Annotated in this window: 51 protein-coding genes and 1 pseudogene (2 of these 52 running past the window's edge); 29 read left to right on the forward strand and 23 right to left on the reverse strand. The window is 66.6% G+C overall.

Annotated elements, in window-relative coordinates:
- Nucleotides 1–407, forward strand: the end of a protein-coding gene (locus ATC04_RS16770) for an O-acetylhomoserine aminocarboxypropyltransferase/cysteine synthase family protein (RefSeq protein WP_047118122.1). Its footprint begins 961 nt before the window's first position; only the last 407 of its 1,368 coding nucleotides appear in the window; its start codon lies beyond the left edge, outside the window; its stop codon occupies nt 405–407.
- Nucleotides 407–901, forward strand: coding sequence for a CoA-binding protein (locus tag ATC04_RS16775; protein WP_047118123.1), 495 nt, complete (start codon nt 407–409; stop codon nt 899–901). The genes ATC04_RS16770 and ATC04_RS16775 overlap by 1 nt, the downstream gene beginning before the upstream one ends.
- Nucleotides 902–976: 75 nt before the next feature.
- Here the strand turns inward: ATC04_RS16775 and ATC04_RS16780 are convergent, their stop codons facing one another.
- On the reverse strand, nt 977–1,948 hold the full coding sequence (locus ATC04_RS16780; protein WP_082123782.1) for an iron-siderophore ABC transporter substrate-binding protein: 972 nt from the start codon (nt 1,946–1,948) through the stop codon (nt 977–979).
- Nucleotides 1,949–2,187: 239 nt separating this feature from the next.
- Here ATC04_RS16780 and ATC04_RS16785 point away from each other — a divergent pair, with 239 nt between their 5' ends.
- The 10 genes from ATC04_RS16785 (at nt 2,188) to ATC04_RS16830 (ending at nt 13,425) form a co-directional block, all read left to right on the forward strand.
- Entirely contained in the window at nt 2,188–3,162 is a 975-nt protein-coding gene (locus ATC04_RS16785; RefSeq protein ID WP_231736021.1) for an iron chelate uptake ABC transporter family permease subunit, read from the forward strand.
- Entirely contained in the window at nt 3,159–4,187 is a 1,029-nt protein-coding gene (locus ATC04_RS16790) for an iron chelate uptake ABC transporter family permease subunit (protein ID WP_181728133.1), read from the forward strand. Before ATC04_RS16785 ends, ATC04_RS16790 begins: the two co-directional genes overlap by 4 nt.
- 148 nt (nt 4,188–4,335) lie before the next feature.
- Nucleotides 4,336–5,193 carry a polysaccharide deacetylase family protein gene (locus ATC04_RS16795; RefSeq protein WP_082123772.1) on the forward strand — a complete coding sequence of 286 codons (858 nt, stop codon included), beginning with the start codon at nt 4,336–4,338 and terminating at the stop codon, nt 5,191–5,193.
- 152 nt (nt 5,194–5,345) lie between these two features.
- On the forward strand, nt 5,346–6,122 hold the full coding sequence (locus ATC04_RS16800; protein ID WP_047118127.1) for a DeoR/GlpR family DNA-binding transcription regulator: 777 nt from the start codon (nt 5,346–5,348) through the stop codon (nt 6,120–6,122).
- The gene (locus tag ATC04_RS16805; protein WP_047118128.1) at nt 6,119–7,102 is read left to right on the forward strand and encodes a 1-phosphofructokinase family hexose kinase; all 984 of its coding nucleotides are present in this window, start codon (nt 6,119–6,121) and stop codon (nt 7,100–7,102) included. Before ATC04_RS16800 ends, ATC04_RS16805 begins: the two co-directional genes overlap by 4 nt.
- Before the next feature lie 2 nt (nt 7,103–7,104).
- Nucleotides 7,105–9,135 (forward strand): fructose-specific PTS transporter subunit EIIC, encoded by a 2,031-nt coding sequence (locus ATC04_RS16810; RefSeq protein WP_047118129.1) that lies wholly within the window; start codon nt 7,105–7,107, stop codon nt 9,133–9,135.
- The gene (ptsP, locus tag ATC04_RS16815) at nt 9,132–10,823 is read left to right on the forward strand and encodes a phosphoenolpyruvate--protein phosphotransferase (RefSeq protein ID WP_047118130.1); all 1,692 of its coding nucleotides are present in this window, start codon (nt 9,132–9,134) and stop codon (nt 10,821–10,823) included. Before ATC04_RS16810 ends, ptsP begins: the two co-directional genes overlap by 4 nt.
- A gap of 38 nt (nt 10,824–10,861) precedes the next feature.
- Entirely contained in the window at nt 10,862–11,140 is a 279-nt protein-coding gene (locus ATC04_RS16820) for an HPr family phosphocarrier protein (protein WP_047118131.1), read from the forward strand.
- A 151-nt stretch (nt 11,141–11,291) separates the two neighbouring features.
- Complete coding sequence (locus tag ATC04_RS16825) at nt 11,292–12,593, forward strand: MFS transporter (protein WP_082123773.1); 1,302 nt, start codon at nt 11,292–11,294, stop codon at nt 12,591–12,593.
- A gap of 73 nt (nt 12,594–12,666) precedes the next feature.
- Entirely contained in the window at nt 12,667–13,425 is a 759-nt protein-coding gene (locus ATC04_RS16830; protein ID WP_047118132.1) for a polysaccharide deacetylase family protein, read from the forward strand.
- Between the two features lie 6 nt (nt 13,426–13,431).
- Here ATC04_RS16830 and ATC04_RS16835 read toward each other — a convergent pair whose 3' ends face one another.
- The 5 genes from ATC04_RS16835 to ATC04_RS16855 form a co-directional block, all read right to left on the reverse strand.
- Complete coding sequence (locus ATC04_RS16835; protein ID WP_047118133.1) at nt 13,432–13,863, reverse strand: SRPBCC family protein; 432 nt, start codon at nt 13,861–13,863, stop codon at nt 13,432–13,434.
- 179 nt (nt 13,864–14,042) lie between these two features.
- Nucleotides 14,043–14,411 (reverse strand): hypothetical protein, encoded by a 369-nt coding sequence (locus tag ATC04_RS16840; protein WP_146956065.1) that lies wholly within the window; start codon nt 14,409–14,411, stop codon nt 14,043–14,045.
- A gap of 129 nt (nt 14,412–14,540) precedes the next feature.
- The gene (locus ATC04_RS16845) at nt 14,541–16,145 is read right to left on the reverse strand and encodes a tetratricopeptide repeat protein (protein ID WP_047118135.1); all 1,605 of its coding nucleotides are present in this window, start codon (nt 16,143–16,145) and stop codon (nt 14,541–14,543) included.
- 22 nt (nt 16,146–16,167) lie between these two features.
- Complete coding sequence (locus tag ATC04_RS16850; protein WP_047118136.1) at nt 16,168–17,469, reverse strand: tetratricopeptide repeat protein; 1,302 nt, start codon at nt 17,467–17,469, stop codon at nt 16,168–16,170.
- A gap of 172 nt (nt 17,470–17,641) precedes the next feature.
- Nucleotides 17,642–19,297 carry a thiamine pyrophosphate-dependent enzyme gene (locus ATC04_RS16855; RefSeq protein WP_047118137.1) on the reverse strand — a complete coding sequence of 552 codons (1,656 nt, stop codon included), beginning with the start codon at nt 19,295–19,297 and terminating at the stop codon, nt 17,642–17,644.
- Nucleotides 19,298–19,664: 367 nt separating this feature from the next.
- Here ATC04_RS16855 and ATC04_RS16860 point away from each other — a divergent pair, with 367 nt between their 5' ends.
- Nucleotides 19,665–21,185 (forward strand): sodium:solute symporter, encoded by a 1,521-nt coding sequence (locus ATC04_RS16860; protein WP_047118138.1) that lies wholly within the window; start codon nt 19,665–19,667, stop codon nt 21,183–21,185.
- A gap of 73 nt (nt 21,186–21,258) precedes the next feature.
- Here the strand turns inward: ATC04_RS16860 and ATC04_RS16865 are convergent, their stop codons facing one another.
- A complete protein-coding gene (locus ATC04_RS16865) occupies nt 21,259–22,554 on the reverse strand; it encodes an adenylosuccinate synthase (protein ID WP_047118139.1) in 1,296 nt (431 codons plus the stop codon).
- A gap of 383 nt (nt 22,555–22,937) precedes the next feature.
- Between ATC04_RS16865 and ATC04_RS16870 the strand changes: the two genes are divergently transcribed.
- The 3 genes from ATC04_RS16870 to ATC04_RS19965 are packed head-to-tail and all read left to right on the forward strand — an operon-like array spanning nt 22,938 to nt 24,568.
- On the forward strand, nt 22,938–23,711 hold the full coding sequence (locus ATC04_RS16870; RefSeq protein WP_157359299.1) for a hypothetical protein: 774 nt from the start codon (nt 22,938–22,940) through the stop codon (nt 23,709–23,711).
- Between the two features lie 59 nt (nt 23,712–23,770).
- On the forward strand, nt 23,771–24,103 hold the full coding sequence (locus ATC04_RS19960; RefSeq protein ID WP_231736023.1) for a MerR family transcriptional regulator: 333 nt from the start codon (nt 23,771–23,773) through the stop codon (nt 24,101–24,103).
- Nucleotides 24,104–24,115: 12 nt separating this feature from the next.
- The gene (locus tag ATC04_RS19965; protein WP_231736025.1) at nt 24,116–24,568 is read left to right on the forward strand and encodes a GyrI-like domain-containing protein; all 453 of its coding nucleotides are present in this window, start codon (nt 24,116–24,118) and stop codon (nt 24,566–24,568) included.
- Here ATC04_RS19965 and ATC04_RS16880 read toward each other — a convergent pair.
- The 3 genes from ATC04_RS16880 to ATC04_RS16890 form a co-directional block, all read right to left on the reverse strand.
- Nucleotides 24,565–25,503 carry an EamA family transporter gene (locus tag ATC04_RS16880; RefSeq protein ID WP_231736027.1) on the reverse strand — a complete coding sequence of 313 codons (939 nt, stop codon included), beginning with the start codon at nt 25,501–25,503 and terminating at the stop codon, nt 24,565–24,567. The two genes, ATC04_RS19965 and ATC04_RS16880, sit on opposite strands and share 4 nt — an antisense overlap.
- A complete protein-coding gene (locus tag ATC04_RS16885) occupies nt 25,500–26,069 on the reverse strand; it encodes a TetR/AcrR family transcriptional regulator (protein ID WP_231736029.1) in 570 nt (189 codons plus the stop codon). Before ATC04_RS16885 ends, ATC04_RS16880 begins: the two co-directional genes overlap by 4 nt.
- 62 nt (nt 26,070–26,131) lie before the next feature.
- Nucleotides 26,132–27,007 carry a LysR family transcriptional regulator gene (locus tag ATC04_RS16890; RefSeq protein WP_047118142.1) on the reverse strand — a complete coding sequence of 292 codons (876 nt, stop codon included), beginning with the start codon at nt 27,005–27,007 and terminating at the stop codon, nt 26,132–26,134.
- A gap of 116 nt (nt 27,008–27,123) precedes the next feature.
- Here ATC04_RS16890 and ATC04_RS16895 point away from each other — a divergent pair, with 116 nt between their 5' ends.
- Both ATC04_RS16895 and ATC04_RS16900 read left to right on the forward strand, forming a co-directional pair.
- A complete protein-coding gene (locus tag ATC04_RS16895) occupies nt 27,124–28,290 on the forward strand; it encodes an FAD-dependent oxidoreductase (RefSeq protein WP_047118143.1) in 1,167 nt (388 codons plus the stop codon).
- A gap of 23 nt (nt 28,291–28,313) precedes the next feature.
- Nucleotides 28,314–29,558 carry an allantoate amidohydrolase gene (locus tag ATC04_RS16900; RefSeq protein WP_047118144.1) on the forward strand — a complete coding sequence of 415 codons (1,245 nt, stop codon included), beginning with the start codon at nt 28,314–28,316 and terminating at the stop codon, nt 29,556–29,558.
- Between the two features lie 76 nt (nt 29,559–29,634).
- On the opposite strand, the gene ATC04_RS16905 is transcribed toward ATC04_RS16900, so the two are convergent.
- The 4 genes from ATC04_RS16905 to ATC04_RS16920 form a co-directional block, all read right to left on the reverse strand.
- Entirely contained in the window at nt 29,635–29,973 is a 339-nt protein-coding gene (locus ATC04_RS16905; protein WP_152666767.1) for a hypothetical protein, read from the reverse strand.
- Nucleotides 29,974–30,175: 202 nt separating this feature from the next.
- Nucleotides 30,176–31,306 carry a tyramine oxidase subunit B gene (locus ATC04_RS16910; RefSeq protein WP_047118146.1) on the reverse strand — a complete coding sequence of 377 codons (1,131 nt, stop codon included), beginning with the start codon at nt 31,304–31,306 and terminating at the stop codon, nt 30,176–30,178.
- 49 nt (nt 31,307–31,355) lie between these two features.
- A complete protein-coding gene (locus tag ATC04_RS16915; protein ID WP_047118147.1) occupies nt 31,356–31,703 on the reverse strand; it encodes a P-II family nitrogen regulator in 348 nt (115 codons plus the stop codon).
- Nucleotides 31,704–31,726: 23 nt separating this feature from the next.
- Nucleotides 31,727–32,965: an ammonium transporter gene (locus ATC04_RS16920; RefSeq protein ID WP_047118148.1), complete on the reverse strand. Its 1,239-nt coding sequence runs from the start codon at nt 32,963–32,965 to the stop codon at nt 31,727–31,729.
- A 386-nt stretch (nt 32,966–33,351) separates the two neighbouring features.
- Between ATC04_RS16920 and ATC04_RS16925 the strand changes: the two genes are divergently transcribed.
- Nucleotides 33,352–34,113 carry a gamma-glutamyl-gamma-aminobutyrate hydrolase family protein gene (locus ATC04_RS16925; protein WP_052772216.1) on the forward strand — a complete coding sequence of 254 codons (762 nt, stop codon included), beginning with the start codon at nt 33,352–33,354 and terminating at the stop codon, nt 34,111–34,113.
- Nucleotides 34,114–34,154: 41 nt separating this feature from the next.
- The gene (locus ATC04_RS16930; protein WP_047118149.1) at nt 34,155–34,712 is read left to right on the forward strand and encodes a TetR family transcriptional regulator; all 558 of its coding nucleotides are present in this window, start codon (nt 34,155–34,157) and stop codon (nt 34,710–34,712) included.
- Here the strand turns inward: ATC04_RS16930 and ATC04_RS16935 are convergent.
- Entirely contained in the window at nt 34,709–35,332 is a 624-nt protein-coding gene (locus ATC04_RS16935) for a thymidine kinase (protein ID WP_047118150.1), read from the reverse strand. The two genes, ATC04_RS16930 and ATC04_RS16935, sit on opposite strands and share 4 nt — an antisense overlap.
- Before the next feature lie 341 nt (nt 35,333–35,673).
- Here ATC04_RS16935 and ATC04_RS16940 point away from each other — a divergent pair, with 341 nt between their 5' ends.
- Entirely contained in the window at nt 35,674–35,970 is a 297-nt protein-coding gene (locus ATC04_RS16940; RefSeq protein ID WP_047118151.1) for a hypothetical protein, read from the forward strand.
- Here the strand turns inward: ATC04_RS16940 and ATC04_RS16945 are convergent, their stop codons facing one another.
- Together ATC04_RS16945 and kynU are read right to left on the reverse strand one after the other, a co-directional pair.
- Nucleotides 35,971–37,353: an amino acid permease gene (locus ATC04_RS16945; RefSeq protein WP_047118152.1), complete on the reverse strand. Its 1,383-nt coding sequence runs from the start codon at nt 37,351–37,353 to the stop codon at nt 35,971–35,973. It lies immediately after the preceding gene.
- Nucleotides 37,354–37,474: 121 nt separating this feature from the next.
- A complete protein-coding gene (gene kynU / locus ATC04_RS16950) occupies nt 37,475–38,755 on the reverse strand; it encodes a kynureninase (RefSeq protein ID WP_047118153.1) in 1,281 nt (426 codons plus the stop codon).
- A gap of 106 nt (nt 38,756–38,861) precedes the next feature.
- Here kynU and ATC04_RS16955 point away from each other — a divergent pair, with 106 nt between their 5' ends.
- From ATC04_RS16955 to ATC04_RS16970, 4 genes are all read left to right on the forward strand, one after another.
- Nucleotides 38,862–39,347: an Lrp/AsnC family transcriptional regulator gene (locus tag ATC04_RS16955; protein ID WP_047118154.1), complete on the forward strand. Its 486-nt coding sequence runs from the start codon at nt 38,862–38,864 to the stop codon at nt 39,345–39,347.
- 225 nt (nt 39,348–39,572) lie between these two features.
- Nucleotides 39,573–39,989 (forward strand): hypothetical protein, encoded by a 417-nt coding sequence (locus ATC04_RS19525; protein WP_047118155.1) that lies wholly within the window; start codon nt 39,573–39,575, stop codon nt 39,987–39,989.
- Nucleotides 39,973–41,433, forward strand: coding sequence for a HAMP domain-containing sensor histidine kinase (locus ATC04_RS16965; RefSeq protein ID WP_231736031.1), 1,461 nt, complete (start codon nt 39,973–39,975; stop codon nt 41,431–41,433). Before ATC04_RS19525 ends, ATC04_RS16965 begins: the two co-directional genes overlap by 17 nt.
- The gene (locus ATC04_RS16970; protein WP_047118157.1) at nt 41,430–42,098 is read left to right on the forward strand and encodes a response regulator transcription factor; all 669 of its coding nucleotides are present in this window, start codon (nt 41,430–41,432) and stop codon (nt 42,096–42,098) included. Before ATC04_RS16965 ends, ATC04_RS16970 begins: the two co-directional genes overlap by 4 nt.
- 103 nt (nt 42,099–42,201) lie before the next feature.
- On the opposite strand, the gene ATC04_RS16975 is transcribed toward ATC04_RS16970, so the two are convergent.
- On the reverse strand, nt 42,202–43,053 hold the full coding sequence (locus ATC04_RS16975; RefSeq protein ID WP_047118243.1) for a polyphosphate polymerase domain-containing protein: 852 nt from the start codon (nt 43,051–43,053) through the stop codon (nt 42,202–42,204).
- Complete coding sequence (locus tag ATC04_RS16980) at nt 43,053–43,688, reverse strand: DUF4956 domain-containing protein (protein ID WP_047118158.1); 636 nt, start codon at nt 43,686–43,688, stop codon at nt 43,053–43,055. The genes ATC04_RS16975 and ATC04_RS16980 overlap by 1 nt, the downstream gene beginning before the upstream one ends.
- A 750-nt stretch (nt 43,689–44,438) precedes the next feature.
- On the opposite strand from ATC04_RS16980, the pseudogene ATC04_RS19530 reads away from it, so the two are divergent.
- Nucleotides 44,439–44,585: pseudogene (locus ATC04_RS19530) on the forward strand (IS110 family transposase); the annotation flags it as partial.
- 296 nt (nt 44,586–44,881) lie between these two features.
- Here the strand turns inward: ATC04_RS19530 and ATC04_RS16985 are convergent.
- The 4 genes from ATC04_RS16985 to ATC04_RS17000 all read right to left on the reverse strand — a co-directional run bounded on the left by ATC04_RS16985 (nt 44,882) and on the right by ATC04_RS17000 (nt 51,827).
- Nucleotides 44,882–45,283 carry a hypothetical protein gene (locus ATC04_RS16985; protein WP_047118159.1) on the reverse strand — a complete coding sequence of 134 codons (402 nt, stop codon included), beginning with the start codon at nt 45,281–45,283 and terminating at the stop codon, nt 44,882–44,884.
- A 334-nt stretch (nt 45,284–45,617) separates the two neighbouring features.
- Nucleotides 45,618–45,977 carry a hypothetical protein gene (locus ATC04_RS19535; protein WP_147407300.1) on the reverse strand — a complete coding sequence of 120 codons (360 nt, stop codon included), beginning with the start codon at nt 45,975–45,977 and terminating at the stop codon, nt 45,618–45,620.
- A complete protein-coding gene (locus ATC04_RS16995; protein ID WP_047118161.1) occupies nt 45,962–51,418 on the reverse strand; it encodes a DUF6531 domain-containing protein in 5,457 nt (1,818 codons plus the stop codon). The genes ATC04_RS19535 and ATC04_RS16995 overlap by 16 nt, the downstream gene beginning before the upstream one ends.
- Before the next feature lie 127 nt (nt 51,419–51,545).
- The gene (locus tag ATC04_RS17000; protein ID WP_047118162.1) at nt 51,546–51,827 is read right to left on the reverse strand and encodes a hypothetical protein; all 282 of its coding nucleotides are present in this window, start codon (nt 51,825–51,827) and stop codon (nt 51,546–51,548) included.
- A 334-nt stretch (nt 51,828–52,161) separates the two neighbouring features.
- Between ATC04_RS17000 and ATC04_RS17005 the strand changes: the two genes are divergently transcribed.
- From ATC04_RS17005 to ATC04_RS20070, 3 genes are all read left to right on the forward strand, one after another.
- On the forward strand, nt 52,162–55,056 hold the full coding sequence (locus ATC04_RS17005; RefSeq protein WP_052772218.1) for a hypothetical protein: 2,895 nt from the start codon (nt 52,162–52,164) through the stop codon (nt 55,054–55,056).
- Nucleotides 55,053–56,339 (forward strand): ABC transporter substrate-binding protein, encoded by a 1,287-nt coding sequence (locus ATC04_RS17010; RefSeq protein WP_152666768.1) that lies wholly within the window; start codon nt 55,053–55,055, stop codon nt 56,337–56,339. The genes ATC04_RS17005 and ATC04_RS17010 overlap by 4 nt, the downstream gene beginning before the upstream one ends.
- Nucleotides 56,340–56,402: 63 nt before the next feature.
- Nucleotides 56,403–56,876, forward strand: partial view of an FtsK/SpoIIIE domain-containing protein gene (locus ATC04_RS20070; RefSeq protein WP_052772219.1) — the 5' portion only. It continues 3,804 nt past the right edge of the window; the window shows 474 of its 4,278 coding nt (coding positions 1–474); it begins with the start codon at nt 56,403–56,405; its stop codon lies beyond the right edge, outside the window.

A 56,876-nucleotide genomic window follows, 5' to 3' on the forward strand; every position in this document is an offset into this window, starting at 1 on the left:
GGCTGGAATCCCACCCGCAGCACGAGCAGGCAGCCAAGCTGCTGCCGATGGGCGTCGGCTCGGTCTTCAGCTTCGGTGTCAAGGGCGGCCGCGAGGCCGGCGCCAAGTTCATCGACGCGCTGCAGCTGGCAAGCCACCTGGCGAACATCGGCGACGCCCGCACCCTGGTGCTGCACCCCGCCTCAACCACCCACCAGCAGCTCAGCGCCGAACAGCTGGTCGCCGCCGGCGTTCCGGAAGACCTGATCCGCCTGTCGGTCGGCCTGGAGGACGTCGAGGACATCCTCTGGGACCTCGACCAGGCGCTGGCCGCCTCGCAGGAAGGCACGCTGGAGTCCGACTTCGCGGCACCGGCCTACGACGGAGCATCCTGCGCCGTTCCCGCCGCTTCGAAGGGAGCGAACTAATGAGCACCGCTGAACGCACCTGGCAGGGCCCGGGCGCCGCGCAGCGCCTGAACATCCTGCGCGACACCAAGACCATCGCGATTGTCGGCGCCTCGAACAAGCCCTCGCGGGCCAGCTACTTCGTGGCCACCTACCTGCTGTCCTCCTCGAAGTACAAGGTGTACTTCATCAACCCGGTGCTGGACGAGATCCTGGGCCAGCCGGTGTACAAGTCGCTGGCCGACCTGCCGGAGTCCCCGGACCTGGTCGAGGTGTTCCGCAAGCACGAGGACATCCCGGGCGTGCTGGACGAGGCGCTGGCGGTCGGGGCGAAGACCCTGTGGCTGCAGCTGGGCACCTGGCATGAAGAAGTGGCCCACCGTGCCGAGGCCGCGGGCCTGAACGTGGTCATGGACCGCTGCGTGAAGATCGAGCATGCCCGCTTCCACGGCGGGCTGCGCCTGGCCGGATTCAACACCGGCGTGATTTCCTCCAAGCGCCAGCTGCTGGCCTAGGGAATCTCCGGGACGAACACGGCGGTGCCGCCCTTCTGAATGAAGGGCGGCACCGCTGTGTTGTCTTTTTCGGCGCTACTTGACCAAGTAGCCGCGCAGGTCGTCCAGGATCTGGTTGGCGCCGGTCGGGCCCAGGCCCAGGAACCAGACGTCGTCGTTCACGCGGATGGCCTGGCCGTCCTTGACCGCCTGCATCTGGCCCCAGAGCGGACCTTCCACCGCGGCCTTCTCGCCGGTGGCTTCCGGGGTTCCGTAGGAGGTGTAGAACAGCCAGTCGGAGTCGGCATCCGCCAGGTTCTCCGCGGAGATTTCTGCGGCCAGGTCGTCGATGTCCTGGTTGTCCGGACGAGAGAATCCGGCGTCGGCCAGGATCACGCCGATCAGAGACTTGTTGGCATACAGGCGGATCTTCTCCGGCATGAAGCGCAGCAGCGAGATCTTCGGATCGCCCTCGACGTCTTCGTTCAGCGCGGTGGCCTTGGCCTGGTAGTCGTTCAGCACGGAAACCGCCTTGGTTTCCTCGCCCAGCGCCTCGCCGGCCAGCAGGAAGTTCTCCTTCCACGGGAAGCCCGGGCGGATGGAGAAGACGGTCGGGGCGATCTGGTTGAGCTGGCTGTACAGCTTGTCTGCGCGCAGCTGGGAGCCGATGATCAGATCCGGGTTCAGCGCGGCGATGGCCTCCAGGTTCAGCTCCTGGATGGTGCCCACGGTCTTGGCATCCTTGACCTCGTCGGCCAGGTAGCTCGGCACGGAGTTCGCGCCCTCGGTGGACGGGATGCCTACCGGGGTGACGCCCAGGGAGAGCACCGCGTCCAGCTCACCGGTATCCAGCACGACCACGCGCTGCGGTTTGGCCTGGATTTCGGTGGTGCCGTTGGCGTGGGTCACGGTGCGGGGGAACTGGCCTGCTTCGGCATCCGAGCCGAACTTGGCGGTTTCCTCATCCGCGGTCGTGAAGCTCTGGCCGCCTACGGCAACGTCCTTGTTACCGGCGTTGGAGTCCGAGGTGCTGGTGGCTGCGCCGCAGCCGGCGGTGACTGCAACCATGAGTGCAGCGGTGGCGCCGAGGATGGTGCGGCCCCACGAAGTACGAGTGTTCAAGAAATTCACAACGCCAATATACCGTATTCAGTTGCGCACCTTGATAGGTAAGCATCATCTACTGCAACATTCACGATAAGGTGTTCCAGTCACCATTCTCAGCGTGAAAGTGCGACCCCCACACCGTGAAGACCTTATCTCCACCCGATGATTTGCAACGTAGCAAGTCACCGAGCAAACATTTGTTGATTCTCGGGATGCTGGCGGTCCTGCTGGTCGCTCTGGCCACCGTGTCGCTGACCATCGGCTCAAAATCCCTGAGCCTGCAACAAATTTTTTCCGCGCTGGCAGATCCCGTGGAGTCCGTTGAGCGCAGCCTCATCCTGTCCTCGCGGCTGCCGCGCGCGCTGCTGGCAGTCTTCGCCGGCGCCGGGCTGGGTGTGGCAGGGTTGCTGGCCCAGTCGCTGACACGCAACCCGCTGGCCGAACCGGGCATCCTGGGTGTCAACGCCGGCGCCTCGCTGGCCATCGTGACCGCTGTCGGGTTCCTGGGCGTCTCGGGGTTCGCCGGCTATGTTCCCTTCGCCTTCCTCGGCGCCCTGCTCACCGCAGCGCTGGTCTACCTGATCGGCCGTCCCCGCGCGGGTTCCTCGGACCCGGTGCGCCTGGTGCTCTCGGGTGTAGCCATCGGCGCGATCTTCACCGGACTTGGCACCGCCCTGTCGCTAGTGCGCCCGCAGGCCTTCGACCAGCTGCGCGCCTGGACCATCGGTTCGCTGCAGGGCCGGGACGCCTCCATCATCGTTCCGCTGGCGCTGCTGACCGCCGTCGGAATCCTGCTCGCTGCGCTCTGCGCGCGGTCGCTGGACGGGCTGGCGCTCGGAGACGACGCGGCCACCGCGCTGGGCGTGAACGTGCGCAACACCCGCATCCTGGTGCTGATCGCCATCACCATCCTGGCTGCTTCGGCCACCGCCGCGGTGGGCGCCATCGGCTTCATCGGCCTGATGGCGCCGCATGCCGCGCGCCGGCTGGCAGGTTCCGGCACGGGCTGGGTCATGGCCTACACCTGCCTGCTGGCACCCATGCTCCTGCTCGTCGCGGACGTGCTGGGCCGCGTCATGCTTCCCGGCGAGCTGCAGGCCGGCGTGGTCTGCGCGTTCATCGGCGCGCCGATGCTGATCATGCTGGCCCGCAGCCCCAAGGCGGCGGCCCTGTGAGCATCGTATCGACCAACAAGACCCGGAGCCTGAAGCGTTCCACCCGCTCCCGCTCGGTCGGGCTCGCCCTGGCGGCCGCCGTCCTGCTGGCCACCGTCTTCGCGGTATCCGGCGGCGAGTACTCTCTCAGCCCGTGGCGGGTCCTGACGATCCTCTTCGGCGGCGGCGAGGGGCTGGAGACCACCGTCGTCTGGCAATGGCGCATGCCCCGGGCGACCGCCGCACTGGTCTTCGGCGCCGGCCTGGCCGTGTCCGGCGCGGTCTTCCAGACGCTGACCCGCAACCCGCTGGGCTCCCCCGACATCATCGGCTTCTCCACCGGCGCCTACACCGGGGCGCTGGTGGTGCTGACGGTGGTCGGCGGCGGATTCCTCGCCACCAGCCTCGGCGCGCTGGCCGGCGGCCTGCTGACCGCCTTCGTGGTGTACCTGCTGGCCTGGCGCAACGGCACCCACGGATTCCGGCTGATCCTGGTGGGCATCGGCGTCTCCGCGGTGCTTGCCTCGTTCAACCACTACCTGGTACTGCGCGCGGAACTGGACGTGGCCATGGCCGCCGCAGTGTGGGGCGCCGGCACCCTGAACGGCGTGACCTGGGCCGGGGTGATTCCCGTGTCGATTGTCGTGCTGGCCTCCCTGGCCGCGGTGCTTGTCGGCTCGAAGTCCCTGCAGATGCTGCAGATGGGCGACGACCTGGCCAGCGCCCTGGGCATGAAGGTCGAGCGCACCAAGCTGGTGCTGGTGACGCTGGCGGTCCTGCTGGTTTCCGCGGTGACCGCCCTGGCCGGCCCGATCGCTTTCGTTGCGCTGGTCGCCCCGCAGCTGGCGCGGCGCCTGGTGGGCGGGGGCTCGTTGAACCTGATCCCGACGGCGCTGACCGGGGCCTTCCTGCTGGCGCTGGGAGACCTGCTGGCCCAGCGGCTTTTCGCCCCGATCCAACTGCCGGTAGGTGTGGTAACTGTCTGCATCGGCGGCATCTACCTGGTGTACCTGCTCAATCGCGGAACCCAGAAGGTCCGCGGGTAGCGCCCCGCACGCCCGACTGAGACCCAAGGCACATTTATCCCCGGAATTCCGGTGGTTTTCAGCGGTTTTGATAACAATTCGGTGGAGTTTGCGGACGACGCGGTCCGCCAGTTTGAAAACCGCGGCGGCGGCGCGGGAAGGTTGATTAATGCCTCCCCGTTCCCGCCGCCTTGCGGTGCTCCCTGTCGTCGCGTCCGCACTGCTTTTGGCCTCCTGCACCTCGCAGGTCCAAGCCGAGGACGGCTTCGCCAAGCAGGCGGTGACGATGCTGCTTCCCGGCCAGGAAAGCCCTCGGCTTTCGGGGTCCACCGGCGTTCTCGCGCAAGCCGCCCCACAGATCCCCGCCGTAGTGGCGCCGGCCGGGCCGATGCGGCTGCATCCGCGCCCCGAGGTCGACTGCGACCAGTCCAAGTGCGTGGCGCTGACCTTCGACGACGGGCCGGGGCGCCACACCGAGCGGCTGCTGGACCACCTGGCCGCCGCGGATGTCCCGGCCACGTTCTACCTGCTGGGGCAGAACGCGCAGAAGTACCCGGAAACCCTGCACCGCATGGTCATCGAAGGGCACCAGCTGGGCAGCCACACCCACGACCACAAGGCGCTCACCGCGCTGAGCAGCTCGCAGATCACCCACGAGATCGACACGGCGGCTGCCATCATCAAGGATTTGACCGGCGTCCATCCCGGCACCGTGCGTCCTCCCTACGGTGCGCACAACGCCCAGGTCGATGCGCTCATCGACGCCCCGCTGGTGCTGTGGGACGTGGACACGCTGGATTGGCAGCACCGCGACCCGGCGAAGGTCGCGAGCATCGCCATGGAGGAAGTGCGCGACGGATCGATCATCCTGATGCACGACATCCATGAGAGCACGGTCAAGGCCGTGCCCGAGCTCATCAAGCGGCTGAAGCAGCAGGGCTACTCCCCAGTCACCATCGACGAGCTGTTCGACGGGCAGGAGTTCAACAGCTCGACCGCCTACGCCAGCCGCAACCAGATCCGCTAGTCCGGCGCACCCGCGGCCCGCAAAACCCACTCAAACACAGATAAAGCCAAAAGTTTCTCCGCATTTCACTTGACCCAGCCACACAATCGGGCATAAAGTCATCTAAACACAGATCCATGTGTTGCAGGTCATGAATCCCAGCGGAGGCAGAAATGTTCGCCGAAGAACGACACCGGCTGATCGTAGAGCAGCTCGCGGTCGACGGAAAAGTCACCGTGGCGCAGCTCGCCGACCGCTTCGGCATCACCCGTGAAACCGTGCGCCGGGACCTGGCGCAGCTCGAATCCGAGAACCACCTGCGCCGCGTGCACGGCGGCGCCGTAGCCACCAGCGAAGCAAGCACCCGCGAGGAAAGCTACGTGGTGCGCACCGCCATCCATGCCGAGGCCAAGGCCCGCATCGCCCAGCGCGCGCTGAGCCTGATCCCGGTCTCCGAGGCCTCGGTCATCCTGGACGCCGGGACCAGCACCGAAATCCTGGCCGAGCGCATGCTCAAGACGAACACCGGAAACAGCCTGGTGGTCATCACCCACGCGCTGCCCATTGCCTCGGTGCTCGTGCAGAGCCAGCACATCGCCCTGGAGCTGATCGGCGGACGCGTCCGCGGCATCACCGGCGCGGCCAGCGGCGCCCGCACCGCCCAGGAATACGCCAACTACCGCGCGGACATCGCCTTCATCGGAACCAACGGGCTCGCCGCGGACTTCGGGCTGAGCACCCCCGATCCGCTGGAGGCGGCGGTCAAGCGCTCGCTGGTGGCCAGCGCCCGCCGCGTGGTGCTGCTGGCCGACGGCTCGAAATTCGACCAGGAAACCCTGGTCCGCTTCGCGTCGCTGGACGCCATCGACACCCTGGTCACCGACCGGCAGCCGGGCGCCGAGCTGGCCGCGGCGCTGGAAGCAGCCGACGTCGAGGTGATCGTGGCATGATCGTCACCCTGACCTGCAACCCGGCGCTGGACAAGACCATCGAGCTGGGCGCTGCGCTGGTGCCGGGGGCCGTGCAGCGCGCCGACTCCAGCCGCGTGCAGGCGGCCGGCAAGGGAGTGAATGTCACCCGAGCCATCACCGCCGCGGGATCAGGATCCCTGGCCCTGCTGCCCGGGGACGCCAGCGACCCGCTGGTCATGGCGCTGGCCGCCGACAAGCTCCCGCACCGCGCGCTGCCCATCGCGGCCCCGCTGCGCACCAACATCACGCTGGTGGACCGCCAAGGCGTCACCACCAAGATCAATGAACCGGGCCCGGTGCTCGGCGCCGCCACCCTGGCCCAGCTGGAACAGCTGATCACCGAGCAGCTGGCCGCCACCTCGGCGTCCTGGCTGGTCATGGCAGGCTCGCTGCCCCCAGGGGTCCCGGACGACTACTACGCCAAGCTGACCGCGCGGCTGCGCCAGAGGCTGGGCACCGGCTGCCCGAAGATCGCGGTGGACACCTCCGGAGCCCCGCTGCGCCAGCTGTTCGCCCACGGCCCGCAGCACGTCCCGGACCTGCTCAAGCCCAATGGCGAGGAACTGGCCGAACTGGCCGGATCCACGCTCACCGAGGACGAGCTGGAAGCCTCCCCCGAACTCACTGCCCGCACCAGCGCCACGCTGCTGGAACGCGGAGCCGGCGCCGTGCTCGCCACGCTGGGCGCCGCCGGGGCGGTGCTGTCCACCGCGGACGGCTCCTGGCATGGAATCCATGACCCGATCACCGTGCGCAGCACCGTGGGCGCCGGGGATTCATCGTTGGCCGGCTATCTGCTGGCAGATACGGCGGGAGCGGACCCGGCGCAGAAACTGCGCCTGGCCATCGCCTACGGAACGGCCGCGGCCTCGCTGCCCGGTTCGACCATTCCCACCCGCCACGACCTCCGCACTGACGCTGTCGCCGTCACCGCTCTCACGCCAAGACAAGGATCCTAACCATGAGCGATCTGATCACCCCCGGACTCGTCACTCTGGATGCCTCCCTGGGCACCACCACCCATGACGTCATCACGCATCTGGCCAACCAGATCACCGCGCAGGGCCGGGCCACCGATGCCGCGGAACTGGCCGAGCACGCGCTGGCCCGCGAAGCGAAAACCGCCACCGGCGTGCCCGGAGGCATCGCGATCCCGCATTGCCGTTCGGCCGCGGTGACCGCCCCGACCCTGGCCATGGCCCGGCTGGCCGATCCGGTGGACTTCGGCGCCAAGGACGGCCCGGCCGACCTGATCTTCTTCATCGCCGCCCCGGAAGGCGCGGACAAGGACCACCTGAAGCTGCTCTCCAAGCTGGCCCGCGCGCTGGTGAAGAAGAGCTTCACCGCCGCGCTGCGCGAGGCCAAGAGCCCCCGGGAAATCGTGGACCTGGTCGCCGAGGTCATCTCCGACGCCCCGGCCGCGCCAGCAGCAGCCCCGGCCGCGACTGAACCGGCAGCGGCCGAACCGGCCGTCACCAAGCGCGCGAAGGTCGTCGCGGTCACCGCCTGCCCGACCGGCATCGCGCACACCTACATGGCTGCCGACGCGCTGGCCCAGGCCGCCGCTGAGCTGGGCATCGACTTCGCCGTGGAAACCCAGGGCTCCTCCGGCTCCACCCCGCTGGATGCGGCGCTGATCAATGAGGCGGACGCGGTGATCTTCGCCGTGGACGTGGACGTGCGCGACCGCGGCCGCTTCGCCGGCAAGCCTGTCATCCAGGTGCCGGTCAAGCGCGGCGTGGACGAGCCGGCCAAGCTGCTCACCGACGCGGTGGCGGCCTCCACCGACCCGCACGCCCGCCGGGTCCCTGCAGCTGCGGCCGAGGATCCCGCCCAGGGTCCGGACGCCACGAAGGAAAGCTTCGGCGGAGGGCTGAAGCGCGCGCTGTTGACCGGCGTGTCCTACATGATCCCGTTCGTCGCCGGCGGCGGCCTGCTGATCGCGCTGGGCTTCCTGCTCGGCGGCTACGCCATTACCGACGTGGCCGACACCTACCTGGGCGAGAACACGCTCTGGAACCTGCCCGAGGCAGGGCTGCTCGCCTACCTGGGCGCCGCCGCCTTCAAGATCGGCTCGCTGTCGATGGGCTTTTTGGTCCCGGCGCTGGCCGGCTATATCGCCTACGCCTACGCCGACCGTCCGGGCATCGCCCCTGGCTTCACCGCCGGCGCGGTGGCGGGATTCATGGGCGCAGGCTTCATCGGCGGCATCGTCGGCGGCGTGATCGCCGGCCTGGCCTGCCGCTGGATCAACTCCTGGTCCGTGCCGCGCTGGCTGCGCGGGCTGATGCCGGTGGTCATCGTGCCGCTGCTGGGCTCCATCATCGCCTCCGGGCTGATGTTCCTGGTGCTCGGCGGGCCGATCGCGCGCCTGACCGAAGCGCTGAACGACTGGCTCTCGGGCATGTCGGGTGTGGCCGCCGCCGGCCTGGGCCTGATCCTGGGCCTGATGATGGCAGTGGACCTGGGCGGTCCGGTCAACAAGGTCGCCTACTCCTTCGCCGTGGCTGGCCTGGGCGCCGGCTCGCTGGTGGAGAACCCCGCCCCGCTGATGATCATGGCCGCAGTGATGGCCGCCGGCATGGTGCCGCCGCTGGCCATGGCCCTGGCCACCGTGATCGCCCCGAAGCTGTTCAGCGGGGCCGAGCGCGAAAACGGCAAGGCCGCCTGGCTGCTGGGCGCCGCCTTCATCTCCGAGGGAGCCATCCCGTTCGCCGCGGCCGACCCGCTGCGCGTCATCCCCGCCTCCATGGTGGGCGCCGGCGTCACCGGCTCGCTGGTCATGGTCTTCAACGTGGTCAGCCAGGCCCCGCACGGCGGCATCTTCGTTTTCTTCGCGATGAACAACACCTGGCCGCTCTTCCTGCTTGCCACCGTGATTGGTACGGTGATCTCGGCGCTGCTGGTCATCATCCTGAAGAAGTTCGTCCGCAAGTCCCCGGCCGTCCAGGCCCAGCCGGCAGCCGCCGAATCGGCAGGAGTCGCAGCATGAGCACGCAGCAGGTTTCCTACCACGGCGTCGGCGTCAGCGCCGGGCGCGTGATCGGGCCGGTGCTGCGCATGCCCGATCCGATCACCGCCCCGGCCGACGGCGCCCCGCTGCCTGAAGGCTCCACCGCCGACGCTGAAATCGAGCGCCTGGCCGCGGCCACGCAGTCCGTCGCCGCAGCCCTCAAGGCCCGCGCGGCCACCGCCACCGGAGACGCGCAGGCCGTGCTGAAGGCCACCGCGCTGATGGCCAGCGACCGCACCCTGCTCAAGTCCGCCAGCAAGCTGGTCTCCGGCGGCACCTGCGCCGAATCGGCCATCTGGGAAGCCGCCGACGCGGTGGCGACCCAGCTCGCGGCGCTGGGCGGCTACATGGCCGAACGCGCCGGCGACGTGCTGGACGTGCGCGCCCGCATCGTGGCCGAGCTGCGCGGGGTGCCCGCCCCGGGCATCCCGGACTCGGACGTGCCGTTCGTGCTGGCCGCGGTGGATCTGGCCCCGGCCGACACCGCCACCCTGGATCCGGCCAAGGTGCTGGCCCTGGTCACCTCCGACGGCGGGCCGCAGTCGCACACCGCGATCATCGCCCGCTCGCTGGGCCTGCCCGCCATCGTCGCCGCCGCCGGCACCACCGCGCTGGATGACGGCATGCTGGTCTTCGCCGACGGCATCAGCGGCACCGTGACCACGAACCCCGGCGCCGAGCAGGAGCACCTGGCAGCCACCTACGCAAACCGCGAACCGCTGCCGGACTTCGACGGCAACGGCATGCTGGCCGACGGGCATCTGGTTCCGCTGCTGGCCAATGTGGGCAGCGGTGCTGATGCCCAGGCGGCCGCGGCCGCCGGCGCCCAGGGCGTGGGACTGCTGCGCACCGAGTTCTGCTTCCTGGGCCGCGATGCCGAGCCGACGCACCAGGAGCAGGTGGCCGCCTACGGCGCAGTCTTCGAGGCCTTCGCCGGCAAGAAGGTCGTGGTGCGCACGCTGGATGCCGGCGCGGACAAGCCGCTGCCTTTCCTGACCGACACCACGGAGCCGAACCCCGCCCTGGGTGTGCGCGGCTACCGCACTGACGCGGCCAGCCCCGGCGTGCTGTCCCGCCAGCTGGCGGCCATCGCGCAGGCGGCCGGGGAGCACCAGGCCGAGGTCTGGACCATGGCCCCGATGATCTCCACCCCGGCCGAGGCCGGCGCGTTCGCGGCCATGGTCGCCGAGGCGGGCCTGCCCACCGGCGGCACCATGATCGAGGTTCCCTCCGCGGCGGTGCTGGCCGGCGGCATCCTGTCCCGCTGCGACTTCGTCTCGCTGGGAACCAACGACCTGACCCAGTACACGATGGCCGCCGACCGCCAGCTGGGCGCCATGGCCGAGCTGAACGACCCGTGGCAGCCGGCGGTGCTGCACCTGATCAAGGCCACCTCCGAGGGTGCCCGGAGCGCCGGAGGCAAGCCGGTGGGCGTGTGCGGCGAGGCCGCGGCCGACCCGGCGCTAGCCGTGGTGCTGGTCGGCCTGGGCGTGAACACACTGTCCATGAACAAGCGGGCGCTGTCCCCGGTCGCGGCGGTGCTGCGCACGGTGGACCTGCCCGCCGCCCGACGTCTGGCAGCGCTCGCCCTGGACGCCGACTCGGCCTCCGAGGCCCGGCGGCTCGTGCGCGCCGAACTGCCGGAGCTGGACCGCTTCGGCCTGTAGAACCAAGAAAACAAACCACCAGATCAAAGGAGCCTGTCATGGCAGAACGTCAAGCAATCATCGGCAGCCGCGTGGGACTGCACGCCCGCCCGGCAGCCATCTTCGCCGAAGCCGCGGCCGAGGCCCCCGTAGAGGTCACCATCGCCTTGGAAGGCGAACCGGCCGAAGACGCGCTGGACGCCTCCAGCATCCTCTCCCTCATGGGGCTTGGCGCCGAATACGGCACCACCGTCATCCTGCGCGCCGAGGGCGAGGGCGCCGAGGAAGCCCTGGACAAACTGGTCAAGGTTCTGGAAACCGACCACGACTCCGAGTAGTTCCAGCAGCTGGCCACGGCGCCGGCGGCCCCCGATTTTCCCGGGGCCGCCGGCGCCGCTGTTTTGCCCGAAAGATCGCAAAATAGTGATTGACAAAATTCAATCAGTGGCCTGATGATTGATTTCTACACATGCGGGACAGGAGCACGTCATGAGCACCTTGACGACTTCCATGCAGCGTCTGGTCAGGCCATTTTCACAACGGGACTATGCGCTGCTGGCCAGCGCCATGGTGGCCTCCACCTTTGCCTCGGGCATGTGGGCCGTGGCAATGGTCTACCAAGTGCGCGCGTTGGGCGGCGGGCCGATGGAGCTGTCGGTGGTCGCCACCGTGAACAGCGTCGGGCTGCTGGCGCTGGTGCTGGTCGGCGGGATCGCGGCCGACCGCTATTCAAGCCGCAGGATCGTGATCGGCATCCAGGGGCTGTACCTGCTGGTCATGTCCGGCACCGCGGTGCTGTCGCTGACCGGCGCGGTGCAGCTGTGGCACCTGAGCGTTACCGGCTTCTTCGCAGGGGCCGGGGCGGCCTTCTTCTACCCGGCGTATTCCGCGCTGCTGCCCAGGATGCTTCCCGGGGAACAGCTGCTGGCCGCGAACGGGCTGGAGGGAACTGTCCGCCCGGTCGTGCAGACCGCGCTGGGGCCCATGGCCGCGGGCTTCCTGGTCGCGCTGATTTCCCCCGCCCATGCGATCCTCGGGGTGGCGTTGTGCCATCTTACGGCCCTGGCGGTGCTGCAGTTCATCCGGCGGCGTCCGGAATACGACACCGCGGCCCCGGAAGACGAACAGGGCCAGCCCGGCATCCTGACACAGCTGCGCGAAGGCGTGGGCTACACAATGCGCACCAGCTGGCTGCGCTGGACGCTGCTTTTCTCGGCAGTCTCGGTGTTCTCCTTCATCGGGCCCTTCGAGGTGCTGCTGCCGTTCATCGTCAGCGACCAGCTGCACGGGGACGCCACGCTGTTCGGCTACGCGCTGGCGTTCTTCGGAATCGGCTCGGCGGCGGGATCACTGCTGATCGCCTCCTCCCGGTTCCCGCGGCGCTACCTCAGCCTGATGACCGCCTGCTGGTGCCTGGGCACGCTGCCGCTGGCCCTCGTCGGCTATGTCGACGCCGCCTGGATGCTCTTCGCCATCCTGGTGGTCTTCGGGCTGACCGACGCAGCGGGCATGGTCATCTGGGGCACGCTGCTGCAGCGGCGGGTGCCGAAGCACCTGCTGGGACGGATTTCCAGCCTGGACTTCTTCGTCTCGCTGGCGCTGATGCCGGTGTCCATGGCGGTGGCCGGGCCGTTGAGCCAGCTGCTGAGCCTGCAGGCGATCTTCATCTGCGCCGGGGTCATCTCCCCGGTCTTCGGGATCATCGCCTGGAAAGCCGGGAAATTCGCCAAGGACGAGCTGGCCAATCCGTTGGATACCCCGGATCCCGTGGCTGAGCTGGAGAACGGCTAGTTGTTCACCGAAAATCCAGCACCGGATGCGTGGCATTGATGCGGCGCGGAGCGAAAAGCGAGATGGTGGACGCATGAGGTCTTCGTCCACCATCTTGCCGCGCGCCGCCGCAGTGCTGCTGAGCCTCGGCCTGCTCACCGGGTGCGCTTCCGGCCCCGCCCCCTCCGAGACGGCGAGCGCCCCGCCGGAGGAAAGCGCCGCGCCGGTCGACTGCACCGTTGCCAAGTGCGTGGCGCTCACCTTCGACGACGGGCCGGGCGAATTCACCGACCGGCTGCTGGATGAGTTGAAGGAAGCCGACGCCCCGGCCACCTTCTTCATGGTGGGCAAGAACGTGGGCAGATACCCTGACACCGTCAAGCGCATGGTCGCCGAGGGGCACGAGCTGGGCAGCCACACCTGGGACCATGCGGACATCACGACGCTGACCAAGGAGAAGATCGAGCACGAGGTCCAGTGGACCGACGAGGCCATCGAGAAGGCCTCCGGGCGCAAGCCCGATGTGCTGCGCCCGCCCTATGGCAGCCACGGCGTGGTCTACGACCGGCTGGTCCCCTACCCGCTGGTGCTGTGGGACGTGGACACGCTGGACTGGAAGCACCACGATCCGGTGAAGACCGTGAAGATCGCCATGGAAGAGGTCAAGCCCGGCTCGATCATCCTGATGCACGACATCCATGAGAGCTCGGTCCAGGCGGTCCCGGACCTGGTCGGAAAGCTCAAGGAGCAGGGCTACACCCTGGTGACCGTCGACCAGCTCTTCGCCGGAACCGACTTCGTTCCCGGCGCCGCCTATGAGCGCGGCGCGCACCCGGCGGCGGCGCAGGGCTGAGTCGGGTCAGGGAGCGGTTTCGGCGTACATGCGCAGCTGGTCGAGCTTGTCTTCCTCGCTTTCACGCACATGCCCGGCCAGCTCCTCGCACTCCTCCACACTCAGGTCCGGATTGATGATTGCCACCTGGAGCACCACTTCGGTGTACCCGGCGTCGTCCTTCAGGTCGTAGCGGTAGGACAACCCGTCGGGGTTCTGCGAGGTGTGCAGCACCAGCAGCCGGTTCTCGATGAGGTCGCGGACCTCGTACCGGCGTTCGTGCCCGGCGACCCGGTAGGTCAAGGTGGTTCCCACCCGCAGCTGGGGGTCATCCGAATGCATGGATCCGATGCCGTGCATCCACAGGGGTGCCGCCGCCCAGTCGGTCAGCAGCTCCCAGACGCGATGCACCGGAAGATGGATGGTCACGGTGCTCTCGAACACGCTGAACTGGCTCATACCGGCATCGTCCCATCCGCGGCCCGTCTTGCCAAGGGCTGGAAGCCCCGCGGCCCCTGCCGCGGGACGCTGCGGCGTAAGCTCGGAGAACGCAGGCCGGCTCGCGCGGCGCCCGGGGCGCTGCGTGAACCGGCCTGCGGCCCTTCCTTCCGGCGTGGTGGCCGGGCGGGAGGGATGATTTACCAGTCTTCGTCTTCGTCCGCCTCGGAGATGCCGAGTTCAGGCTCCTGCTCCAGGTCGAAGTTGTACCAGGCCTCGGCGAAGTCGGCCATGGAGTCCAAGGCGTCCTGCGCGTCCGAGTCCAGCACCTCGAGCGCATCGGGACTGTTGAGGATCGCGGTGATCGCCACGAACGGATGGTGCTCGAAGTAGTCGGTCGGGGTGGCGCCCTCATTGAACGTCAGGTCCTCGCTCTGGGCGAAGAGATCAGTGTACTGAGCCACGGCATCGGGCAACCTGGTCAGATTAATACCGGTCAGGGACTCATTGTAGATTTCGGCAGTGGCATCTGCCCACTGCTCAATGAGCTCCTCGCTCATTTGTGCCATCTGTTTTTCCACCTCGTGCTCGGGAAGTGAACTGCGCGCGCAGTTCGGTAGCACTTCATCTTAAGCTGTGGCGTTCCATGTGCCAAGACGACCCGGGCCATCGTGATCCATGCCTCGCGGCAACGGCCGCTAGGGCAGCTCAACGGCCGGCAGCGAGGGCAGTTCAACGATCTCCGGGCGTTGGGTGCGCAGCTCGTCAAGGCTCTCGTCGAGCAGGTTGAAATCCAGCTCGGACCGCTCAAGATCCATCGGCAACGGGTCAGTGGGGGCCAGTCCGGAAGGGCCCACGACCAGCAGCGCGGCGGCGAATCCAGTCGCCAACAGGCCGGGCACCAAGTGCAACCCGATGAAGTAGATCCCCGCCACGTTGCCGCGGACCAGCGCCGCGCGACGGTGCTTGGAGGAGGCACCCACGACCTGGCCGTAGGCAAATGCGTTGCCCGCCGCGCCCAACCGGATGTGCGCGACGATCAGGGGCACCGCCACTGACAGCAGGCCCAAGCCCAGCGCCGCCAGTGGCACCGTGGCCAGCCTGCTGCCGCCGGCGGCGCAGTAGCCGAACAGCACCAGGTTGATGCACACCATCAGCACCCGCATCCAGAACCCGGAGGCCAGCCACCCGCTGCGGCGCAGCAGGAACAGCCGACGCGCCTCGCGGTCCGCGGGATCCTGCGGAACACCGGCGGCCTCCCGGTCGACCCATGCGGCGGCCAGCTGGCTGCCCGCCACGCCAAGCAGCAGCACAACGGTCCCCAGCAGGCTTGCGGCATCGAAGCAGGCCAGCAGCGCGCCAACCAGCCCGGCGACCCAGCTTGCCCGGTAGAGCCGCAGCCCCCGAAAGACCCAGGGGTGCCGGGCGCGGATGTCGCCGGCGTACCCTGCCGGCAGGGGTTCGGACGCTTTCTTGAAGGTTTTCCGGTTCCACAGCGCGAAGGCGCCGGACACCAGCACGATCAACGCGGGCATGATGACCAAGACCGCAGCCTCAGCCAGCGAGTCGAACATGGCAAGGCAGGCCAGCAGCGGGATGAAGATCCAGAAGCGGTTGCGGTAGACGCGCTGCTTTTCGATGAAGGTTTCGGCGAAGTCTTCGTGCAGCCCCTGGTTCAGGGGGTCGCGGGCCAGCAGGCCGCGCAGCAGCTGCCCGCGGTCGCCGACAAGCTGCTGGCCGTTCTCCACCTCGGCGGCGTAGCGCAGCATCCCCTGGTGGTGCGGGTCGATGCCCAGGCCCGCCTGCAGGTGGGCCAGGGCGGCGCGGTGGTCCCCCGAGACCCGGGCGGCCATCGCCGCACCGAGATAATACTCGGGGTTCTCCGGTTGCAGCCGAAGCGCATGCTCGCTGGCCTGCCGGGACAGCATGCGGTCTTCGGCGCTGCGCACGGAACCGGCCAGGATCAGGCCCAGCAGGTAGTGGGCATCAGCGAATTCCGGCCAGGTCTCGATCAGCCAGTACACCGTCCGCAGGGCTTCGTCGCGCTGCCCCAGCCGCATCAGCGCGAAGGCCAGGAAGAGTCCCGCTTCGGGTTGCTCGACATCCAGATTGAGCGCTGCACGCGCGGCATCAGCTGCTTCGGCGTGGCGGTCCAGATGCAGCAGCCCGGAGGCGTAGTGCACCCAAAATGCGGGATTCTCTTGGTGCTGCTGCAGGTTTTCCTTAAGCAGGTCCACCGCTTCCGCGGCGCGGCCGGTCGCCAGGTGGTGGCTGACCCGGGTACGCAGTACGTCGAATTCCATCAGACGAGTTTTCCTGTGCGCCCTAGAGCATTTTCCGCGAACGCAGGTAGTCGGCCAGGTCGTCGTAGCGGCCGTGCTCGTTGCCGAAGCGGACCACGTTCCGCGCGGATTCGAGCCACGGCAACGTGGAGGGCTTGACCTCCCCGATGGCCTGTTGGACATGGCCCATGTCCACGGGAACGACCTCATTGCGTTCGATGGACTGCATCATGGCCTTCTCCGCGGCCGTGGTGCACAGATGCTCCAGGTCGGCTCCGGAGAACCCGTCGGTGCGGGAGGTGATCCATTTGAGATCGATACCGGCGATGGGGCGGCGCTGCAGGTGGTGGCGCAGGATCGACCCGCGGGCCTCGGCATCGGGCGGGGTGACCAGCACGGAGCGGTCCAGTCGTCCGGGGCGAAGCAGCGCCTCGTCCAGATCCCACGGATGATTGGTGGCGGCCAGCACGTAGAGGCCGTCGTTGTTGGCCGAGAGCGAGTCCATTTCCAGCAGCAGCTGGTTGACCATCTGGCGCAGCCAGGAGGCGGAACCGGTCAGCGAGCCGCGGCGCAGGCCCAGCGCGTCGACTTCGTCGAGGAACAGCACCGTCGGGGCGTTCGCGCGGGCCTTGTCGAACACTGCCTTCAGGTTCTTCTCGGTACCTCCCACATGCGAGTCGAGGATGTCGGTCATGGTCACGGCCATGAAGTTCGCCTGCAGCTCGCCGGCAACCGCCCTGGCCACGAAGGTCTTGCCGCAGCCCGGCGGGCCGTAGAGCAGCAACCCGCCGCGCAGCGACTTGCCGAAGGCCTTGGCGATGGCCGCGTTGCGCATGGGAGCCAGGAAGGATTCGTTCAGCCGGTCCTTGACCGCCTGCAGCCCGCCCACGTCGGCCAACGTCACCGGTTCGCCCGCCGGCTCCAGCGGCGGCTCCAGCGCGCCGGAGTCCTCGCTGATCTGGAGGGGCTGCTCGATGAAGGGCGCGGCCAGCGCGTCGCCGAACTGCGCGGCGGCCGCGGTCCAGTCATAGCCGCCGTCCGCTGCATCCGTTCCGGATCCCGGGTCGGGTTCAGATGCGGAGGGGGCCGGCGCTGTTGGCTGCGGCGGCTGCACGGGGCGTTCGGCGGCAGCCGTGCCGCCGACCAGTGCCGCGGTCACCTGGCCCAGCAGGCCCAGCGCAGTCGCGTTTCCGGGGTCCTTCTGGATTACGAGATTCAGCTGAGCCAGTGCTTCCGCTTGGCGGTTGGCTCCGTGGAGCAGCTGCGCGAGGTGCAGCCCGAGCTCCAGATCTTCGGGGGCCTGCTCAACGGCGCGCTGCAGGCTGGCAATTAGGGCTTCGTTCACGGTTTGTCGGCTCCCCGAGTCTCGTCGTCCCTGCCGCGGATTCCTGCACAGCAGAGCAATGCCTTTTTAAAGGCATCCAGCGGGCGCCCAAAAAGGACACCCGCTGGAATTATACGACTATTGAGCCGGGGAAATCCCCTCCGCACGACACCAGCCGCGCGGAACGAAGCCCCTAGTAGGCCTTGACGCCCTGCTCCACGATCAGGTGGATCAGCGCAAACTTCTTGTCCTCGTCGATGGCCTTCAGCGCCGCTTCCAGCGCCGCCGGAACCTCGGCGTCCTGCTCCACGCGCACGCCGAATCCACCGAAGGCCTGGGCCATCAGCGCGAAGTCGGGGTTGGCCAGCTGGGTGCCGGAGACGCGCTCCGGATACTGGCGCTCCTGGTGGGTGCGGATGGTTCCGTACTGCTGGTTGTCCATGATGATCACCAGCGGGGTGGCGCCGTACTGCGCGGCGGTAGCCAGTTCCTGGCCGTTCATGAGGAACTCGCCATCGCCGGCGATGGTGACGACGCGGCGGCCCGGGTAGCTCAGCGACGCCGCCACGGCGGACGGCACGGAGTAGCCCATGGAGCCGTTGCGCGCCGAGATCATCGAGGCGTATCCGTTGGTCGGGAAGTAGCGGTGAGCCCAGTTGGTGTGCTCGCCGGCGCCGAAGGTCACCATGGCGTCCTCGGGCAGCGACTGCACCAGATTGGCCATCATGGTGGCCATCTTGGCCTGGCCCTCGGATGGAGCTGCCGGCGGAAGCTGCGCGAATTTCTCCTGCTCGCCGCGCATCCGCGAGGTCCATTCCTTCCAGGAATCCTTGACCGGCAGGTCCATCAGCAGCAGGTCGCGGACGAACACGTCCGGCTTGGCCACGATCTGATGGGAAACCGGACCTGAACGACCACGCAGGGCGGGGTCGATGGTCACGATGAAGTTCTTCTTTTCCCAGTTCTGGCGGACGTTGAACCCGTCGGTGATCACGTCGCCCGGAACGGTGCCGACGAAGACGAGCAGGTCGGTTTCTTCGAGCAGGTCGTAGGTCGGCTTCGGACGTCCGTAGCCGATCGGGCCGACGTAGGACGGCGAGGTGAACGGGACAGTGCCCTCGCAGCGCCACTCCGCGGCCGCCGGCAGGTCGTGCTCTTCGAGCCAGCGGGTGAAGTCCGCGGCGCCCTCGTGCGACCAGTCGTTGCCGCCGAAGACGAACAGCGGCTTCTCGGCTTCCTGCAGGGCCGAGTTCAGCGCCTTCCAGTCGGTCACGGTCATGCCGCCGGTGGCCACCGGAATCTCCGGGTGCAGCTCGGCGGAGATTTCATGGCGGATGATGTCCTCGGGCAGACCCACGACCACCGGGCCGGGGCGGCCGGACATCGCCGCGAACATTGCCTCGGCGACGATTTCGCTGGCGCGCTCCGCATGGTCGAGGATCATCACGCGCTTGGCGCCGGTGCCGAACCAGGCCTTCGGATCGAATTCCTGGAACGCTTCCTTTTCCCGGTGCTCGAAGGGAATCAGGCCGACGAACAGCACCAGCGGGGTGGAGTCCTGCCATGCGGTATGCAGCCCGACGTGGGCGTTGGCCGCGCCGGGGCCGCGGGTCACCATGGCGACGCCCGGGCGCTGGTGCAGCTTTCCGTCGGCTTCGGCCATGTAGGTCGCCCCGCCTTCGTGGCGGCAGACGATTGTCTCGATCGGCGAATTATGCAGTCCGTCAAGGACGTCGAGGTAGCTCTCCCCCGGAACGACATAGGTGCGCTCAACACCGTGCGCGGCGAGCGTATCGACAATTACATGTCCGGCAGATTTCCGCATCTGCGCTTGACCGTTTTCACTCATGTTCTAGGGGCGTCTTTCTTTTTCTAGGTCGTCAGACGCAACAACGAGTTAAAAGATCATTGTGATCGTGCGATGCAACGTTGCGTCGTCAAAAAACACTACTAAAACCAGAGTAATTGCACAGCATGAATACCTATTGCTACGCGAGTATGACATCATGCGCGACTTCATGCATATCCTTGCTCATATTGTCTACAGAATTCCGAACAGTGGGACAGTGTCCTTCATCACTGAAATCCACTCCCGCCAAACGGCGTCGCGCAACCCGGAATGTTGACCAGATCACGTTGAAATAATATTCTATTAGAAAACTAATGTTTACTGGCAGGAATCACCGGCTAGTCAAACTCTCCAGTTAGGTTCTCCCATGGAATTCATTAACGGAACGATAGTCGCGGTCTACCTCGCGGCCATGCTGGCCTTCGGCTGGTGGGGCAAGTCCCGGACCAAAAACAGCAGCGACTACCTGGTAGCCGGGCGCCGACTTGGTCCGGTGCTCTACACCGGCACCATGGCCGCAGTGGTCCTGGGCGGCGCGTCCACCGTGGGCGGCGTGGGCCTGGGCTACAAGTGGGGCATCTCCGGCATGTGGCTTGTCGCGGCGATCGGCGCCGGCGTCATCCTGCTGTCCCTGGCCTTCGCCCCGACGCTGCAGAAGCTGAAGGTCTTCACTGTCTCCCAGATGCTGAGCCTGCGCTACGGCAGCAAATCGGCCACGAACACCTCCGGCATCGTGATGCTGGCGTACACGCTGATGCTGTGCGCGACCTCGACCAGCGCCTACGCCACGATCTTCGTGGTGCTCTTCGACTGGGAGAAGTGGGTGGCCATCGCCGTGGGCGGCGCCATCGTGGTGGTCTACTCGACCATCGGCGGCATGTGGTCCATCACCCTGGCCGACCAGGTCCAGTTCGTCATCAAGACCATCGGCATCTTCGCGCTGATGCTGCCGTTCTCGCTGAACGCGGCCGGAGGCATGGACGGCATCCGCGAGCGCATCGGCGCCGAGTTCTTCGACATCACCGGCATCGGGCTGCAGTCCATCATCACCTACTTCGTGGTCTACACCCTGGGCCTGCTGATCGGCCAGGACATCTGGCAGCGCGTGTTCACTGCCAAGACCCCGAAGGTCGCCCGCTGGGGCGGCACCACCGCCGGCTTCTACTGCATCATCTACGGCATAGCCGGCGCCCTGATCGGCATGGCCGCCCGAGTGGCGCTGCCGGACATCACCGGGGCCGATACCAACAAGGATGTCGTCTACGCGGAAGTTGCCACGCAGCTGCTGCCGGTGGCCGTGGGCGGCCTGGTCATGGCGGCCGCCGTGGCGGCCATGATGTCCACCGCTTCCGGTGCGCTGATCGCCGCCGCGACCGTGGCCCGCACCGACGTCACCCCGTTTGTCGCCGGCTGGTTCGGCCGCACCATCGAAGTGAACTCGAACGAAAACCCGGAGCACGACGTGCGCGCGAACCGCATCTGGGTGCTGGCGCTCGGCGTGGTGACGGTATCGCTGGCGATCCTGGTGGACGACGTGGTTGCGGCGCTGACCATCGCCTACGACATCCTGGTCGGCGGACTGCTGGTCGCGATCATCGGCGGCCTGCTGTGGAAGCGCGGCAACGGCCTCGGGGCCACCGCTTCGATGGCGGCCGGCACGCTGGTCACCCTGGGCACCATGATCGTGCTGGAGATCCAGGCCGAGAACAAGTTCGACGGTGTCTACGCCAACGAGCCGATCTACTTCGGCCTGATCGCCTCCGCGCTGACCTTCATCGTGGTGTCGCTGGCCTCCAAGCCCACCGATTCCGGGGTGCTCGCGCACTGGAACCTGCGCGTCTCGGGCAAATCGCAGGAAGAAGGCGTCATGGCGGAAACCCGCAACTAGCCTGCGCAGCAACCACAAAAGCATCGAGCCACCGGCCCCGGGAGGGGCAGGTGGCTCGATGCTTTTCTCCTGTTTAGAGCTTGTCGCTCAGCAGGTCGTGGCGCACGATGGTCTGGTCGCGGTCCGGACCCACGCCGATGGCGGAGATGCGGGTGCCGCTGATCTTCTCCAGGGCCAGGATGTAGTTACGGGCGTTCTCCGGCAGATCCTCAAGGGTCTTGGCTCCGGAGATGTCCTCGGTCCAGCCCGGGAAGTACTCGAAGATCGGCTTCGCGTGGTGGAAGTCGGTCTGGGTCATCGGCATTTCATCGTGGCGCACGCCGTCCACGTCGTAGGCCACGCAGACGGGGATCTGCTCGATGTTGGTCAGCACGTCCAGCTTGGTGACGAAGTAGTCGGTGAAGCCGTTCACGCGCGAGGCGTGGCGGGCCAGCACCGCGTCATACCAGCCGCAGCGGCGCGGGCGGCCGGTGTTCACGCCGAATTCGCCGCCGGTCTTCTGCAGGTACTCGCCCATTTCGTCGAACAGCTCGGTCGGGAAGGGACCTGCGCCCACGCGGGTGGTGTAGGCCTTGATGATGCCGATGGAGCGGGTGATGCGGGTCGGGCCGATGCCCGAGCCCACGGATGCGCCGCCGGCGGTCGGATTCGACGAGGTCACGAACGGGTAGGTGCCGTGGTCGACGTCCAGGAAGGTGGCCTGGCCGCCTTCCATGAGCACGACCTTGCCCTCGTCCAGCGCCTTGTTCAGCACGTAGGTGGAATCGATGACCAGCGGACGCAGGCGGTCGGCGTAGGACAGGAAGTACTGCACGATGTCCTCGGCGATGACGCTGCGGCGGTTGTAGATCTTGACCAGCAGTTCGTTCTTCTGGCGCAGCGCGCCTTCGACCTTCTGGCGCAGGATGGATTCGTCGAAGACATCCTGCACGCGGATGCCCAGGCGTCCGACCTTGTCCATGTAGGCGGGGCCGATGCCGCGACCGGTGGTGCCGATGGCGCGCTTGCCCAGGAAGCGTTCGGTCACCTTGTCCATGGTCTGGTGGTACGGGGCCACCAGGTGGGCGTTGGCCGAGACGCGCAGGCGCGAGGTGTCTGCGCCGCGGGATTCCAGGCCGTCGATTTCCGCGAAGAGGGCTTCCAGGTTCACCACGCAGCCGTTGCCGATAATCGGGTTGGTGTCAGGGGAAAGAATGCCGGCTGGCAGGAGCTTGAGCTCGTACTTTTCGCCGTTAACGACCACGGTGTGCCCGGCGTTGTTGCCGCCGTTGGGCTTCACTACGTAGTCGACCTTGCCGCCGAGCAGGTCGGTGGCCTTTCCTTTACCTTCATCGCCCCACTGGGCTCCGACGATCACGATTGCTGGCATGGGATCCTCCCCCTTGCATAAAAAGCAGCGGTTGCGGCGTGCTTCGCGCCGGCCCGGCACGGTACCGGGCAAAAAATATGCCCCTGTCCTGCTCACTTGCCCGAGCCGGGCATCGCAAGAGTTAGGGGCTCTTACGACCAAAGTTTACCGAACCGCTAGCGGAAGTGCGAGCCGGGAAGCCTCCCGGCGCGTGGTGGGCTGGTTCTGCACGCGTCGAGAAGCCCGGAAAAACGGTATGCATTGGGCTTCAATTCACTCCATAGCCTTGATTAATCCTGCAGTTACGGCAGTATGGATGGACGGCGCCGGATAGTCATTTGCACCACGTGGCACGCACCGTTTGCACCGCACCGACAGGACCGTACACAACGCAAGGACAACCGATGAAAACGCAGCCTCGCCTTCTGGCTTTCATTCCAATCGCGGCACTGCTCGCCTCGTGCACGCCGGGCTCCCCGGACGCACCGGCGGGCGATTCGGCCACGGCTTCCAGCACTCCTACGGCCGCATCATCAAGCCCGACCATGACAATTAGCCCGAGCGCTACGCCAACGCGGCAATCGCCAAGCACCACCGAAACCGAGTCAGCCGCCGAGGTCGACACCCGCGACTGGAAGACCTTTGCCGTCCACGGTATTTCGTTCAAGTATCCAAGCAACTGGACCATCCGCGTGGATGACTTGGACGACCCGTCTCCCGATCCGGATAATCCCTATCAGGATTGGGACATCATCACCGAAAAAGGCCACTCCATCGCCACGTTCGAGGCGAATTCAGCCAAAGACACCGACGGCGATCTTGCCACCTACAAGCGCACCACCTTGGAAACCGAAAAGGTTCCGGCGAAGCTGCACACCCCCGCAGTGTTCGTGGCGGAGCACTTCGTCCAGACCGAATCCGGGGACGACTCGAATGACGAAAAGTTCGTCATGTTCCTGAGCACCAAGGAAAGGGCCGAGGACCGCGGCACGGACCCTGCGTTGTCCTACTTCATGCCCGTCGCCGACTTCTATGCGATCTTCGAGTCCGACGGCGATCTGCCAGAGGCACTGGGCATCGACGACGAGCACGTGACAATCGATGCGGCCAAGAAAATCATGAAATCGCAGGAGTACCGCACCCTGAAGGCGATGATGCTCAGCATCTCCGTCAAATGACAGCAAAAATCATCCTCGTTCTTGACCCTGACACTGTGTCAGGTGGGATAACTGAAGACATGTTGACCATTGGGCAGTTCGCGCAGATCGGCCAGGTGACCCACCGCATGCTGAGGCATTGGGACACCGCTGGCCTCTTGGTCCCCGCCCACGTGGACCGGGCCAGCGGCTATCGATCCTACGATCCCTCGCAGCTGCATCGGCTGCACCGGATCGTCGCGCTGCGGCAGCTGGGGTTCGGCCTGGACGAAATCTCGTTGATGCTCGAAGGCGCAGTAGATCTCGAACGGCTCAAGGACCTGCTTCAAGCCCGCAGCTCTGATGTCGCCGCCGAGTACGAACTGGCAACCACCCGGCTGGCGGATGTCCAACGCCGGTTGGATCTCATCTAACAGGAGCACCACATGTCCAGGATCGAACTGATCGACAAGCCGTTGCCGGCGCTGCGACTCGCCGCGCTGACACGTACCGTGCAGTCCCAGCCCGAAATCGCGACCGTCATCGGCGGCATGTTCGCCCAAGTCGAGGCCGCGCTTCCCGAAATTCCCGACTCCATGGCCATTGCCCAGTACCGTCCGGTCGAAGACGGGCTGGAAGTCACGGCGGGTTTCGAATATGCAGGGCCGGCGGTGGCCGGATGCGACATCGTTGAGCTTGGCGCGCAGCCGGCGGCGCTATGCGGGGTGCATCTGGGGTCCATGGACCGCATCCACGAAAGCTGGCAGGCGGTGCACCAGGAAATCCTCGACCGGGGTTCGGCCCCCAGCGGCCCGTGCCGGGAACTGTACGTACGCTCGGAACCGGAGGACCAGTCCGACTGGGTCACCGAACTGCAGCAGCCCTACGCGCGGAGCTAGTCGACGTCCAGCAGCACGCCGGCTCGCAGCGGCACCCGGGACCGGGGCCGCGGAAGCAGGACAACCAGCGCCGCAGCGATCAGCACCATGCCAACCCACCCCATCAGGCCCACGCGCTCGCCCAGCAGGAACACGGCGAGCGCCGCGGCAACGGCAGGTTCGCTCAGCGTGACGGTGGTTGCGGTACTTGCCGGGATCCGGGACAGGGCGATCCCGAACAGGACGTATCCCAGGAACATCGGGACCAAAGCCAGATAGGCGGCGACCGCGAAATTCAGCGGATCCTGTACCAGCGGCGCCCCGGTGGCCAGCAACACCGGCATCAGCAGCAAACCTCCCAGGCCGAAAACCGCTCCCACCGCTGCCTTCCGTGGAATCCCGTTGGCCATCAGCCGTCCGGCGGCCCAGGAATAGACTGCGTAGCTGGCACCGGCGGCAAGTCCCAGCAGGCAGCTGGCAAAGACCGTTTCGGCATTGGCGTTGTCCCCCTCGGCTCTGGCGAATCCCAGCAGCGTACTGCCGGAGATGCCCAGCGCCGCGGCCAGGTACCAGCGGGTGGTGAGCTTGATTCCGTCGATGAGCCGCTCAAGAAGTCCGGAGAACAGCGGTGCGGTCCCCAGCGAAATCACGGTTCCCAGGGCGACGCCGCCCAGATGCATGGACGAATAGAAGGCCAGCGGATAAACCAGGATGCCCACGGCCCCGAGCATGACCAGGCGTCGGTTGATCACCAACGGGACTCGGGCTGCCTTCAGGGAACGTGCGCCGAGCACCGCTTGGAGCAGCCCGCCGATGCCGAGCGACGCAGCCCCGATGGCCAGGGGCGAGACGCCGTGGGCCTGCGCCGCGGCGGTGCCGGTGGTTCCCCAGAGCACCGAAGCCGCCAGCAGCATCAGCACCGCTGTGCCCTGCGCACCGCCGGCCGGATTTTTCACAGGGCACGCACCATGCTGGTGATCAGCGACTTGGCTCGGTGCAGCAGTTCGCTGTGGCCTTCCAGGCCGGCCCGCGAGATGGCGCCCTCAAGCAGGAAAGAGATCTGTTCGGCGAGCGCGGCGGCCTGCCTGGAATCGGTCAGCGATTCAAGATGTTCGCGGAGCAGGTCTTCAACTTGGGCCTTGTGCCCGGCCACGATGGACCGTCCGGGGTCTCCCGCCGGCAGCTCCGCGGCCGCGTTCAGCAGCCCGCAGCCGCGGAAACCATGCTCATAACCGGCCTCGGCATGGTCGAGGTAGGCGTCCACGATGGCCAGCACGCCGCCGACCGGATCCGAGGACGCACCGAGGCGGGCGCGATATAGTTCCAGCCATTCCTCGTGGCGGGCCTGCAGGTAGGCCGCCACCAGCCCCGACTTGGATTCGAAATTGTTATAGAGGCTCATCTTGGCCACTCCGGCTTCCGCGATGACTGCATCGATGCCCGTGGCGGAAATGCCGTGGGCATAGAAGAGCCGGGCCGCGGCATCCAGGAGCTTGGATCTGGCATCAAGACGCGGGGACAAGGGAACCTCCAAGTAGACAGGTCGGTCTAAATAGACAGACTAGTCTAGTTAGACCGATCAGTCTAGGTTGTTCCCGCGGCTTCCTTCAGGCATCGCAGAAACACGTCCGCCGCGGGATTATCCGAGCTCGCCGCCGCATAGAGGGCGCTGCGCGGATTGCCGGCGATCGGCCGGAACACCACCTCCGGCATCTGGAAACGCGACACCGAGGCCGGAAGGATCGACACCCCGAGCCCGGAGGCCACGAGCCCCAAGATGGTTTCCTGATGGATGGCGCGTTCGACGATGCGTGGCGGGGAAAAGCCTTCGAACAACGAATGCACCAAGGTGTAGAAACCATTCATGTACTTGTAGGGGAAGAGCACAAAGTCCTCACCCAAAAGCTGCTCAATCTCCAGCTCCGCCTGCCCCGCGAGGCGGTGGTCCGCTTGGATCACCGCTACCAGCGGCTCGGCAAGCACCTCGGTGAGCACGAGTCCCGGAACCGGAGCCGGGTCACGCAGGATTCCCAGATCCAGCTTCCCATCCAGCAGCTGGTCAACCTGCTCATCGGTGGTCAACGGGCGCAGCGCAAGATCCACACTGGGCCGCAGCTCGCGAAATAGCCTAATGGCACCGGGCAGGGCCGCATAACTGGCCGAACTGACGAAACCCACGGCGATCCTGCCCCGCAGCCCAAGCCCGGCCTCGGTCAACTCATGGTTGGCCCGCTCAAGATCCGCCAACAGCGGGCTTATCCGATCGCGATAGGCGCGCCCCGCAGGGGTCAGCTCGACGCTGCGCGTGGTGCGGCTGAAAAGCCGCACCCCGAGCTCCTGCTCAAGCTTCTTGATCGCCACGGTCAAGGGCGGTTGCGACATCCGCAGCGAGTCGGCGGCGCGCCCGAAGTGCAGGTGCTCGGCCACCACGAGAAAGTACTGAAGCTGTCGAAGTTCCATGCATCTATTGTTGCACGAACACTAATAATTTCATTGAAAATAGTATTGGACTAGATAATAATTTTTGTGGGTTACTGGAAGCGGAACAATCGCACACCGCCGTCCAGGAGCACACAATGAGTCAGAAGACCCACGCCCCATCCGCCGAATACATTGTCATCGGAGCGGGCTTGAGCGGTGCCGCAGCCGCATGGAAGCTCGCCCAGCGCGGCCACGAAGTCGCACTGCTCGAGCGCAAGGTTCCCGCCGCGGCCGATGCCAGTTCGCATGGCTCGGCGCGCATCTTCCGCTACGCCTACCCTGACAGCTTCTACACGGATCTGGTCTGCAGGGCGCGGACCGCCTGGGACGAACTTGAGCTGGCCAGCGGGCAGCAGCTGATCTCCCCGCACGGCTCGGTCGACTACGGGGCATTGCGCAACCCCCGCCATTTGGCGTCGGTATTGGAATCCGCGGGAGTCGAGCACGAACTGCTCAGCGCATCCGAAGCGCGCGACCGCTTCGCGGGCATCGACTTCGACACCGAGGTGCTTTGGCATCCGGGTGCCGGCGTCATCGATGCCGAACGGTCGGTGCAGGCCATGGTCGCCCAGGCCAAGGTGCATGGTGCTCGGATCGAAACCAACTGGCCCGTCGCATCCGTTGAAGCAGCCGGCAGCGGCTACCGGGTCAACAGCGCGGACGGGCGCTCCTACCTCGGGTCCAGAATCGTCGTGGCCGCCGGAGGGTGGCTGCCCGGGCTGCTGGGCAACCTGCCGCTGTCCGCGGGCTTCGCAGGCAGCGTGCCGACGATGGACGTCTACCAGGAAAACGCATACCACTTCCCCTACCGCAACCAGGATCCCGAGGCCCGCCTGGCCTGGCCCACGTATATCCACAAGGATCCAGCATTCAAGTCCTATGGCCTGCCTGGCGGACGCGATGCCGGGTTCCGCGGTCAAAAGGTCGCCGAATACATGGGCGGGCGCCGAATGGACAGCGCCGCGGCGCAGGACGGGCGCATCGATCCGGCCAACCGCGAACGCGTCATCGACTACGTCAAGCGCTACCTGCCCGGTCTGGACCCGACCCCGTATGCGGAGACCACCTGCATCTTCACGTCCACGCCCACCGAGGACTTCATCATGGACGAAACCCAGGGCATCACCATCATGTCCCCCTGCTCGGGACACGGGGCGAAGTTCGGCCCGCTGCTCGGTGACCTGGCCGCAGACCTGGCCACCGGAACCGGCACGGTTCCGGAGCTCTTCCGCCTGTCCTCCCATGCCAAGGCCCTGGCCTAGAGCGAACCCGCAGGAGAAATCGCATGCATCATCTTGACACCGCCAGCACCATCCCCGCTTCCACCGTCGCCTCGCTGATGGGGCAGATCGCCGGCATCGGGCGGGACCGGCTGCGCGGCGGCTACACCCGTCCCGTGTATTCCACTGCAGAGCTGGACCTGCGCGGCTGGTTCACCGAGCAGGCCGCCGCGCGGCAGCTGAGCGTGGAGCAGGACGGAAACGGCGCGCTGTGGGCTTGGTGGGACCTTCCCTCCGGGATCCGCGCGGACGCCGTGGCCACCGGAAGCCATCTGGACTCGGTCCCCGGCGGCGGGGCCTTCGACGGGCCGCTGGGGGTAGCCAGCGCGCTGGCCGCCGTGGACATCCTGCGGTCCAGGAACCTGAAACCCACCCGCCCACTGGTCTTGGCAGTCTTTCCCGAGGAGGAGGGATCCCGCTTCGGGGTGGCCTGCCTGGGTTCACGGCTGCTGACCGGCGCCATCGACCGGGACAAGGCGCTGAACCTGCGCGATCCGGACGGCAACACCTTCGCCGAAATCGCCGCGCACCATGGGCTGGACGTACGGCGCATCGGAGCGGATCCGGCGCTGCTCGGACAGCTCGGCGCCTTTGTCGAACTGCATGTGGAACAGGGGCTCGGGCTTGGACAGCTGCAGCATCCGGTGGCCGTGGGCGGATCCATCCTGGGCCACGGGCGCTGGAAGCTGTCCATGTCCGGGCAGGGCAACCACGCCGGCACCACGCTCATGCGCGACCGCCGCGACCCCATGGTCGCCGCCGGCCGGACCATCGCCGCCGTGCAGCAGATTGCCCGCGCCCAGGACAACGCCCGCGCCACCGTCGGAAGGCTGCACCCCGTTCCCGGCGGCACCAATGTCATTGCCTCGCGCGTGGATTTCTGGCTGGATGTCCGGCACCCGGACGACGCGGTCACCGCAGCCGTGGTCCAGGACATCCACCGCGCCGCGCAGCAGATCGCGGCGGAAGAAGACTGCGGCTTCGAATTCTCGCAGGAGTCGCTCAGTCCGACCGTCGGCTTCGACGCCGACTTGTCCCGCAAGCTGGGCGCGTCGCTGGGCAACGCTCCCGTCTTGGACACCGGAGCGGGCCATGATGCGGGCGTGCTCGCCGGGCACGTTCCCAGCGCCATGCTGTTCGTCCGCAATCCCAGCGGCATCTCCCACTCCCCCGAGGAATACGTCGAGGATGCGGATGCCGAGCTCGGCGCGCTGGCACTGGCTGACGCGCTGCAGGGCTTGTTGAGCTGATCCCCGCGCCAGACGAACCCCCGGGCTTTCGCCCGCGCCGCCGAAGCTGCCACCGGCAACCCGAGGCTCGTTCCAGTCAGAAGGACTTCAACAGCGCCGGGACATCGTTCCGGTCGGGATTCGGGTGCCCGTAGTTTCGCGCACGTACCGCGACCACCAGGCCGAGCACGAGCAGCAGCAGCCCCGCGGCCGTGGTGAATCCCAGTAGGGCCGCCAAGCATGCGGCAAAGAGGATCAGCGTGTTGCGGCGGTAGACTCTCGCCACCGACCGCGGCTGGGAACGCGCCGCGTTGCGTGTCGCCAGCCAGTACACCACCGCGAGGGCCAGCTGCGGCCAGCCCGCTGCATAGCCCGGCAGCAAAAGAATCCCCGCGCCGGATGCCGCAAAAAACAGAACTTCGGCCGCTGGCCTCATCAACAAGCACCTCCCCGTGCATCACTAGGACCCCATGCTATCGGCCGCCCGGCGCATCCGGCCCCACCCGCCACGCGGTCGGGCGCGGACGTTAAATAGCAGTTAAATAGCAGTTCCCCGGACGGGGGCCACACTCCGCCGTCCGGGGAACTACATCCATGCGGGCTCCGTTTCCGAAGCCCGGGTCTCTTGCCGGGTGCCGCTACGCGAGCACCGGGGCCTGCCACAGGTTCAGCACCTGGCCGAGGTCCTTCTGCTCCGCCGAACGGTACAGGTCCGTCGCCCACGCCACGTCCTCGATCGGCATGCCGCCGACCGAGTAGAGGATGATCTCCTCGTCATTGCGGCGCGCGGGGATCTTGCCGGTGGCCACGTCCGCGATTTCCTCCAGCTTGGACTCGGGCAGCTTGCCCTCGCGCATCAGGTCGTGGAAGTGCGTACCGGGGATGCCCAGCAGCTCGTAGGCCTGGGTGTCGTATTCCTCGGCCCAGGCGTCGTACAGCCCCCGGGCATCGAGCACCAGGCGGGCCTGGTTGATCACGAAGTCGTCGTCGAACCTGGCCGCGGCCGGCAGAAGGAACAGCGCCCCGGGCTTGATGGCGGAGGCCGGGAAGTACGGGAAGGCCCCGGAACCCTCGATGTCCGTGCTGGTGGTAGCCATGACGATGTCCGCGTCCTTGATGGCCTCCTCGATGGTTTCCGCTGCGATGACGTTGGCCACCTGCGGGAAGTTCTCGCGGATGTACGCGGCAAAGGTTTCCACGCCGGCGGCCGAACGCCCCTTGATGCGCACGGTGTCGATGCCCGGGCGCAGGGTCAGCGTGGCGTCGATGACGGACTTGGCGATCACCCCCGGCCCCACCACGGCGGCGATCTTCGCATCTTCCCTGGCCAGGTGCTTGACGCCCACGCCCGGCACCGCCCCGGTGCGGTAGGCGCTGAGCAGGTTGGCGCTCATGATCGCCATCGGCGCCCCGGTATCGGTGTCGTTCAGGGTGAACAGGTGGATGGAGCGGGGCAGGCCCTTGGCGCGGTTGGCGGTGTTGGAGCCGTACCACTTGACACCGGTGGTGCCGAAGCGGCCGCCGAGGTAGGCGGGCATCGCCATGAAGCGGCGGTCCGGGCCGTCGCAGGGCATGCCCTCGTGGACCGGCACCTCGGGGAAGGTGACCATCGCCCCGTGGGAGTTGCCGTTTTCGCCGGCCATCATGTAGTCCCCGTTGCGGAGCAGAATCAATGCCTCTTCCATGACGTCGGTGCAGCGGGCGATGTCGGTGACGCCGGCGGCGATCATGTCCTGTTCGCTGAGGTAGCGGAAGTTGATTGCGGTCATTGGTGGACCTTTCGTGAATGAAGTGCGGAAGCTGGTGGTTGGTGGATTTCTAGATGGCCGCTTCGCCGGTTTCGCCGGTGCGGACGCGGATGATCTGCTCCAGCGAGGCAACCCAGACCTTGCCGTCGCCGATTTCGCCATCCGGGCCTGTCCGCGCGGCCTCCAGAATGGTGTCCAGCGCGCTGTCCACCTTCGCGTCCGGAACGAGCAGTTCCAGCCGGATCTTGGTGCGGAAGTTCACCGAGTATTCCTGGCCCCGGTAGTATTCGGTGCGCCCGCCCTGGACGCCGCGGCCCTGCACCTCGGTGGCGGTCATTCCTGTGAATCCGGCTTTCTCCAATGCGGCGCACACGCTTTCGAGCCGGATCGGCTTGATCACTGCGGTGACGAGTTTCATTTGCCTGCCTTTCGATGCGGGACTTAGAACGGACGGCTGTCGTAGGCGGTTTCGGCATGGACCGAACGGTCAAGTCCGGCTTCCTCGTCCGCCTCGTCCACACGGATCGGGCGGATCTTGTTCATGACCCACAGGATCGCGAAGGTCATGCCGAAGCTGTAGCCCAGCGTGACCGCAATGGCGATCAGCTCGCTGCCCAGCTCAGAGAACGCCCCGCCGAAGACGATGCCCGCCATCTCGCCGGGAGCCACCGGGTTGGCGAAGAACGTGGCGAACAGCGAGCCGGTGATGCCCGCGATGCCGTGCACCGCGAAGACATCCAGCGAGTCGTCGATGCGGTGGCGGCGTTTCCAGGTGATGGCCCAGGCCGCGGCCGCCGCAGCCAAGAAGCCGACCATGATGGCGCCGACCGGGCCGACCACGTCGGCCACCGGGGTGATGCCGACCATGCCGGCGATCGCGCCGGTTCCCAGGCCCAGCATGGTGGCGTGCCCGTCGCGGATCCGTTCGATCGCGATGAATCCGAGCATGCCGCCGCACAGCGACAGCAAGGTGGTGAGCACCACGTACTGGGCCAGGAAATTCGCGCCCCCGGCCGTGCCGCCGTTGAAGCCCATCCAGCCGGTGGCCAGCAGGCCCACGCCGATCATCATCAACGGGAGGTTGTGCGGACGTCCGGCCTGCGCCTTGCGGCGGCCCAGCACCACCGCCAGCGCCAGGCCGGCGGCGCCGGCGTTCATGTGCACCGCGGTGCCGCCGGCGAAATCATGGAAGCCCAGCTGGTTGCGCATCCAACCGCCCACGGTCCCGGCTTCCGGATTGTCGAAGGCGAAGACCCAGTGCGCCAGCGGGCTGTAGACCACCAGAACCCACAACGCCACGAAAACCAGCCAGGATCCGAATTTCATGCGGCCTGCGGCGCCCGAGGCCACCAGGGCGGCGGAGATCGCGGCGAACAAGACGTAGAACGCCGCCCAGAAGGTTCCGCCGGCCTCGTCATCGCTCATGAAGTCGGTGTAGAACGAGAAGTCCAGCGGGTTGCCGATGAGCCCCAGTCCGCCGACCGAGTCGCCGAGTACAAGCCCGTGGCCGACCACGACGTAGACGACGCCGGTCACGGCCAGTGAACTGAGCACCATGAGCATCATGTTCAATACGTTGCGTCCGTTGAGCATGCCGCCGTACAGCATTGCCAGCCCAGGAAACATCAGCAGGACCATGGCGAATGCAGCCAGCAGCCAAGCCATGTCAGCAGCTTCCATCTCGGGACCCCTTTCGAAGAGTTTGAGTGCGAGTGGGTTCAAACTATCGACGTGAGATTCCGCGGTGCTTTCGATTTTGTTTCTGCGAAGAAACAGAATGTTTCATTATTCGAGCCACATATCGCGGTCGTGACATTTATGTAAATTGCGCGTCGCTGCCCGAAATAATTTTTGCCTCGCATTCACTCCGGGAGTATTTTCGAGAGCACATTCATACACGCCAGCACGGGATTGTTAACGGAAGGCTATTGAAGAATTTCCGGAAATCCCGATGAAACAATCCTGACCTAATCACGAAATCACGCGGTTTTACACTGGCAGGGCACCCGCGAATTTACCGCTCCGACGCATCTGCCGGGAGCGGCCAAAGCCAAATGGAGCCCGACATGGAACCGATGAAAATTGCCGTCCTGCATATCCGCGACACTCGCGAGCACGACCCCGGATTCCAGCTGGAGCTGGACGAGCTCAATGCCAGCGCCGCCACACAGATCCTCGCGGAGGGGCATGAACCGGAACTTGTCGCGACCTGGCAGCTGTCCTTGGAACAGGTGCAGCAGCTCGTGGACTGTTCGGATGCCGTCATCATCATGGGCGGCGAAGATGTGGACCCGGAATTCTACAACGGCCCTGAAGACTACCCGGGATCCGGAACCCACGAGCCGCAGGCCGACCGCATTCAGATCGCCGCCATCCGCTACGCAATGGCCACCGGCACTCCCCTGCTGGGCATCTGCCGGGGCATGCAGCTGCTCAACGTCGCCTTGGGAGGAACCCTGGTGCAGCACCTGCACAACGTGCAGGACCACCGGTGCGAAGGGACGGATCCGTTTGCGCAGACCCGTGTGGGCTTTGTCGCCGAAGCGCTGGCCGAAGACTTGTCGTCCGGGGACCTCCACCTATGCTCGCACCATCAAGCCATCCACGCCCTCGGCGCGGGGCTGCAGATCGCGGCCATGTCCAGCGACGGCGTGATCGAGGCAGTGGTCCACGACTCCGCCAAGGCCACAGCGGTGCAGTGGCACCCGGAGCACTCGCAGACTGCTGCTGCCCAGCTGGGTCCGTTAATCCGGCGGCTGGCGCACCAGCACGCGCAACCGGCCGCAGGGGAGGCTGAAATCCTGCAGCACCAGTTCGCCGGCGCATAGCCGCCGGTCCGTGGGACAGGGCGTACGTCTAGACTTGAGGCATGGCATTGACTCAGTTAACGGTCGTGGATACCGCGGTCGACATCCTGCAACAGTTCGGATTGGCTGATTTGTCGATGCGTCGACTGGCCAAGGAACTGGATGTCCAGGTCGGCGCCCTGTACTGGCACGTGAAGAACAAGCAGGAGCTGCTGGCCCAGGTCGCGGCGAAGCTGCTGAACACCCCGGCGCTCGCGGTGCGGGCCGAGGACTTCGCTTCGCCGGGCGAGGCGGTGCTGCAATTGATGCGCAAGCTCTATCTGGCGCTGCTTCCCATCCAGGACAGCCCCGAGGTCATCGAGGTTGCCAGCGCCATGCAGGTGAAGGACCTTCAGCCGGTGCTGCTCCTGCGTGCCCTCTTGCAACGGGCCGGGCTGACTGCCGAGCAGGCGCGCTTCGGCCAGCAGCTTTTGCTCAACCACGTGCTGGGCTCGGTCGCCTACCGCCAGAACCTCATCCAGCTGGACGTGGACTCGGAGGAAAGCGACGGCTACGACTGGGGCCTGCAGCGGGCCGTCGCCGGGCTGCTTTCCCCGGCGCCAGCCCCCGCGCAGGATTAACCGAGCGTTCCCCCGGAAAGCTCCAAATAGCAGGCCGCGCACAGCGATTCGTACCAAACGTCCTCGCCGTCGATGGCCACCTGGTCCCCGTCGAACACCACGTTCTGGCCGATGCGCCGGGTGTTGAACATGGCCTTGCGCCCGCAGCGGCAAATCGTTTTCAACTCTTCAAGCGAGTGCGCCAGCTCCATGAGCCGGGCCGAGCCGGGGAACGCATGGGTGCGGAAGTCCGTGCGGATGCCGTAGGCCAGCACCGGAACGTCATCGAGCACTGCAATACGCAACAGGTCGTCGACCTGCTGCCGGCTCAGGAACTGGGCTTCGTCCACCAGCAGGCAGGCCACGGGCGGAGCGTCGATGTGCGGGACGAGCGCGTCCGGGTCGTCGCCCGAAGCCAGTGCCGCGAACTGCTCGCGGACGTTGTCCAAGGGCGACACAATCAGGTCCACCGCACGGCTCAGCCCGAGCCGGGAAACGATCGAGCTCTCCCCCTTGGTGTCCACCCCGGGCTTGGCCAGCAGGATCCGCTGCCCGCGCTCTTCGTAGTTGAAGGCGGCCTGCAGCAAGCTCGTCGATTTGCCCGAGTTCATTGCCCCGTATCGGAAATACAGCTTGGCCACAGTCGCCCCTTGTCGAATCCATCGGCCTGCCAACGGCAGACCACCTACGATTTTAGCGCCCGGGGCCCATTCCTCCATGACACTGCATGTCGTTCCGCGACCAATTGTGACCGAGCGGCGTGCGGATCGCCGCCGCCGCTTCCCCCGCACCGAAACGGTTTTATAGCATGGAGCCAGCTTCACGAGATCTGATCGCTGGGAACCCCACGGGTTCCGGCAAGGCTCCGACCGATCAGGCGCCAACCCCACACAGTTGTACGGCGGGTGGCTCGGATGACGAAGCGGCTCGCGGCGCATCCGGCGCTTCGGGCAAGGACAACAACCTGCAAAGGCGTGGACCCATGAGCAAGCAAACCCATCTCGGCCTGGCCGCGAAGCCGCTGACAGCCAACCCCCTGCCCCGCTTCGCCAATGACTGGATCAGCGCCTGGCTGCAGTTGGACGGCGGCACCGGGCTGCTGCATATCGGCGCGGGCCCGCGCGAATGGATCCTGGAACCGCTCGATCCGACGGCGCTGGGCGCCGCCGTAGATCCGGGAACCCAGATCGTGGGCCAGTTCAATCCCGATTTGAAGATCGCCCTGATCCCCGGATCGCATCTGGTGGCGGGCAGCTCGTTCTTCCGACTGCGCGCGTAGTCAGCTGCGCGCCACGGGCTGCCGGCGGGCGAAAACCAGCCAGTACAGCAGCGACATCACGACCACAAACGGCAGGCCGAAGACCAGCGTGAACTTGAATTCCTCGACGAACAACGTGGTCAGCAGCAGCCCGCCCAGCAGCGCCGCCCCGAGGATGGAAGCCGCGGGGTAGCCCGGCAGCTTGAATTCCAGCGGGCTGCGCTCGCGGGCGGCCTGACGGCGGAAGCTGACGTGGGTCAACAGGATCATGAACCAGGTGGCCAGCGCGCCGAAGGTGGCCAGCGACATCATCAGGCCGAAGCCTCCCTCGGGGAGCACCGCAACGGCGATCGCCGCCACGGCGATGCCTCCGCCTGACATCCACACTGCATGCACCGGGGAGCCGTTGCGGCTGGTGCGGTGCGCCAGCTTCGGGGCATGGCCTGCATCTGCCAGCGAGTGCAGCATGCGGGTCGCCGCGTAGAGCTGGGCGTTCATCGCCGACAGGGCCGCGATGATCAGCACGAAGTTCAGCACCGAGCTGGCAAAGGGGATGCCCACCTGATCCATGACGGTGACAAACGGCGAACCGCCGGAGATCAGCTCGCTGGTCGGCGCAATGGCAAGGATCAGCGCCATGGTCAGCACGTAGAACAGCAGCAGGCGCAGGAAGGAGACCTTGAAAGCCTTGCGCACCGCGAGCTGCGGGTTGCGGGCCTCGGCGGCCGCGATGGAAATCGCCTCGATGCCCATGTAGGAGAAGATCGCCACGATCACCGCGCTCCAGGTGCCCGACAGGCCGTTGGCGAAGAAGCCCGAACCAACGCTGTAGTTCGCGAACCCGAAGCCGTCGGCCGGGTCGTGGAACACCAGCCAGGCGGCGATGACGATGAAGGCGATGACCGCGAAGACCTTGATGGCGGAGAACCAGTATTCGGTGGTGCCGAAGACCTTCACGCTGGAGAAGTTCACCGCGAGAAGGGCGGCGGAGAACAGCAGCACCCACAGCACCCCGGGCACCTCGGGGAACCAGAACTGCATGTATTCGCCGATGGCGCTGACCTCCGTGCCGACCGCAAAGATCAGCGCTGACCAGTACATGTATTTGGTCAGGTAGCCGGCGTAGCGGCCGAGGTAGCGTTCGGCGTACACGCCGAAGGAGCCGGCCACCGGCTGCTTCACGGTCATTTCGGCGAGCGCTCCCATGACCAGCAGCGCGATCACTCCCCCCAGCACGTAGCTGAAGATGACCGAGGGGCCTGCCATCGCGATGGCGAGCTTGCTGCCGGCGAACAGTCCGGTGCCGATGGCGCTGCCCAGGGCGATCATCGCCATCTGGGCAGGGGTCAGCGATTTCTTCAGGCCGGGGCCGGGCCCCTTGGTTCCAACCGGCTGCTGCGCCAACGATGCTCCCTGCTGTGTACGTGTGCGGCACGCGGATCTTCATTTGCGCGCCGCGTCTAAGCGTACTCGGGAGCTTTCACCCCGGATCTTCGCCGAAGATCCGGGGTCTGGCGGATACCGCCTAGGTCACGGCATTTCGGACCGTGAACTCTTCGCGCTGCCAGTCGCCGGTGTGCAGAATCTCACGCAGGATTTCCACCGCATCCCAGATGTCGGTGCGCGAGAGGTACAGCGGGGTGATGCCGAAACGCAGGACCTCCGGCTCGCGGTAGTCGCCGATGACGCCGCGGGCGATCAGCGCCGCCATGATCTCGTAGCCGTGCTCGTGGCGGAAGCTGACGTGGCTGCCGCGCTGGGCGTGCTCGCGCGGGGTGACCAGTTCCAGGCCGTGGTCGGCGCAGCGGGTCTCGACCAGCTCGATGAACAGGTCGGTGAGTTCCAGCGAGGCGGCGCGCACCGCGTCCATGTCCGCTTCCAGGGCGATATCCAGCCCGACCTCGATCATGGCCAGGGAGGTCACCGGCTGGGTGCCGCACATGAAGCGGCGCACGTCGTTGGCCGGGGTGTAGTGCTCGGCCATCTCGAACGGGGCGTTGTGCGACCACCAGCCGGACAGCGGCTGCCAGAAGCGGTCGTGGTGGCGGGCGTTGACCCAGATGAAGGCCGGGGATCCGGGCCCGCCATTGAGGTACTTGTAGGTGCAGCCCACCGCGTAGTCCGCGTCCGCGCCGTTCAGGTCTACCGGGACCGCACCGGCGGCATGGGCCAGGTCCCAGATAACCAGCGCACCGGCGTCGTGGGCGGCGGCGGTGATCTGATTCATGTCCCACATCGAACCGGTCCGGTAGTTGACGTGGGACAGCGCCAGCACGGCGGTGTCATCGCCCAGGGCCGCGCGCAGCGAAGCCTCGTCGTCGATGAGCTTGACCTCGTAGGGCACGCCCGTTTCCTGCGACAGCGAGTTGACCAGGTCGGCCAGTCCCTCGGCGATGTAGATGTCGGTCGGGAAGTTGTCCCGTTCGGTGATGATGACCCGGCGCTGCGGCGCATCGGACTTCTGGATGCGCAGCGCGGAAGCCAGCGCCTTGAACAAGTTCAGGCTGGTGGTATCAGTGATGGCGGTTTCGCGGGGATGCGCTCCCAGCAGCAGGCCCAGCTTGTCGCCGAGCACCAGCGGAAGCTCGAACCAGCCGGCTTCGTTCCAGGAGCGGATCAGGCCTTGGCCCCATTCTGCGGTGACGACCTGCGCCGCGCGTTCGGCCGCGCCATGGGGCAGCGCACCGAGCGAGTTGCCGTCGAGGTAGATCACCGATTCGGGCAGCGCGAAGCGGCCCTTGAACCGGCGCAGCGGATCCTGCGCGTCGAGCTGTGCCAATTCCTCGCGGGTGTGTACCGTCTGCACGCTGTGCTTCCCTTCCTGGATGCCATGAATGTCCCTCCATCGTAGAATCAGAAGCAGGAAAATTTCTTGGGTTCCGAATTTTTGCAAATAATAGGGAGGCTGATCCGTGCCGGATTCAGTATGGGCAGTTTCGGGGGCCGACTCGGCGAATTCCGTTCACATCGACGAGGTTGACTTGGCGATCCTCGTCGAACTCAGCCGGGATGCCCGCCTGGCGAACAACGTCTTGGCGCAGCGGGTGGGCTTGGCTCCTTCGACCTGCCTGGGACGCGTCAAGATGCTGCGCACCCGCGGGGTGATCGAGGGCTACGAGGCGAAGATCAACGAGAAGCTGCTGGGTGTCACGGTCAACGCGATGATCTCCGTGATCGTCGCCCCGCAGGCCAGGGACCGGATGCTTCCCGCGGCCAAGGCCCTGGCGGCGCTGCCTCCGGTCCGCGACGTTTTCGTGCTCGGCGGCACCCCGGACCTGCTCATCAGGGTCGCCACCCGGTCCATTGACGAGTTGCGCACTTTCGTCGCGAGCCATCTGGGATCTAACCGTGCGTTCTCCTCCACGCAGACGAATATCATCTTCGAGCACCTGCGCTAGCCGGGGTGCCGGTGGACGTCAGGTGAACATCCGCTGAACTCCAGGTGTCTGCGCTGCGGGCTGCGCCGTCGCACCACATCATTCGAAGAATTCTGCGAACCCTCGATGACCTGATGATTTTCATTTCACATGGCCGTATCATGAGCCTTGCTGCGATTGGGGAGCACACCACACGATGAGCCGTTTTCTCATGTTCGTCTCATCTGGCACGACGAGAATGAGGACATGGGAAAACGCATAGCGCTTCGGGCGATTGGCCTGGTCGCGGCTCTCGCCGTCATCGGAGCGGGAATCGCGGCTCTGGCTCAGTTGGTCTCCGGACCTTCCCAGAGGGATCTGGGCCCAGGCATCGTCGTCCACCAATCCGAGGTGCCCAGCGAGGACGCCGGCTTCGCCGAGCGTACCGGGGAACCTGCCGACCCGTCGGCCATGCCTTCCCCGAGCAAAGACCCCAAGGAACCGGCCAGCCCGTCGGCCTCGGCGAGCCCCTCGGCCTCCAGCAAGCCGAGGCCTTCGAAAACCAGCTCTCCCAAGCCCACCCAAGGTCCGGTCAAACCGCTTCCGCCGAAGGCCCCAGTGGATGACGACGACGCTTGGGACGACGACGACGCCTACGATGACGACGATGATGACGACGACTAGCAGACCGCCGCGTCGCCGGGTCTCCATCCGAGCCCGCGTGCTCGCCTCGATGATCCTTCTGGTTGGCTTCGCCCTGGCGGTCTCCGGTGCCGCGATCTACGTCTACGAACGCCAGGAGCTCAACGCGCGCTTGGATGATTCGCTGACCCGCACTGTGGAGGAATTCCGGGTGCTGGCGGAAACCGGCATCGATCCGCAGACCGGCAACGGCTTCAAGCACGCCGAGGACCTGCTCTACACCGCCATGCAGCGCACGCTGCCCGCCCGCTACCAGGGCATGGTGGGTTTGAGCGCTGACCAGCTGCAGTGGACTGCCCCCGCCACCGTGGAAATGCGGCTGGAGGAAGACCCGCAGTTCCTGGAATGGGCCAAGACCAGCGCCGCGGACCAGCATGTGCGCATCGAGAATTTCGAGACTGAACTGAGCGAATACCGCGCCATCGTGGTTCCGATCCAGCTCTCCTCCGACCCCAAGCCAGCACGCTTCGTGCTGGCCTACGACTACACTGCCGAAGTCAGCCGCATCAACAAGCAGTTCATGGTGTTCTTCGGCGTGGGCCTGGTGGTAATGCTGCTTGCCGGAGGCGCGGCCTACCTGATTGTCGGGCGCATGCTCGAACCCATCCGCCGGCTGCGCGACACCGCCCGCCAGATCTCCGAATCCGACCAGTCCTCGCGCATCGAGGTCACCGGGGACGACGAGTTCGCGGAGTTGACGGTCACCGTCAACGACATGCTTGACCGGCTTCAGGACGCACTGAATTCCCAGCGCCAGCTGCTGGACGACGTGGGCCACGAGCTGCGCACCCCGGTGACTATCATCCGCGGCCACCTGGAGCTCATGGATGTCCAGGATTCCGAGGACGTCGCCCAGACCAAGGACATCGCACTGGACGAACTGAAGCGCATGTCGCTGCTGATCAACGACCTGATGACCCTGGCTGGGGCCAATCGCGCGGATTTCCTGTCCGCCAAGCCGACCGACATCGGCACCCTGCTGGACGAAATCCTGGACAAGGTCCGCGCGCTGGGAAACCGCGACTGGCGCATCGGCCACCGCGAGGAAGCCAACGTCACCCTGGACCCGGCCCGCATTACCCAGGCCATGTTGCAACTGGCCGCCAACGCCGTGAAATTCTCCGACGAGGGTTCGCGCATCGATTTAGGCTCGGCCATGCTCGAAGAGCAGGACAAGGCGCCGGTGCTGCGCCTCTGGGTGCACGATGCCGGCGTGGGCATCGCCCCCGAAGACCTTGAACGGATCTTCGAGCGCTTCGGCCGCGGCCAGAACAGCGACCGGGCCAAGGGCTCCGGGCTGGGCCTGAATATCGTATCGGCCATCGCCGATTCCCACGGCGGATCGGTCTGGGTGGATTCCGTGCCCGGCAGCGGTTCGACGTTCTACATCGACATCCCCTTGGCCGAAGGAGCCCACAGCGTATGAGCCTCATCCTGATCATCGAAGACGAACCGCGAATCAGCTCCTTCATTGCCAAGGGCTTGAAGGCCGCCGGCTTCATCCCCACCGTCTGCGCCACCGCGCGCGAGGGCTACGCCCAGGCCCGGTCCGGGAATTTCGAGCTGATCATCTTGGACCTGGGGCTGCCGGACGAGGACGGCTTCAGCCTGCTGCGTCGGATGCGCGAATCGCACATCGACGTCCCGGTGATCATCCTGACCGCCCGAAACAGCGTGGACGACACCGTGGCCGGGTTGCAGAACGGCGCGGACGACTACATGGCCAAGCCCTTCCACTTCGACGAGCTGCTGGCCCGGGTGCGGCTGCGGCTGCGCACCGAAGACTCGTCCTCCGACGTCTCGGTCCTTTCGCACGGAAACATGGAAATGGATCTGCTGCGCCGTCTGGTCACTGTCGACGGTGTCGAGGTGGACCTGTCAGCCCGGGAATTCTCACTGGCCGAGGCCTTCCTGCGCAACCCGGGGCTGGTGCTCAGCCGCGAGCAGCTGCTCTCCAGGGTCTGGGGCTACGACTTCGACCCCGGCTCCAACGTGGTGGACGTGTACGTGCGCTACCTGCGCAACAAGCTGGGCGGTGAGCGTTTCGAGACGGTGCGCGGCGTCGGCTACAGGCTGGCCCGCGAATCCTAGGATCCCGCAAAACCAATGCCTTGGCCGCCTGTCCCCTTGCGGGGCTGGCGGCCAAGGCATTGAGGAGCGCCTTCCGTGGAGGGGGCCGGAGGCGCCGGCCGCGCTAGCTAGCGGCGGCCTGCCAGGGCCCGGTGCCCCGGAGCTTCGAAGCGGGTCGCGGACCGCTGGCATGCCGGGACGACCCGAAACGCTGCTCCAGCAGCCGGCTCCACTTGTTGGCAGGAAGCTGCGGATTGAGCAGCGCAATGCCGATGCAGTACTTGCTCATGCTCACCGGGCGGATTCCCAGTGCCGCCAGCGCCTGGTCGCTGACTCCGCGCCCGTCCGCTGACTTGGTTTCCACCACCACCAAGTCCGGCCCCTGCACCTGCTGCCGGCCGTTGGCGTACTCCAGCTCCACGTCGCAGGTGACCCGTTCCCCGTCCAGCGGGTTCACGAAGGTGCTGCGGATGTAGGAGCTGTCCAGCACCGGCATCAAATCGGGCACCTCTTCGCCGTATTCCCTGGACACCACCTGGTCCAGGAACTCCAGCGAGCTGTCGGTCAGCCGCCCCGCGTCGTCCAGTTCCTGTTCGATGCGGTGTTTCACGGTGGCGCCGCGCAGGCCCTTGGTCTTGATCTCGAACATCGACAGCCCGGTGTCCGCATAGGTGCGGCTGCGCACCTTGTAGCGGCGCCGGCGCCCCTGGCGGTGCGCGCGGTACTGGGCGAAATCCTCGGTGTCGAAGTAGACCGATTCGTAGCGGAAGGTCCGCAGACCGTCGATCTCCATGATCTTGAAGTCCTCCCGCAGCCGCTGCGCCAGGGCCGTGAACTCTTGGGCGGTGAGCAGGAACTTGCGGTCCACGCGGGTCTGCAGGGCCGCCTGGTCGATCACCTCGTCCAGGCCGATAGGTGCACGGCACACCACTGCTTCTTCCAGCGCGGCTTTGGCGCGGCCTGCGAGCGGCTGCATCAGGACCACGTCTCCTGGGCGACCGGCGCATTCTGCCGGGGCGCGTTGGCCAGCTGGTACGAACCGCCGGATTCCCGCTCGCCGCGGCTCGGGCCGACCCGGAAACGCACGTCCACAATGGTCAGGTCGCGGACCATGTCCAGCTCGATGACCACGGTACGCAGGACCTTGGCGCCCAGCAGCTCCTCCAGGGCCCGGGCCAGATCTTCCGAGCGCGGGTAGGCCTTTTCCAGGGTCACTGTCTGGCGTTGGGTGCGCGGGGCGAAGCCGGGATGGTCGGCGAAGAACATCACCACGACCAGGGCCGCGGTCACCGCCGGGGAGAACCAGGCCGGGTCCGGATGCAGGCCGTTGACCAGGCCGATGGCCAGCGAGATGAAGTAGTAGGCAACTTCCTCCTGGGTCAGGGTGTCAGACCTCAAGCGGATGATCGAAAGGATGCCGAACAGGCCCATGCCCAGGCCAACCCCGGCGCCCGAGCCGGACAGCAGCATGGTGACCGCGAAGATGCCCATGCTCAACGCGATGTAGGCAAGGACCAGATCACGGCGGAAGTGCCGGCGGAAGTAGACGAAGTACACCAGCACGGTCATGCCAACGACGTTGGCGGCCAAACCCATCCAGAATGACAACATTTTATTTACCTTTCACCGAAAGTTCATCTCTTGTTTCAAGAGTAGGAAGGCCAAATGAAGGAAATAAAAGAAGCCGATGAGAAGACTCTCATGTGCGTCTTGGGATGCATGACAACAACTGACGGTCCGGCGCTACCGGTGGAGGCCCTGAAAAACCCGCATCAATAACCCGAGAGAACAAGGGACCCCGGCGCACGAGGAGTCAAGGGCGGATCGGGTGCCTCCGGAAGCGATCAGAAGATAGACCAACTCCAGCGTCTTCTTATCAACTAGATCGCTGAACCAGGCAGCTCACCAGCTTGCGGTGCCCCTTTCAGGAGCCAGATCTGCCTGATGCACCCATCGGAAGATTCGACCCACACCCCCAGTGCGTAGTCCTTCCGCACTTCGTCCCTAGGTGTACGGTCGCCTATTTCATTAGATACAGTGCGTCAGATGACCTTTTAATGCCTACCACCGGAATCCACGGGGAGTCCAATGGAATGTAGCAACAATAACGGTTCGGCGCGCGAAAGCTTGAACTTCTTTGAGTAAAACATTATATTTTCAATTTCTCTGGAGGCCGGTGATCCGTCAGATTTTTGAACGTAAATTACCAACAGACCATCATGGTGTCCGGTGACCGTGCCCAAAACCGTCTTGCAGATTCGATATAGCCGTTGTGGCGTGACACCGCGCTCAAGTTCAAATGCAGTCTTTTCGTACTTCTGGGCACTTTCTGGTTGCCACATTCCCTCAAAGTACCTTGCAAGCCGTGACTACTATGACCAGAAACGAGGCCAAGGCAAACGGCATAATCAGGCGCTCATCGCCCTGGCTCACCGCCGGCTGACGGTGCTGTTCGCGATGATCCGGGATGGGTCACTTTATGATGTTCCAGAGCTGAAAATTGCTTGAATTTAAACATGGGGGCACCCCCTGAATAGCGACTACCACTTGTCCCGGCGTCCGGCACCGCCCTTCCAGCGGGTTCGATCGGCTTGTTGAACCAATAACGTCACGACGACAAGTAAAGGTTGGAGTCCACGCGCCGATGTCTACAGATTTCGCTTATGAGTTATTGGGAAGCTACTTGCCCTACACGGAAAGCTGACATAACCGCCCCGGCGGGATTGCCTCGGCGTCATATAACGCACTGCGAAGAAAATTGCGGGCGCCATTATTGATTCGGCGGACCCTGAACCGAGCGTTCTTCAAACTCTTCCCTCACGACGCGACACATTGCCGGTTCTCGAATAGCGCCGATCCGCCAGGAACCTGAAGTGTGCCCCGATAATGGCCCCGGACGCCGCACTCACCAATTCCGTTGGCCACAAACCCAGCCATCGGCTCTCGGTCAGGCCAAGCAGCGCAATGCTGGCGAAGACCACTAGTGAAAGCGCCACACCAGCCAGATTTGGACGCAGAAAATAGTACATCGCAGATCCACACAGCACTCCTACGGCTACTCCCAGCAAAAGCAGTGGAAGCACACCCACCCCCACGAAGGACAGAGACAACGCAACTGCCGACAATGGAGCGGCGATGGCAACGGCCCAGGACACGGCGTCGGCCCCCTTGGCATAACGCGGTTTGCGCTCAGCTTTCTCAATCATTGTCTCCACCGACTTCCATTACAGTCATCTTCCTCGAACGGCGATTCGATGCTCACTGTTGCAATCTCCACGCAACCACTGTGTTCGAAGCTTCCAGACATCGCGACAAGCTGACGACCGAACGTCACTCAGCACCCTCCCAGTTCCGTCAGCCGCTTCAACTTGGCTGCCACGGAACTTCGGGACCGCTAATCCTATTCGGCATCCACCTGGTCGTAATTTTCACGTAGCCGGATTCTGCGTACACATCGGTGGGTACCGTGAGCAAGCAATGTCGCTTGTGTGATCGCGGATTGGCATTCAATTCAACGCGAAGGACTCCATGAAGTACAACCTACCGTTTCCGGCTACCCAGCAAGCCGAATAGACCGGTCCGTCCGCCGTTGTGCCGGGCGAATCTGCGCAGCTCCCCGATCAGCACCGCAAATCTTGCCGTAGCTTGAGAATCCACTTCCCCGCTTGAATTCGTTACCGGATGATCGCTGATGCTCATGGGACCGGCTCGCAGCGCCTCTTGCAGTTCCCGGGTGATCTGCCGCAGCCGATCAGGACGGACACCCGCCTCAAGTTCACTGGCGAACGCCCTGAATGTCTGGGCGGCTGCCGTGAGGCGCTCGTGTTTCACGTACGAAGACAGTTCACGCAACTGCTCCGCAACTTGCCCGAACGATTTGCGTTCTAGTTCAGCTGCCATGATTCAATGATCTCCCCTCGGTCCCACGGGTTCGGGATATAGGTCTGATTTGTCCCTCCAGGATAAATAGTGCCATCATTGCCCGTCTGGGGTGCCACAGTCCCTGAATAAGTGGTTGTGCCCGGCGTGAACGAGGCACGGTATGCGCTGTCGATGGGGCTCGCGTCACCCGTGGGCCACACCGGAAGGACCGCCTTGTCGTTTCTGACCTGCTCAATACTGACTGGACGATCACTGGACCAGAATCTGCCCCACGGAGAGGTGCTCGTGCTGTCACCCGCGCGGTACAGGAGGGTCTCGCCATGCGTGTACCCGGACCGGTAAATTCCGAACCTGAAGGTGCTGGCGGTGTCGCGGTTCAACCATGCAGGTTTGTACCCGGTAACCCCTCCTGTTATTCCGCCGATCCCTGCCCCGGTCAGGCCTGATTGCACGTACCCTTGCACGGTGTGCGGCCCGTCTCCCACCGCGTATCCCGCAACGCCCGACACACCACCTTCAACAGCACCGCTCGAAGCACCGACTGCTGCGCGTGCGGCCAGACCCCCACCATATTTGGCAGCTACTAATGCGCCGGTCCCCGCACCAAACGCACCGGAAACTCCCCCAATGGCGGCATCTACTCCCGCTTTCCCCCAATCCACAGTTCCGTTCTGGTGCTTTTGCGATGCCACGGAGATTCCGCCTGAAACGAGCGCTCCGGCACCGGCCATCAGGGCCAGTCCAGCTGGACCGCCCACACCCGTGAACATCAATCCGACACCCACCACAATGGCAGCGCCGGCAACAACGTACTCCCAGTTCTCGCTCATCCAGTCGCCGGCCGCGGCCAGCGCGCCGTTGTTCGATTCGCGGTATGCCGTCAACTCGTCTTCGGTGACCGGGCGCAGGCCGAGCGGGTCGATGGCGTGCAGCGGGTCATTGCCCGCATAGGAGTAGGGGTTGGCCGCCCAGCCGGCACCGATCACCGGCTCCAGCGGGTCCACGGACAAGAAGCCGCGGGTGGACGGATCGTAGGCGCGCGCGCCCAGCCAGTCCAGCCCGGCAACCTGTACGCCGCCGTTGGCGGCCAGGCCCAGGCCCTCAGACAGGCCGGGCAGCGACTGTCCTGCCAGAGCCCAGGGGTTGGCCGCCGCCGTGGGATGTTCGCCGCGCCAGCCGGCCGAGAGCAGGGTGCCGTCCACCGCGGCCAGCCCGCCGGGCATCGCGGTGACCGAGAGGCCACCCACCGACAGGACGCGCGGTGCATACTCTGCGGCGTCCCACCACAGGCCGGTGCCGTCGACCTCGGCCAGTTCACCCAGCGCGTCGACCCACAGCTCGTGGCGGGTGGTGCCCGTAGCAGCGGTGCGCTCGACCTCGCGCAGCGTGCCCATGGCGGACCACTGGTAACGGGTGGTCCCGTCCTGCGCGTGTGCGGCGGTGCGCCGTCCCGCGCCGTCGTAGTCGTAGGTGGTCGCCGTGTCATCGGTCGAGCGCACGCGTAGCTGCCCGGCCGCGTCGTACTCGTAGTCGCGGGTCTGCCCATCCACGGTTTCACGCGCCAGACGCCCGGCGGCGTCGTAGCGCCACTCGGTCACGGTGCCATCCGCCCCGCTCATCCGCACCAGCTGGCAGGCGGCATCATAGGCGTAGGCGGTGGTGCCGTCGGCGTCATGGATGGCGGTGATGCGCCCGTCCTCGTCGCGTTCCAGCGTGCTGGTTTCCACCCCGTCCGGGCCGGCGATCCGGTGCGCGGCCAGGACGCCGTCGCGGTAGTCCCAGTACTGGACCAGATCCCCGGCCACGGCGCCGACCAGGTTGCCGCAGACGTCGTAGGCGTAGCTGACGGTGCCGAACACCGGGTGCTGCACGGCGCTCACGCGCCCGGCGGCATCGCGCTGCCAGCGGGTGCGCCGGCCGGTGGCGTCGGTGTGCGCGGTCCGCCGCCCGTCGGCATCGTATTCCCAGGCCAGGCCCTGGTCGTCGCGGGTGCGCTCGATCAGCTGGCCGCGCCGGTTGAAGCGCAGCACGTGCTGCACTGTGCGCCCGTCGCCGCGAGTGGCGTCGGTGATCCGCACGCAACGGTTGGCCGCGTCGCGCTGCAGCTGGACCAGGGTGTTGCCCGCGCTGGTGGTGGCGGACAGCCTCCCGGCCGCGTCATAGCTCCACTCCAGGCGCCGCCCGTCCGGGTCCTGCTGCCAGGTGGGCCGTCCGGCGGCGTCGTACCCGGCGGTGGTGCGCCGCCCTAGCGGGTCGGTTTCGGCCACCACGCGGTCCGCCGCATCGTATTCGCGCACGGTGACCGCGCCCAGCGGGTCGGTGATGGAGGTGAGCCGGCCGCGCTCGTCGTAGCCGTAGCGGGTGACCCCGCCCAGCCCGTTGACCGCCTCGATCAGCTGGCCGGCGGCGTCGTAGCGGAAGCGGCGCAGGCCGTTGACCGGATCCTCGGCACCGGTCAGCCGCCCGGCCTTGTCGTACCGGTAGCGGCAGGTGCCCCGCCCGGGCAGGGTGCGGGAGATGACCCGGCCCATCGCGTCGTAGCGGATCCGCTCGGCCTGCCCGTCCGGGAAGACGCGGGCGATCACGCGCGAGTCGGCGTCGTAGCGCAGCTCGGTGCGCGCCCCGGCCGGGTCGGTGGCGGACACCGGGCGCCCGGCGGCGTCGTAGTCGAAGGAGGTGACCGCCCCGGTGGGGCTGATGCGCTCGGTGACCCGTCCGGCCGCGTCGCGGCGCAGCAGCGTCAGCCCGCCCTCGCCGTCGACCAGCTCGACCACCCGTCCGCAGCGGTCGTAGCTGGCCAGCTCGCTGGAGCCGTCGCTGGTTTCCACGGCCACCGGACGGCCGTACTCGTCGCTGCGCAGCGTGCTGCGCTCGAAGGCGTCGGCCACGTTCAGGGCCCCGGAGGCCGGGTCCGCGGTGTAGGCCTCGCGCACCCCGGTGGGGTCCACCTGGGCCGACAGCTCGCCGTTGACCGTGTATTCGCGGATCCACCGGCTGCCGGTGGGGTCGGTGATCGCGGTCAGCCGCGAGAGGGTGTCGTGGGCGAAGTGCCATTCGGCGCCGTCGGGCAGCACCAGGGCGGCAACCCGGCCCAGGTCATCGAAGCGGCGGCTGATGGCCCGGCCCAGCGGGTCAATGGTGCGCTCAAGCTGTCCGTGTGTCCCGTACTCCAGGGCGGTGCGCGCCCCCAGCGGGTCGATCACGGCGGTCAGCCGGCCGCCGGCGGCGTGTTCAAAGCGCCACAAAGCCCCGTCGGCGTCCAACCGGGAGGCCAGGTTGCCGGCGGCATCGTAGAGGTAGGAGGTGCGCGCCCCACCGGGGCTGATCGCCTCGGTGACCCGGCCGGCCTCATCGCGGTGCAGCCGGGCGGTGTCGCCCATGGCGTTGGTGACGGCCACCAGGTCGCCGTACCGGTCGTGGGTGAAGTGAAGGGTGACACCGGTGGGGTCGGTGACCCGAGCCAGCAGCCCGTTGGCCCATTCCAGCTCGGTACGCCCGCCCTCCGGATCGATAATCAGCGCCGGGTTGCGCTCCTCGTCGTTCGCGTAGCGGTACTCCACGGTGGCCCCGGTACCGGTGACCACGGTGGTGGGCCGGTCGAGCTCGTCCCAGCCGTAACTGAACTCGGCACCCTCGCCGGTCAGCGTGCGGGTGCGCCGTCCGCGCTCGTCATAGGCGTGCACGGTCAGCGTGCCGTCGCGCTCGGTGACCGAGACCAGGTTGCCGTGCCGGTCGTAGCTCATCGACTGTCGGGCGTCCTGCCCGTCCACGACACCCACTAGACGGCCGCGGGCGTCGGCGATGAAGTTGTTGGAGCGCGTCCCGTCGGCGTCGGAGACCACGGTGAGTCGTCCGGGCAAGTAGGCAAAGCGGGTGCTGCGTCCGAAGCAGGACTCCTGGGTGGCGACCCGCCGCTTCTCGTCGTAAGTGTTGCGCGCCTCGATGACCCCGGCGGCGTCGGTGACCGCGCGGATGAGCCCGTCCTCGTTCCACTCGTAGCGGCGCGTGCCGCCGGGCCCGGTGGCCGAGCACAGCCGCCCGGCCTCGTCGTAGCCGAAGTCCACGCGGCGTCCGTCGCTGGCGCGCAGGGCAAGGACGCGGGTGGCCGCGACCTCCGGGTCGGTGTACTCGGCTTCGATCCAGCGGCCGCGCTCATGGGTGAGCCGCGTGATCAGGTGTCGCTCGTCGCGCCGAACCGTCAGTGCGGTGCCGGCCCCGGATTCGTGGGCCAGCCAGGTCCCGGCGGGAGTGAAGATCCAGCGGGTGCCGGTACTGTCCGCCGCGGTGAGCACCGGGTGCCCGTCGCGTTCGGCGCGGCACAGCCAGAGGTTCTCCCCGTCGGCCCGGTCCCAGCCCTCGCCCAGGCGAGGGAAGTGGATCTGCCGCCCGTCGGGCAGCACCAGGTCGGCCCCCTCGTCGCCCAGCTCAAGGCGCACCTCAAACACCGAGGACCAGCCGGGGCCGAACAGCCCCTGAGCGTCGGCGAGGGAATTGTAGGCGCGGGTGGCGGACAGGGCCGCGGCGGCGCCGGCGAAGCCTAGGTCCACCTCGGGCTCCATGAAGTTGCCGGTGGAGGTGTTCACCGGATCGGCGGAGTAGCCGGTGGTCGGCGGGCCACCGTAGGCCTGGGCCGGGGTGATGGTCAGGTCCTGGCGGCTGGAGCCGATGCCCTGGGCGTCCAAGGCAGCCTGCAGGGCGGCGTTGGACAGCCGCTGCACCTGGCCCTCGCCGCCGGCGGCGGCAAACGCGCCGGCGATGGTACGCGCCCAGGCGACGTCCTGTTCGTTGGCCTCCAGCCAGCGGTCGTAGCCGCGCACCACGCCCCCGGCGGAAAGCCGGCCGTAGGTGCAGCGGGCGGCGAAGTCATCGAGGTGGGAGCGCAGCGAACGCGGGGTGCCGGAAAGCTCGGAGTTGAGCCCGGCCGAGCCGTTGGCGAAGCTGCGCAAGTCGGCCGGGCGCGCGGCGGAGACGCCGGTCCCGCCGCCGCCTCCGGACCCCGGCGGCGGGGTCTGACGCACGCCGGTTTGCGGTGCCGCGGCCTGGACGGAGACGGGGGCCGAGGGCGGGCCGACCGGCGGGTCCTCCTCGCCGAAGACCGCGTCCCAGGCGTTCAAGAATACGTTGGCGTCGCGTTCGTCCTTGCGCTGCTTCCATTCGCGGGCCAGCCGGCGCCGCTCGTTCTCGGCCTTGGCCTGATCGTTCAACTGCCGGGCGCCGTCCGCCGTTTCACGCAGCCGGTCGGCCAGCTCGCGGCGGTCCGCCGCGGCCACGCGCGCGTTGTCGGAGAAGAGCCGGGAGAAGTGTCCCTCGAAGTCGGCCTTGGCCGATGCCACGAAGCCCGCGCGGGGGCCGGCCTGGCCATCGAGCTTGCTTGCTGCATTGCGGAATGCGGTGATCAGCGCCTCGGCTGTCCCGAAGTCGAAATCCACATCCCGGTCAAAAACTCCGAGGTTGACCACGCGTGTCCTCCATTATCGAGCCGCACGGCCCGGCCGGCGGCAGCTTTGCTCCTTGCGGGCGCACCGCTGGGCGACGCGCCGGAAAAAATCCGGGGCCGCGAACGGCCCCGGATGCACCCTTGGCTGCTTAGTTGCCGCCACCGGCGGTGAAGATGTTCTGCGAGATCTGGCTCAGCTGGCCGCGCAACTGCTCCAGCTCGGTGCGGGCCTTGTCCAGGGCCGCTTTGGTCTCCGGCCAGGTGGTGCTGCGGAACTGGATGGCCAGCGGCCCGTCCCAGACGTTCGGGTCCGACAGGGTGCGGCCCTGGGCGTCGAGCTGGTTGATCTGGTCGGTGAAACCGCCGTTGATGATGGCCTGCAGCTGCTGGATTGAAGTCTTGGCCTGCTCGGTTGAAAGAACACGTGACATGGGAACCTCCGCAAATCGTGGTGGCCCCCGGCAAAATGCCGTGTCGTCCGGGAGCCCAGAACATGAGTAACTCTAACAAGATGAATAGAAAATCCCAAACGATGACGCGGACAAAATTTCGTCCAAAAGGCTGGAAAACGCCGAAATCCCGCGGGATGAGCAAGCGGCGATTTCTTAACCGCAAGTCCGGGAGCGAACCGCCCGTTTAACGGTTCGCACCGCAAACCGCCTATTATCTCAAGGGGAGTTAGCAACCGGAGGGAACCCATTGGCACACTCGCAGCCACGCAGACAGCATGCACGACCGCCCAGGACCGGAAGGCTGGCCCGTACCGTGGGCGCGTTCCTCTCCGTCGCCGCGCTCGGGCTCATCACCAGCTGCAGCAACGCGCCGCAGGCGATCGAGAACCCCTCGCGCGTGCTGCAGTCGGTGGACGTCGAGCTCGCGTCCAACGCCTCGATTGCCAGCGTGAACGGTACTGCGATCGCCGTGGACGACGCCTCGGGCGAATCCTCGACGACCACTAATTCCTTCGCCCCGGCCGAGGTGGCCGGAGACCTGCCGGTGCGCGTCAGCACCTACTACCGCACCGACAAGGCCAGCGGCACGGACCTGAAGGACCTGGCCGGCTATACCGGGCGGGTCCAGATCGAGCTGTCGGTGGAAAACCTGACGGTGGCCCCACGCGAGGTCTCCTTCGACGTGGCCGGGCAGAACCGCACCGAACCGGCACTGGTCGGCGCGCCCATGACCATCGCAGCCTCGGCCGAGATCCCGGGCGTGTCCCCGAACAACATCGTCGCGGCCTCCGGCTCGGACGAGACCGGAACCAACGGCATCATCAGCGCCGCCACCAACGGCAACACCGTCATCCAGTGGGCCACGCTGCTGGCCCCACCGGTCTCCCCCGCCACCACCACCCTGCGCCTGGTCGCCGAAGTGCAGGACTTCACCGTTCCGGGCATCGACCTGGCGGTGCAGCCGGGGATGCACACCGACCTGTCGGCCGAGGGTGTGCTGGATACCGCCTTTAATGAGAGCGCCACCTCCGAGCTGGCCCTGCAGCGGCGCACCATCGAGCTGATCACCGACGTCAACGAGGTGCTCGCTCGTGCCGGCGGCACCATCACGGAACTACGCACCAACCTGGAAAGCACCTCGGACACCCTCGGGGTGAGCACCGTGCAGCACCTGCGTGAGAGCAGCGAATCACTGGCCGGCACGCTCAGCGGGCTGAAGCAGCAGCTGGGGCAGCTGGAAACCGACCTGGGCTCCACCGTCACCGCCGCGGACAGTGCCACCACGGCGCAGCTGATGCAGACCGTGAGCACCATGGACCGCATGCTCGGCGACACCTCAGCGCAGATAACCAAGCCGGCCCTGAAGGGCGAGGGCTGCCAGGCCATGGTGGCCCCCAAGGGCGAGGCCTCCAGCGTGTACTCGAACCTGATGCTGATCTCCGCCCAGCTTGAGGGGTATGCCGAGTCCACCGCCGGCTGCCGCGACGAGCTGGCCGATAACCTGCAGCGCATCGTGGGCCCGGCCGATCCGGACATCGAGAACTGCGACACCCCGTCGCTGACCTGTGCCTTCCGCGCCTCGTCGATTAGCGTGACCGGCGAACTGATCAAGCTGGTGCTCGAAGGCGACAAGCTGGTGCAGTCCCTGCAGCCGGAGATCATCGGCAACGCCATCTCCAGCCACGAGGCCATTGCCGGGTCACTGATTGAGATGCAGAGCGCCTTGGACGCGCTGCAGACCACCGCCGACACCGACGAGGTGACCGTGGCGCTTAAGGCACTGCGCGAATCGCTGAAGGTTTCCGAGGACAACCTGGCCGCGGTGGAGAAGACCGTGGGCTCAATCCACGACATCGCCACCGAGAACGCCGCACTGGTCGGCCATCCGGAGGACTCGAAGTCGATAGCCGGTCAGAACGCCACGCTGGTCGAGGAGATCTGCGAACTGGCAAACCGACGTCAGGTGACGGAGACCGCTGCCCGCGAGCTGATCGCGTCGCTAACCGCGAATGACACCTGCGTCATCGACCTGCCGCCGCTGCCGACCGAGACACCGGAGCCAGAGCCGACCGGCGAGACTTCCCCGTCACCGAGCGATTCGACCACTCCTGCCCCGGAGCCGTCCGAGACTCCGGCTGAGTCGGTCGAGCCGACCGAATCCACCGAACCGACCGAGACCTCGGCACCAGCCGAGTCCCCAAGCCCGACTGAAGTGGACGCCGAACGGGCTGCGTTTACCAAGCCACTAATCACTGGCGGCCCCAAGGAGCCAATGGATGAGCGCCTGGCCGCGCAGGCCAAGGCCTGGAACTCCGTCGCCGCACTCAGCAACCTGGAGAATGATGATTCCGGGCTCGGCCAGCAGCTGACCGCATCCAAGGATCAGCTGAAGGACATCGCCGCGAAGATCGACGCAGTGGAGACTGCGGCGACCAATGGCAGCGGCAACATCCAAGACGCCATTGACGAGCTGCGCGCCGCGCTGCAGGTCTCCCTGGTCGACAGCAAGATACTGGGCAAGTCCCTCGCCGATCTGCAGGGACAGCAGGAGCGCCTTGAAGCCGGCATCGAGGAAGCGTTCGGCAAGGCCTCGACCGAAACCCAGCAGCAGGTCAACGAGTTGATCGACGGCCAGATTCGGGTGCTCTCGGAACAGGGCGCGACCAGCCGCGAAGCCGTGCTGACCGCTTTCAACCGCTCGGTCACCGGCCTGTCGGGCACCTCCGGCGAAGTCGCTGCGGACGCCAAGGCCACCGTGGACAAGCAGCACGCGCAGCTGAACGAACAGGCCGAGGCACTGACCAAGGCGATCGGTGAGCAGACCGCCTCCTCGCTGGAGCAGATCGCCGCGCGCACCACAGCCTCGACCCGCGACGTGGAGGGCGGCGAAGGGCTGCTGTCGGCCTCGCTGAGCAAGGTGCTGCTGGATCTGGGCGACCGGTCATCCAACGGATCCGGGCTGCTCGGCGCGCTGGCCACCAGCGCCGCCATGTCCGACACCGCCGACTATCAGCTGGCGCTGGCCACCGAGCATGCCGACGGCTACGCCAACGTGCGCGCAGAGGACATCGCGGCCATCCTGCACCGCCAGGCCCAGTTCAAGGCCGCCCTGGAAGCGGCCGGTGACCTGCCCAGCTTCCACCTGCAGGTGTCAGAGGGCACCTCGGTGCGCACCCTGTACGCCTTCCATCTCCAGGCCGGCAAGTGAGCGCCCGCAGCTCGCGCCGCCTGATGCCGGTACTCGTGGTGGGGCTGGCCGTGGTGCTGGTCGTCGCGATCGCCGCGGTGATCTCCCGCCCCGAAACGGCTACCGGTGAACCGGTGGGCAACTCCGTGCCGGTGGCCCTGACCGCCCAGGGGCTGCCGCGGGACACGAGCATCGGGGTGATCCTCTCGCTGGGCTCCGCGCAGGGCTCCGAATGGAAGGATGCGGCGCAGGGCGCGGCCGTGGCCGCCCACCGCCTCGCCGCCGGCGGCTCGCCGGTGATTCTGGAAACCCGGGATGATCGGGGCACCTCCCAGGGAGCCCGCGACGCCGTGGCCGAGTTGGCCGCCCAAAAGGTGGCCGGCATTGTGCTGGCCACCTCCGGCGAACACGTGCCCGCGGCCCTGCAGGCCGCGCAGGAGGCAGGGATCCCGGTATTGCTGCCCTACTACAGCGGCGAGCTGTCCGGCTTCGATACGGCATATAGCCTGACTCCCGGACCGCAGCCGGTCTCCGCGGCCATGAAGTCCGCGCTGGGCGAGGCCGGACACGTGATGCTCATTGACCTGGGCGGCCCGGCACCCGAGGGAATCAACCCGGCCGAGCGTCGCGCACCGGCGGCGGGCGATGACCTGAACACCCTGGCCGTCGAGGTCTCGAAGCTGGCCGCCCCCCAGCGCGGTGAACCGGTGGACGCCGTGCTCATCACCGGACCGGCCACCCGGCAGGCCGCAATGGTGCACGCCCTGCAGCAGCGCAACATCAGCCTGCCGCTGGTGCTCGGCCCGGCCGCCACCAGCCCGGGCTTCGAATCGGCCCTGCACGAGGCCGGGGGCAGCGCCTCCAGCCGGCTGCTGAGCGTCGGTACCGGTGCCGTGGACGCCGCCGCACTGCGCCCCGGGGACGAAGGCCGGGCCATGTCCGGTTTCCTCGCCGCCGTCCGCGTCATGGCCGAAGATCCACAGGTCATGAACCTGACCGGGGATCAACCCTTCGCGAAGGTGGCCCCCGTGGCCGAGGCCCACAGCCACGACGCTGTGATTGCCTTGGTCCACGCCGCGGCCCACGCCAAGAGCGGCGAACCGGGCGCCGTGGCCGGGCAGCTGGATAAACTGTCACTGCAGGCCGGCCACGGCATTGCCGGAGGCGACCTGGATCTGGGCCGCGACGCGGACCAGGCGCAGGCGGTCGTCCTGCATCTGGCCAGCCAGGACCTGGGGCTGCGCCCGGCACCGTCCGGTGCCCGGATCCCGGCGCGCTGGTTTGCCGGCCCCGCCGGCAACTAGGCCACCTGCCACGACCGGTTACGCGCACAGGAGTGCGCATGAAGCTGTTGGAAGGGAGCACGGGTGCGCGTGTTGATCCAGCTGGGCGACCAGCGACTGGACCGCGAACTGACGGGGCGCGATGACGCCCTGACGCTGGGTGAGCTGATCGATCGGGCCGGCGGCACCGCACCGGGCCCGGACACCACGCTCTATGTGGATGACGTCCCCGCCACTGCCGGCACCCCGCTGGGCGAAGTGCTGCTGCTGGAGGGCAGCACGATCTCGCTGTCCCCCGTCCCCCGGCCACAACCGCTCACCGGCTGGAGCGTCACGGTCTGCGGCGGTCTGCACGCCGGGGCCGTACAGCCGATCCCCGAGCACCGCCCGTTACTGCTGGGCCGCTCCCCGCAGGCCGACATCGTGCTGGACTCCGAGAGCGCCTCCTGGAACCACGCCAGCATCCAGCTGGAGCAGGACGGGGTGCGCGTCCGCGACCACGGCTCAACCAACGGCACCCAGCTGGATGGCACGCCGGTCGCCGAAGACGGGGAGCTG

The organism is Arthrobacter sp. YC-RL1, from assembly GCF_001454985.1.
Classification (GTDB): domain Bacteria; phylum Actinomycetota; class Actinomycetes; order Actinomycetales; family Micrococcaceae; genus Glutamicibacter; species Glutamicibacter soli.

Excerpts from the sequence above, each read along its gene's own strand:
- ATC04_RS16795 (WP_082123772.1), top strand. The coding sequence starts at position 4,336 with ATGCCTCCCCGTTCCCGCCGCCTTGCGGTGCTCCCTGTCGTCGCGTCC.
- ATC04_RS16800 (WP_047118127.1), top strand. The coding sequence starts at position 5,346 with ATGTTCGCCGAAGAACGACACCGGCTGATCGTAGAGCAGCTCGCGGTC.
- ATC04_RS16905 (WP_152666767.1), bottom strand. The coding sequence starts at position 29,973 with ATGAGGCCAGCGGCCGAAGTTCTGTTTTTTGCGGCATCCGGCGCGGGG.
- ATC04_RS16900 (WP_047118144.1), top strand. The coding sequence starts at position 28,314 with ATGCATCATCTTGACACCGCCAGCACCATCCCCGCTTCCACCGTCGCC.
- ptsP (WP_047118130.1), top strand. The coding sequence starts at position 9,132 with ATGAGCACGCAGCAGGTTTCCTACCACGGCGTCGGCGTCAGCGCCGGG.
- ATC04_RS16980 (WP_047118158.1), bottom strand. The coding sequence starts at position 43,688 with ATGTTGTCATTCTGGATGGGTTTGGCCGCCAACGTCGTTGGCATGACC.
- ATC04_RS16820 (WP_047118131.1), top strand. The coding sequence starts at position 10,862 with ATGGCAGAACGTCAAGCAATCATCGGCAGCCGCGTGGGACTGCACGCC.
- ATC04_RS16805 (WP_047118128.1), top strand. The coding sequence starts at position 6,119 with ATGATCGTCACCCTGACCTGCAACCCGGCGCTGGACAAGACCATCGAG.
- ATC04_RS16775 (WP_047118123.1), top strand. The coding sequence starts at position 407 with ATGAGCACCGCTGAACGCACCTGGCAGGGCCCGGGCGCCGCGCAGCGC.
- ATC04_RS17000 (WP_047118162.1), bottom strand. The coding sequence starts at position 51,827 with ATGTCACGTGTTCTTTCAACCGAGCAGGCCAAGACTTCAATCCAGCAG.
- ATC04_RS16985 (WP_047118159.1), bottom strand. The coding sequence starts at position 45,283 with ATGATTGAGAAAGCTGAGCGCAAACCGCGTTATGCCAAGGGGGCCGAC.
- ATC04_RS16870 (WP_157359299.1), top strand. The coding sequence starts at position 22,938 with ATGAAAACGCAGCCTCGCCTTCTGGCTTTCATTCCAATCGCGGCACTG.
- ATC04_RS16975 (WP_047118243.1), bottom strand. The coding sequence starts at position 43,053 with ATGCAGCCGCTCGCAGGCCGCGCCAAAGCCGCGCTGGAAGAAGCAGTG.
- ATC04_RS16915 (WP_047118147.1), bottom strand. The coding sequence starts at position 31,703 with ATGAAACTCGTCACCGCAGTGATCAAGCCGATCCGGCTCGAAAGCGTG.
- ATC04_RS16860 (WP_047118138.1), top strand. The coding sequence starts at position 19,665 with ATGGAATTCATTAACGGAACGATAGTCGCGGTCTACCTCGCGGCCATG.
- ATC04_RS16855 (WP_047118137.1), bottom strand. The coding sequence starts at position 19,297 with ATGAGTGAAAACGGTCAAGCGCAGATGCGGAAATCTGCCGGACATGTA.
- ATC04_RS19960 (WP_231736023.1), top strand. The coding sequence starts at position 23,771 with ATGTTGACCATTGGGCAGTTCGCGCAGATCGGCCAGGTGACCCACCGC.
- ATC04_RS16910 (WP_047118146.1), bottom strand. The coding sequence starts at position 31,306 with ATGACCGCAATCAACTTCCGCTACCTCAGCGAACAGGACATGATCGCC.
- ATC04_RS16920 (WP_047118148.1), bottom strand. The coding sequence starts at position 32,965 with ATGGAAGCTGCTGACATGGCTTGGCTGCTGGCTGCATTCGCCATGGTC.
- ATC04_RS19525 (WP_047118155.1), top strand. The coding sequence starts at position 39,573 with ATGGGAAAACGCATAGCGCTTCGGGCGATTGGCCTGGTCGCGGCTCTC.
- ATC04_RS16940 (WP_047118151.1), top strand. The coding sequence starts at position 35,674 with ATGAGCAAGCAAACCCATCTCGGCCTGGCCGCGAAGCCGCTGACAGCC.
- ATC04_RS16970 (WP_047118157.1), top strand. The coding sequence starts at position 41,430 with ATGAGCCTCATCCTGATCATCGAAGACGAACCGCGAATCAGCTCCTTC.
- ATC04_RS19965 (WP_231736025.1), top strand. The coding sequence starts at position 24,116 with ATGTCCAGGATCGAACTGATCGACAAGCCGTTGCCGGCGCTGCGACTC.
- ATC04_RS16840 (WP_146956065.1), bottom strand. The coding sequence starts at position 14,411 with ATGGCACAAATGAGCGAGGAGCTCATTGAGCAGTGGGCAGATGCCACT.
- ATC04_RS16835 (WP_047118133.1), bottom strand. The coding sequence starts at position 13,863 with ATGAGCCAGTTCAGCGTGTTCGAGAGCACCGTGACCATCCATCTTCCG.
- ATC04_RS16845 (WP_047118135.1), bottom strand. The coding sequence starts at position 16,145 with ATGGAATTCGACGTACTGCGTACCCGGGTCAGCCACCACCTGGCGACC.
- ATC04_RS16925 (WP_052772216.1), top strand. The coding sequence starts at position 33,352 with ATGGAACCGATGAAAATTGCCGTCCTGCATATCCGCGACACTCGCGAG.
- ATC04_RS16895 (WP_047118143.1), top strand. The coding sequence starts at position 27,124 with ATGAGTCAGAAGACCCACGCCCCATCCGCCGAATACATTGTCATCGGA.
- ATC04_RS16810 (WP_047118129.1), top strand. The coding sequence starts at position 7,105 with ATGAGCGATCTGATCACCCCCGGACTCGTCACTCTGGATGCCTCCCTG.
- ATC04_RS16965 (WP_231736031.1), top strand. The coding sequence starts at position 39,973 with ATGATGACGACGACTAGCAGACCGCCGCGTCGCCGGGTCTCCATCCGA.
- ATC04_RS16930 (WP_047118149.1), top strand. The coding sequence starts at position 34,155 with ATGGCATTGACTCAGTTAACGGTCGTGGATACCGCGGTCGACATCCTG.
- ATC04_RS16780 (WP_082123782.1), bottom strand. The coding sequence starts at position 1,948 with ATGGTTGCAGTCACCGCCGGCTGCGGCGCAGCCACCAGCACCTCGGAC.
- ATC04_RS16830 (WP_047118132.1), top strand. The coding sequence starts at position 12,667 with ATGAGGTCTTCGTCCACCATCTTGCCGCGCGCCGCCGCAGTGCTGCTG.
- ATC04_RS16825 (WP_082123773.1), top strand. The coding sequence starts at position 11,292 with ATGAGCACCTTGACGACTTCCATGCAGCGTCTGGTCAGGCCATTTTCA.
- ATC04_RS19535 (WP_147407300.1), bottom strand. The coding sequence starts at position 45,977 with ATGGCAGCTGAACTAGAACGCAAATCGTTCGGGCAAGTTGCGGAGCAG.
- ATC04_RS16865 (WP_047118139.1), bottom strand. The coding sequence starts at position 22,554 with ATGCCAGCAATCGTGATCGTCGGAGCCCAGTGGGGCGATGAAGGTAAA.
- ATC04_RS16890 (WP_047118142.1), bottom strand. The coding sequence starts at position 27,007 with ATGGAACTTCGACAGCTTCAGTACTTTCTCGTGGTGGCCGAGCACCTG.